We start from the raw sequence: 57671 nt of genomic DNA, 5'->3' as shown, positions 1-57671 counted from the left end.
AACTTAATAACCGCGGCGATAAATGCGATGCAGAGAATTAATATAACAATCTTTAAAATCAACTGCTGATTAATGGCCGGGCCGCTCTTTTGGGCCGGTCTCCTTCTGCTCTTAGACGATCTGGAACCGCCGCCGCTGCCTGTGGGCCTGCGTTTGGTGCGGTAATCATTGGAAAATGTATAAACTTCCTGGGAAAGCAGATGATACGCCTGGTTTGCGTCGTATGCGTTGTCGCTGCCTTCATGAATCGCCTTATTCCCCAATATGCGGATTTTATGATAATGTTCGGAAGTTGTTTTGGTGATCCACTTTCCGAGGTATAATTCGTCGATTGTGCTGCTTAAATCACCATCAACGATACATGCCTTTTCTCCAAGGCACCGAACCATGTATTCAAGAGTTTGACGAGCTTTCACCATAGCCAGATTATACTGTTTCTGTCCAATGAGGCGCTCTGTCTCTTTCACCCCTTTTTGGATTTTTTCCCAACTGTTGCTTGTATCTACATTAGCCATAGATATCCTCCTTTGCACAATTGCTGTCTAACCTAACATGATTATACTCGATATTTGTCGTTTCTGCACGTAAAATTTTTACTTTGTAAGATAAATGTAAATACTATCAAAAACTTGCAATGGGAGCGGTGCAATGGTAGAATGTGAACATGTATGGACAAAGGCATTTATTTAGAAGATTATTACAGTTGGAGGAATCGTTATGAGACTACGCCATATTCCAGGCGCTGAAGAGGAAATAGAGAAGAGCCCGTATGTGGTTCACAATCCGGAAGAGAAAAAAGGGCATTGGGAAGAAGTGTTCGGCAACCAGAATCCCATCGAGATTGAAGTCGGCATGGGAAAGGGAAAGTTCATCATGGAACTGGCCAGGATGAATCCTGATATTAACTATATAGGAATTGAGCGGTATTCCAGCGTGCTGCTTCGGGGACTTCAAAAGAGGGCGGAGCTGGAACTGGGCAATCTGTATTTTATGTGCGTGGATGCCAAGGAGCTGGCAGAGTATTTTGAACTGGGTGAGGTGTCCAAGATTTATCTCAATTTTTCCGATCCGTGGCCCAAAGACCGCCATGCAAAACGCCGCCTCACATCCCCGGAGTTTATGAAGGTATATGACCAGATACTGAAAAAGGACGGTCTGGTGGAATTTAAGACGGACAATACAGGCCTGTTTGACTATTCCCTGGAATCCGTTCCCCAGGCGGGCTGGAAGATTCTCGCCTGTACAAAGGATCTCCATCACAGCCATATGGCGGAAGGCAATGTGATGACCGAGTACGAGACAAAATTCGCTTCGGAAGGCAAACCGATCTGCAAATTAGTGGCAGCCAGAGAGGTGTCCGGCATATAATAAATAGAAAGCGGATACAGTGGTGATGCTATGGCTATGCGGGATAACCTTACAAAAAAGCTTTCGCAGGCGACCGTGGATAAGATCGAGTTAAACCGTCAGGTGCTGAAACTTAAAAAGTCATTTGATGAAGCAGAAAAGGCTTTGAATGCGGGGAAGCGGAAGAGAGAAAAGTAAGATGATCACGGTTATGAAACGGCGGGTCAGACAGATTTATGAAAAAATCTGTCTGACCCGCCAATTTGTCAGCAGCCGTCTTTCCGGTAGAACGGAAAACTGGACGCTCAGCGCGGAGAGTAACCGGTTTTTTCTGTTTGAACTCATGGTTTTGGACAGGAAGGTGATGCAAATAGGGACATTGTGGGCGCGGAATGTGTAAAAAAATGTAAAAAAAGAAAAAAAGGGTTGATTTTTCTGCGGCGTTGGACTATAATTATTCTCGCTTCACTTAAATAATATATGCATAAGCGCCTTTAGCTCAGTTGGTAGAGCAGTAGACTCTTAATCTATTTGTCCGGGGTTCGAGCCCCCGAAGGCGCATTAAAAAGTACTGGTTTTGCAGACTGAGAGCTGCGGGGCTGGTGCTTTTCTTTTGCTTTATTTACAGGGGAAAACGTGGATTGGGAGAATTTAGGCTGATTCGGTTTTAGTTGGACTTAAACCTCAAAGGCTGTTATGGCTTTTGGGGTCTTTTTGCGTTTTAAAAAGGAGAATTAAAAATAACTTATGACTAATTCTTAGAAGAAGTGAAAGATGGTGATAAAAATAATAATGAGGTGCAGACAACTGAATACTAACCAACTAATAGCTGTAAATTAAAAAAGTATGACCTTGTATTTTCATACCTATTTGAATATAATGGAATTAAGGTAGAGATTACGGGGAAATAGGTCTGGAGGTAGGCATAGGGTGAATATCAAAGAATTGAAAAGACTTTTTGAGGAATCAAAAATAAAATGGTCAACCCATTGCCTGGAGCGGATGCAGGAGCGGGATATAAGCAGGGTTGATGTAAAAAATTGCATTTCCCATGGAGAAATTATTGAAGACTACCCGGAAGATTATCCGCATCCGAGCTGTCTGATTTTTGGCTATGCTGTGAATGGAAAGGTAATACATGTTGTGGCTGGAATGGGAATAGATACTATCTATATAATCACTGTATATTATGCTAATACGGTTAAGTTCGAAGAAGATTTAAAGACTAGAAAGGAGAGTTGATTATGTGTATGTTTTGTAAGTGTGATACGCTGAAACCCAGCTTTACAACACATGTAGTAAACTATCAGAACTGTATCATTGTTATAAAAAATGTACCATGTGAAGAATGTGAGCAGTGCGGAGCAAAGTACTATACAGATGAGGTGGCACAGCAGTTAGAGACTATGGTAAATACTGCAAAAAAATTGATGCAGGAAGTAGCTGTGATTGATTATTCTAAAGTGGCATAATGATTGATTTAAGCATGGCCGCATATATCTACCTGGTCGCCCAAAGAAAATAACCATTGTATATGGATAAAATAATATGCAGAATTAGACCTCAAAGGCTTTTATAGCTTTTGAGGTCTTTTTTCGTTTTTAAAAGGAGAATTAAAAAATGACTTATGATGAATTTTTGGATATGATAAAAGACAGAACACAAGAGAGGTTAGGTAAACTGTATAAAGTCAGGATAGAAAAGCAGTTGAATAACAATGGTGTTATGAAGGATACGCATTGTGTAAGCAGGGTGGAGGAACATACTATCCCTAACAGGGAAGCTGGCCCTATTATATGATACCAGGGAGAAAAAATGTCAAGACGCAGAAAAATTCATAAAAAACTTGACATTTTTCCTCATTCCTCTTATAATCATAAAAGTGTCGTATCAAGAAATTGTTATGCGCCTTTAGCTCAGTTGGTAGAGCAGTAGACTCTTAATCTATTTGTCCAGGGTTCGAGTCCCTGAAGGCGCACTTGAAAGTTCTGTTTTGGCAGGCTGTGAACTGCTGGGACGGGGCTTTTTTTTGCGTTATAAATCTTCTTCCCCGTTGAACAGCTTCAATTGGCCCATTTCTTTTTTCTCTGAACTGTGAATGACCGGAATTGTCTCTCCGGCCTCAGCCATCATTTTTTTCAGTTTTTCAGCTAAAACCCTGCATACAGGCTCATGGGATTTGGAGTTTATGAGATTATGCAGTTCATAGGGATCGTGTTCCAGATCATATAAAAATATTTCCGTATACTCTTCGCTGCCGTAATCCCGGACCGGATCTTTTCCCGGCGCTTCTACGGAATATTTCCAGCGGTCTGTGCGGATAGCCCTTCCCACCTGGCTTTCACTTATCTGAATGAAAATATCTCTGCCGGAAGGTTCCCGTTTTTCATGAAGGACGTAGGGCATGATGGAACGGCCCTGCATATCGCCGGGAACATTTAAGCCGCAGGCGTCCAATAAGGTAGGGGCCACATCGACTAAACTCACCTTTTCCCAAAGCCTGCCCCCTCCGGTAAATGGCCCGCCGTAAAAGGACAGGGGAATGCGGACAGAACTTTCGTGGCAGGAACGTTTATACTCTTTATTTCTGGTTTTAAAGTGGCATCCATGGTCTGTGGAATAGACCAGGATCGTATTTTCATCCATTCCAAGGCTTTTCAATGCGTCCTGAATTCGTCCCAGGGCTTCGTCCAGCCGCTTCACCATTCCGTAATATCCCCCCAAATGTTCCCAGGAAGTTCCGCCCAAAGCCCCTAAATCCGGCGGCATATATCCGGCTGGCATGTGTTTTAAGATGTCCGGGGCAGGAAAATCGTCATAACAATTTTGAAAATGAGGCTCTAAAAAGGAGAGGAATAAAAAGAAAGGTTTTTCTTCTTCCTTTCTGTCGTTGAGAAACCGGATGGCAGCATCCGCCAGGGCGTCCACCCGGTATCCGGGCAGTTCCACCGGCTGATCCTCATTATCATAGACCAGGGTGTGATAAGAGGTGGAAGTGTGCTCCAGTGAATTGGCGCCCAGCCACCATTGGTAGCCGCCGCGGCAGTCTTTGGGCACCGCATTCTTACCCTCCGCCAGATGCCATTTTCCAATATATCCCGTAAAATATCCCGCTTCATTGAAGTAGTCGGCCATTGTCTTGTGATCCTTTGACAGGGGGACGCTGTTCCGGTAATTCCCGGTTGTGGTAGCATACTTTCCGGTCTGCAAAACGGCGCGCGCCGGACCGCAGACCGGCTGGGGGCTGAATGCGTATTCGGCAAAAGTTCCGTTCATGGACATGCGGTCAAAATTGGGGGTCAGGCCGCAGGGATTATGTCCCATTCCGGTGGAATCATAGCGCTGCTGGTCCGTAAAAAAAACTAGTACATTATGTTTCATATCAATCCTCCATGCGGAGCGTCTTTGCGCAAATCTTGCGTTGCGAAAGCACGATCCTTTCTGTTTTTGTATTGATGTTTGATGATGACAGTATTTTAGCACCTGATTGGGCAGGAGAAAATAGAATGATCCTTTTTGGCCCGAAATCACTGTTTTTGTCCCTTAACACGGCAAGGGAAAAGGCTTAGAATGAACCTACCAATAATAATGGAGGGAAATATTTCGAAATGGAAGATAACAGAAAAATAGAGAGACGGAAATTAATCACACAGTATAACCCAAAATTGAAGATGGCGGATACGGCTTCGCCCCTCACTGTGGGAAATGGAGAATTTGCATTTACAGCCGATGTCACCGGCCTTCAGTCCCTGTATAACCGGTACAAAGAGGACTGTCCCCTGTGCACAATGTCCCAATGGGGATGGCATACGGCTCCGGCCGGCAGCGGTTTATACCAGTATACCCTGGAAGATCTTGAGATGACGGAGTTTTCCTACCGGGGGAGAACGGTGAAATACCCCAAAGACAGAAAAGCCGGAAATGAGGAAGTTTACCATTGGCTGAGACAGAATCCCCACAGGCTGAACCTGGGGAGAATCGGCATTTTATACCAGGACCGGGAGATAGAACCGGAGGAATTGTCCGGTATCAGTCAGGAATTAAATTTATACGAAGGCAGAATCACCAGCATTTACAGCCTGGATCAACAGCCTTGTAAAACGGAGGTATGCTGCGACAGCGAAAGCGATACCCTGGGGATCAGGATTCAAAGCCCCCTGCTGATGGAAAAAATGATGTCGTTGTTCATTTCATTTCCATATGGATCAGGCGAAATCACGGCCTCCGACTGGATTTCTGAAGAAAAGCATAGGACAGAACTGGTGAGCCGGGGGGATGGGGAAATAATCCTGAAAAGAAAACTGGACAGAGACATCTATTATGTCACCATCCGGGGGAACGGACTGGAATTCGACGCCGGGCAGATTGGCTGCCACATTCTGAAGCTTTATGGCTGCCGGGATACCATGGAATTAACCGTTACATTTTCGAAAGAAATGCCGAAAATGAATATGAGCTGTGAGCGGGTTTTTAAAAATGCTGAAGAATACTGGAAGGCATTTTGGGAAACCGGCGGTATGGTGCAGTTTTGCAGCGGGACGGATCAGAGGGCGGCCGAACTTCAGAGAAGGGTTCTGTTGTCCATGTACCTGCTGGCGGTCAATTGTGCCGGATCCATGCCTCCCCAGGAGACCGGGCTCACCTGTAACAGTTGGTATGGAAAGGCCCATTTGGAAATGCATTTCTGGCACAGCGCCTGGATGCCGCTGTGGAACCATGGGGAATTGCTGGAGCGGAGTCTGCCGTGGTATCTGAATCATAGGAAAGAGGCGGAGGAAAATGCCGCTAAAAACGGTTTTAAAGGGATAAGATGGCCCAAAATGGTGGCCTATGACTGTGTGGACAGCCCGTCGGATATTGCGCCCATGTTAATCTGGCAGCAGCCTCACATCATTTTTATGCTGGAACTGCTTTATCTGAGCGGCAGGGGGAATGAATTTCTTCAAACATATTGGAATCTGGTTAAAGAGACGGCGGAATTTATGGCGGATTTTGCAGTTTACGATGAGAAGGATCAAAAATATGACCTTCTTCCGCCGATCATACCGGTTCAGGAATGCCATAGGGCCGAAATCAGCAAAAATCCGGCATTTGAAGTGGAATATTGGAGATACGGCCTCCTGATTGCGTTAAAATGGGCTGAAAGGCTGGGAATGGAGCCGGATCATAGGTGGAGCCATATCTATGAAAATATGAGGGATGTTAAGAAGACAGATGATATTTATATGGCACATGAAACCTGTGCGGAAACATTTACCCGGTATAACATAGACCACCCGTCCATGCTGGGGATGCTGGGAGTGCTGCCGCCCGGGCGCATCGATGAACAGGCCATGGAAAAGACGCTGGAAAAAGTGATCGGGGAGTGGCAGTATGAAACCTTATGGGGCTGGGATTTTGCCGTAATGGCCATGACGGCGTCCAGGCTTCATAAGCCGGAACTGGCGGTAGACTGCCTCTTAAAAGAGACGCCTAAGAACGATTATGTGAAAAGCGGGAATAACCGGCAGAAAACAAGGCGGGATCTTCCGCTGTACCTGCCCGGAAACGGGAGCCTTCTTCTGGCGGTGGCCCTGATGGCAGCAGGAAGCAGCAGCGATCCGGAGAAGGGGAAGGGGTTTCCCGATACCTGGGAAGTTCTTTGTGAAAATATCAATCCGTATGTTTAATGCGGATGTCAGGCAGAGAGAGGCAGACTATGGACAGGAAAGAGTTAAAACTGGGAGTGCAGCCGTTTTGGTTTTGGAACGGAGAGATGAAAGAAGAGGAGATCGTCAGGCAGATAATAGAAATGAAGCAGAAAGGGATTCCGGGTTTTATGATTCATCCCAGGCAGGGAATGGAAATCCCCTATCTGTCCGGAGTATATTTTGACCGGGTTAAGCTGGCTGTGAAGACGGCTAAGGAGAACGGGATGGAGGTGTGGATTTATGATGAGTATCCATATCCCAGCGGCATATGCGGCGGGGAAGTGGTGCTGGACCACCCGGAATTTTTATGTAAACGGCTGAAGAAGTCCGTACACGAAGCGGAAGGCGGAAAAGAAGTGCGGCTGTTCGCCCCCTGGGGGCGGGTTATCCTGGCAAGAGCCTACCGCATAATAAACGGTTCCTGGAATCTGGATGATTATATCGATATCGGGGAATATGCGGGCACCGGATACCAGCAGGAAATTTTTCAATACAGCGGCCTGACAAAATACAATAAAAAGCGGTATTTTACAGGGGATTTAGGAAAGCTTCTGTGCTGGACGCCGCCAAAAGGGAAGTGGAAAATTTATTTTGTTACGGAAGTGGTGATGGATCATTTCAAATACTTCGAAAATTTCATCGATACCATGAACCCGGAGGCGGTTAAATACTTTATAGAGTTGACACATGAGAGGTACAAACAGGCTGTGGGGGATGAATTTGGACACACCATTAAAGGGTTTTTCACCGATGAAGTCACCGCGTTTCCCGATAAGGAGCCATGGTCCCCTCTGCTTCCGGGTCAGGTTATGAAACGGTATGGAATTGATTTGATCTCCTGCCTTCCGGCAATTTGGGAAGATGTGGGTGAGATTTCTTCCAAGGTCAGGTATGCATATTGGAACACTGCAACGGACTGTTTCATCGAAAGCTATGATAAACAGATTTATAACTGGTGCGGGGACAATGATTTGTTGTACACCGGTGAAAAACCGATCATGCGGAGCAGGGAATTGGAGTATGTACATATTCCGGGAATTGACGCGGGACACCAAAAAGCCGGGAGCGAGGCAAAAATGGTCAGCGAAAGATACCGTTCCAACGGAAAAATGATCAGCTCCGCGGCTCATTTTTATGATAAACCGGCGGCCCTCTGTGAAGCGGGCCACAGCATCGGCTGGGGCATGACAATGCAGGATTTAAAGTGGATCTTTGACTGGCTGGCAGTGCAGGGAGTGGACTTTTATGTGATCCATGGATTCTTTTATACCACAGACGGGCTGAAAAAATATGACGCGCCTCCTTCGGCGTTCTTTCAGATGCCGTGGTGGGAGGATGCGTCCTGCCTTACGGAATATGCCGCCGGCCTGGGGCGTTTTTTGCAGACATTAAAGCGCCGGATCAGGATTCTGGCAGTGGATCCGGTCACATCCGTATGGACGTCCGGTTTAGAAGAGCAGGTCTTGCTGAAAGAAGACTTTGCAAAAATGCAGAACGCCATGCTTTATCATGATCTGGATTACTATATCATCGACCCGGATCTTTTGGCACAGGGAACGGTGGCAGAAAGCGGGGAAAACACAAAATTTGTGATTCGTGGGGAAGAATACGAGGTGCTGTTGCTGCCGCCCATGAGGAATTTAGAAGCAGGGGCCTGCAAAAAGGTGGTGGAATTTGCAAAAAAGGGCGGTAAATTGTGCTCTTTGTCCGCCGTGCCGTTTGAACAGATAGAGAATTCGGATCAGGTAAAAGAGGTGGAAGGGCTTTTTGGGGGAAATGGACGGGAGATTTGGGACGCTTACAGAAACAGGGAACCCAGGGAATCCAGAAACATGGGAAATGTGTATTATGCGGCGGAAACAGAGGATTTGATCCTCTGGCTGAAGGAGAACTGCCCCGGCAGGTGGCAGATCACCCCGTTGGACGGCCTGGGAAGGGAAGGGATTCCGAGCGTCAGCGGAACCGGGGAAGACGGGCGGGAAGCACTCTTTTTAGTGAATACAACGCCGGTTGAACGGAAAATGCAGATACGGTTTCCGGGCGAAAACGCCAGAGAATTGATTCTGCCTGCCTTGGGATCTCAGATTGTGCGGCAGGGAGAGGCAGGAGAACGAAAATCACTCACAATATCTCTGGAGGAATGTATGGAATTTTCCACAGACAGGCCCAATGCCCTAAGGCTTTCCCGCTGGATCATGACCCTGCCGGACGGACAGGAGAAGGCGGTGGATACGGCTCCTGTGATCGACCAGTTGGAAGCGGCGGGATTTCTGCGGCCTGTGGTGCAGAAGAAGTATTTCGGCTGTCCCAAGGAACTGGAGTTTGAGGGGATTCAGGTTCGTTATCATATGGAATTTTACTGCGGTGAAATTCTGGATCAGGAGATTTATCTGGTGATGGAGCCGGGGACATTTTTAGGAGATTGGCAGATTCGGATCAATGGGCATGTTCTCAGGGAAGAAGATTTCGCCTCCAAAATGATCTATCTGAGTACAAACCTGGCGGCAGAAGTCAGCGGCCTGCTCCGGGAGGGGAAAAACCTGATTGAAGCGGACGTACAGGCGGATGTTTCCTATGGGGGTATGCGCAATCCTCTCTGTCTGTTTGGGGATTTCCGGGTGGGGGGAAAGGGGCAGACTTGGAACCTGCTCCCTCCCGTTCACAAGGGGAAGATGACAGAGTTGACGGAGCTGGGACTGCCTTTTTATTACGGGGAAATCACCTTTACAACATGGCTGTCTGCCTCAGTGGACGAGGGAGAAGATACTGTTTTGATTCAAATGGACGCGCCGTGGCTTTCCGATTCGGTGCGCCTGCGGACAGGCGGTTATGAAACAGGGGCCTGCGCGTGGCAGCCTTATATCTTTGAGGTGCCCGGCCGGGCGTTTGAAAATGGGGAAACCAGGCTGGATATTGTGGTTAAAACGACGGCGGCCGGTTTGTTTGAGGGGCAGAGGTTTTGCCGGGAAAAACATGTTTATGAAGATATTACGCCGGAAATGTGCCGTTAAACGGATCTCATCTTACCCCGTTGCGGTAATCGGTTGCGGTGATTCCGGTCAGGTTCTGGAAGTTTCTTCTGAAGGACCTGGTGTTGGAGAATCCTACCATCAGGGCGATTTCGTCCACATTGATATTGGTGGTGCGCAGAAGCTCTTTGGCGTGGTTGATTCTCACGTTGTTTATGTAGGACAGAAGGCCTTCTTTCGTATTGTTTTTAAATATCTTTGACATATAATTAGGGGACAGATTAACAGCTTCGGCTACGGACGTAACATTCAGGCTGTAGTCGGAATAGTAGTTCTCAACGTAATTTTTAATTTTCTTAACCAGCTGGTTTTCCCGGTCCTGGATATTGTCCGTAATGTTGAGGTTTTGGTCGCACAGGTAATGGAGGAGCTGGTTGATGTGTGATTCGTATTCCTCCAAAGTATTACAGTTCAAAGAATTGGACAAATAGGATTCAATGGTATCCCGGGTGGTCTGACTGATATAATCCCCGGAATCCATCAGGATTGTGGCGATTAAGGAGTAAACGTTGTAGCGCACAATGATTTTTGAACAGTTATACTGCTGCAGGTAGCCGATATAGCTGTGTACGGAAGCGGCAGCTTTGTCGTAGTCATGCTGAAAAACAGCCAGGTTGATATCCCGGGAATATTCGCTGAACTTTGTATCGGAGAACACCGGGGCCTTTTTGGAAGGAGAGGTTGTATATACACCGGGCTGTTTTTTGGCATAGTATTCCTCAAAGGCTGTGATGACATCGGCATAAACAGAAGCGGTCTGTTCAAAGTTTTCAAATGCCTGGCTGACGGTGATGAACAGGTCGATGTGGAACTGGCTTTTGAAAAACTTGAAGATGTCCTCCAGCAGGCCTGGTCCCGAACGGTTCCATTCCTCAAACTGGTTTTTGTCCAGTATGAAGAAGAATACATGGAAAAATTCATCCTGGATGTGTTCATGGGGAAAATGGTCCTGTAAAATCTCATCGGATACATTATTGACGGCGAACTGTAGAAGTTCCCAGTTTTTCATGATGTCATCCTGGGAAAAGCTGTGGCTGTCCGCATAGATGGATGCGATGACAAAATGCTTATCGGAAAAGTCCAGGCTCATGGTGTTCGTGATATCATTTTCCTGAATATGGAAGTTAACCCCTTTTAATTTGGAGTAAAAATAGAGTTCACGGACATTTTTGGATATATTGTTCAGTTTGTTCTGCATGAACAGGTTTAACCGGTGCATTTCCCCGTGATAGAGTTCGATCTGCTGGAACTCATTTTTTTCGTCCGATTTTATGGACGTGGGTATGATGTTCATGATTCTCTTCACAGGCCTGTAATTCCGGTATTGGGTGTAGATCACCATGGCCACGCCGATCAGAAGGGAAATGATGGCGCTGGCCAGTGTAACGTTGCGCATCAGCAGAGAATCGTGGAGATACAGGGTTCTGGGGGTGCACAGCACGTAAAACCAGCCCGTGACCGGGGAAGGGGCATAATAACAGAAGTAATTTTCCCCATTCAGCGTGACGTTGGATGTTTCAGGATCCATGACGGGAAGGGGTTCCGAACTTTCGATCCGGGTTCCGAATTGGCTGATGGGATTCCCGTTCCGGTCGCAGATAAAGAAAGTGCGTTCCGGCAGGTCAGCCAGGTCGTCTTCAATAAAATCCACAGGAGAGGAAACCAACAGGTTATAATTGGCCTCATCCCTGTAGATAAAGGGATTGGTGCAGCCGAAGACCACGGAGTTTTTTCCGGTATTTTTATAGCTGCAGTACTCGGAAAAAAAGTAGGATGCTTTTGAATAGTCATTTCCAATCAAAGAAATCCAATTATCATAGGATGTCATATTCTTTTGTGAGGCGTAGTACATGGAATTATAGATAGAAGCGCTGGTGTTGGAAACGCCGGTGGTGATGACATAATCTTTGTAAGGATAATAGACCAGTATGTTGATATCATTATAAACATAATTGTAGCTGTTCAGCTTATCATAACAGGTTTGGGCCAGATCAAAGAACTCGTCGGAGCCCCAGGCATTGGACAGGTTGATGAAATTATCGTCCAGAAGCAGCAGGTAGCTTAAATTGCGGATGCTCTGAAGCTTTCCGTCAATAGCTTTCTGCATATGGGATAGGATGATGTTGCTGCTGTTTTTAACCTGTTCATTGATGATTTTCCGGCTGATGCAGTAATTGACGATGATGGTGACAAAGGGGATCAGCAGAATAATGATACAGGTCATAATCCATTGCAGCAAAACAGTTTTTGTCCGGGTGAGCCTTAAATTTTTCATGCCGTCATGACCTCTTTTACATAAATAAATTTTTTACCCAATTGGTAAGCAGATTATATAATATTTAAAAAACAAAGTCCAGGACAATAAAACGGATGAAAGGACAAAAACAGTTATAGGAAAATAAATCATGTATTTTGGCCTTTAATACAGGGTATTGTCACTTATCATGGGGAACATTATCCGCTAGAATCGAACCAGAAGAGATAACCGGAAGGCTATTGCAAATAAGGAGGTATTTTGATGAAAAAGCGATTGAACAAACTGACGGCGGTTGGTGTGGCGGTTTCTATGGCAGCGCTCTGCATGGGCGGCTGCGGTGGAGGGGCCGGCAGCGGGGAAACGGCCTCCGCCGGAAACGTGAGTACAAAACAGGCTGGGGCGGGCCAGGAGCAGGCTGCGGCAGGACAGGAAACAGGGCAGGCCCAGTCCCAGGCCGGACAGGGTGCGGATGTGGCCTATCCCCTTGAAAACGGGGGAAAGCTGACATTTGGCATGCCGCTGGCTAAAGAGTGGTCTGACAGGTTTGACAAATGGACCGATCTTCCTATAGGGAAAGCGGCCCAGGAGGAGACAGGCGTTGAGCTGGAAATGGTGCACGTTGAAAACAACACGGCCATGAACCTTATGTTCGCATCAGGAGAGCTGCCCGACATTGTGCTGTTTAACTTCCAGAGCAATTACAGCGGCGGGGAGAGCAAGGCCATTGAGGACGGGATCATTTTCCCTATGGATGCGGAATTTTTACAGAAAAATGCGCCGGATTACTGGGCTGTGCTGAACTCGGATGAGGACATTATGAAGGGGAGCACCAACCAGAATAACCAGGTATTTGGTTTCACCTTTATAATGGGCGACGACAGTTGTAAAACCGGATATGGTTTGACGGTGAGGGATGACTGGTGTGAAAAGCTGGGTCTGGATGTGGCGCAGATTGATACGGCAGAGGAATTTAAGGATATGCTGGCAGCATTTAAAAATGAACTGGGCGTGCCGGTTCCCTTAACCATCACATCGGAGAATCTGACGGAACTTTTGGACTATGGTGTGATCACATCGCCTTTTGGCCTGGCTACAAGGGATATGTACCAGGTGGACGGAAAAGTACATATAGGATATGCGGAGCAGGAGTATAAGGATGTGCTGCAGTATTTAAACCAGTTGTACAGCGAAGGTCTGCTGGATCCCAACTTTTCCACCACGGATAAAGAGACTGTGACCGCAAATATGCTGTCCGGCACGTCCGGCGCATCCAGCGGGGCTCTGGGCGGCGGCATCGGTACCTGGCTGCAGACCAACCGGGATGTGGAAGATTACAGCCTGGCGGGAATGCATAACCTGGTGAAAAATGACGGGGATAAGTCGATGTACGGATTCTATAAGACGGATGTTATCGGCAAGACCGCTGTTATCACCACAAGCTGCAAAGACAAGGAGCTGGCGGCTAAATTCCTGAATTACGGGTATACGGATCCGGGCCACATGACATATGTGTTCGGCATTGAAGGGGAAAGCTATACCATGGAAAACGGAGAACCTGTTTATACCGATTATATCATGAATAACCCGGACGGCCTCACCGTTAAAAAGGCCATGTCGGAATATACCTTATCCTGGGATAACGGGCCGTTTGTACAGGATATTAAGCAGAAAGAGCAGACAGGCGGCATGCCGGAACAGCTTGAAGCCTGGAAAATCTGGGAAGATACCACGGTGGATCAGTATTTCCTGCCCAAGATCATCATTGCCCAGGACAGCCTGTCCGAGTACAGCAATTTAAAGAGCGATATTACCACCTATGTAAAGGAAATGACCATAAAATTTATCCGTGGAACTGAACCGATTGAAAATTATGATAAATATCTGGAAAACTTAAATGTTATGGGCGTTGACCGCCTGATCGAGATTGTCCAGGCCGCAACAGATGAATATTATTCGAGATAACTGTAAATCAATCCCAGCCCCCGCCGCCCCAAGTTTAAGCCGGCGGCGGGCGGTCAGAGCAGGAGCAAATATGAAAAAGAACACAATGTATAAAGAACCTTTTGGACTGAGATTGAAAAAGGATATCAGGAAAAATTATGGGGCCTATCTGCTGTTTCTTCCGGTGGCGGCCTATTATCTGATGTTTGCCTATAAGCCGATGTATGGCATTTTGGTGGCATTTAAGGATTATGTACCGATGAAAGGGATCTGGGGCAGCCCCTGGACCAGCCATCACGGGCTGGGGCATTTTCTTTCATTTTTCCAGTCCTTCTACTTCGGACGGGTGTTGAAAAATACGCTGATTATCAGTCTCACCACATTGCTGGTAACATTTCCCGCGCCCATCATACTGGCTCTTTTGCTGAATGAGGTGAGGCATAAAAAATTCAAAAAATGCATTCAGACCGTATCCTACATGCCCCATTTTATATCCCTGGTTGTCATCTGCAGCATGATCCGTCTGTTTGTGGCTGATCACGGGCTGATCACCGGATTTTTAAAGTCTCTGGGGCTGGTGGACGGAACCTATTCCCTGCTGTCCATGGAGGATTATTTCGTGCCGATCTATGTGATTTCCGGCCTGTGGCAGACCATCGGATGGAGCGCCATTATCTACATATCGGCGTTGTCGGGCATCGATCAGGGGCTTTATGAGGCGGCCCGGATGGACGGCGCAAATAAATTCAAGCAGATGCTTCATGTTACCATACCGGGGCTGATGCCTACCATTATTATGCTTTTCATACTCAGAATCGGCCAGGTTATGAGCATTGGGCACGAAAAGATAATCCTTTTATACAATGAAGAGATTTACGCCACCGCAGATGTTATATCGTCCTTCGTCTACAGAAAAGGTCTTTTGGAGTATAACTGGGGATTCAGTACGGCGGTGGGCCTGTTCAATTCCGTTATTAACTTTGCACTGGTTATCATTGCCAACAAGATATCCAGGAAAACAATCGATATGGGATTGTGGTAGGAGTGAATTATGGCATATAAGAGTAAAGGTTATACGATATTTTCAATTTTTAATCACATCATTTTAATATTGATCGGAATTGCGTGTCTGTATCCGCTGTACTATGTGGTGATCGCCTCTGTCAGCGATCCTGTAAAGCTGATCGGGCATGACGGGCTGCTGATCCTGCCCCTTAAAAATATGACGCTGGCAGGATACCGGATGGTGTTCCAGAATAAACTGGTTCTCAGCGGTTACCGCAATACCATTGTCATCCTGGCTGCCGGTATTATGGTCAATATGGTGCTCACCGTATTGGGAGCGTATGTGCTGTCCCTGCGGAAGCTGATGCTCAGAAAACCGCTTACCATTTTTATCATAATTACCATGTATTTCAGCGGCGGAATGATCCCGGCATATCTGAATGTAAAGGATCTGGGCATGATGGATTCTCTGCTGGCGCTGATCATCCCCAATGCCATAAATACCAGCAATCTGCTGATCATGAGAAGCGCATTCATGTCCATGCCGGAAAGCCTGGCTGAGGCGGCGGAGATTGACGGCGCATCCCACACCCAGATCCTGCTCCGGGTCATGATCCCGCTGGTAAAGGCCACTCTCGCGGTGCTGGTCCTTTACTATGGGGTGGCCCACTGGAATTCCTGGTTTAACGCTTCCATCTATCTGCGCTCAAGCGATAAATTCCCTCTTCAGCTTGTGCTGAGAAACATATTGATAGAAGGCCAGACCAATGATATGCTCAGTGATGTGGGAAGCGCGGATAACCCTCAGGCCGTGCAGCTTCTGAAGTACTCGCTGATTGTGGTGAGCACGCTGCCGATTATGTGTATTTACCCGTTTTTGCAGAAATTTTTTGAAAAGGGCGTGATGCTGGGGGCGGTGAAAGGGTAAAGAAGGTATTTTACTTATCAGGAGCCAGACACTGCCTGGGATGTGAAGGAAAAGACTGTTCTAAAAAAGTTTCTGCGACTAGAGGGGATGAAGTTTATCTAAAGAGGGACTATAATAATCTTTATGATAAAAATGCAATTCAGGTTGTTAACGAAAAGGAAGTTTTACTGGGATATGTTCCCCGCTACTATTGCTCTGCTTTTGTTCGTATGATGGAAGAGGAAAAAAACATCAGCTGTCATATTGCAAGTGTTAATATAAACAAATGCTGTGATGAATGCATCCAGATTATGATAGAAGCAGACTGAAATACCCTGGGTTAACCTGAACGAACCAAGCCATAGGCGGCGGACAGCCATAATCACTGTCCGCCGCTTTTTCCATCTTAGAATTATTGCCGCTGACTTGGATTTGAAAAACCCCCCTAATTTGATATCCTAAAGATATAATTAATTGGACGGCAGATTTTAGATGGAGGGGGATAGTTTATGGCAAAAGCTACAAAAACTGATGATCGTTCGAAATTCTGGAGATGGACAGTCGTATCGCTGGCGGTAATGTTTATCGGCGGAAATGTGATACCAACATTTTCAGAAATTACGAGGCCGGGTATGCAGCAGTTATGTATTTTCCTGGGCATGCTTTTGATGATTGCGGGGACAGGAGATCTGATTGCGCCCTGCCTGTTCGGTTTTACCTGCATGGTGGTGAATGGTTATATGACGGGCAATGCGGCCGTTTCCGCGCTGTTTGCGCAGACTACAGTAGTCCAGCTCATGTTTTTATTCGCGTTTACCTGGGGAATTGGAAAATGCGGGGCGGGCCATGTGATTGCCAAAAAGGTAATGGCCTTAAAGTTCGTACAGGGGCGCCCGCGGCTGTTTTTGACGGCTTATCTTCTGGGCATGTTTTTTTCCGGAATTTTTATGGGGTCCGGTGTTTCAGTTCCGTTTTATATGCCGGTATGGGAATCTGTCCGGGATGAGGTCGGCTATCATGCGGAGGACGATATCAGCAAATTCATGCTGATCGGAATCTTTGTCTGCTGTGTGCTGGGAGCATTTATTCTTCCATTCCAGGGAATGATTCTGATGTACATATCCTATTTTACGGGTTTGATGCAGGAATATAATTTCGAGTTCAACCAGATGCTTCATATCTGCATGATGGTGGGAGTTGGCGTTCTCTTTGCCTTTTTATATGTGAACGTAATTGTGGCCGTGATGCGGGTGGATATCAGCAAACTCAAGAATTTTGACATTACGAAAATGGAAGGAATGGATGAGAAGAGCAGGACATTTACCAACCGCCAGAAGGTTCTTCTGGGTACATTTCTTCTGTGCATGCTCTATTCCTTTGTATTGATCTTCATACCGAAATCAGCGCCGTTTTATGAGAAATACAACAGCATTTCCCTGTCGGTAGTAGTCATGTGCGCTATGGCGGTTTTATCCCTGTTCCGGTGCAGAGAGGATGGACAGCCATATATGAATTTAGGCGAAGTGATGAAAAATGGCGTGGTCTGGGGGAATATTCTCCTGGTGGCGGTATTTATCATCATCGGCAATTCCATCGGAGACACGGAATTAGGGATCACTACTTCTTTAGCCAATGCGTTAAACGGCGTATTTGGCAATATGCCCTGGCCTGTGTTCGTAGTGATTGCCATTACGGCGGCTGTGGTCTGCACCAACTTTATCTCCAATATGACATCGGCTATGCTGATTATGTCGGCGGTCTGTCCTTTCGTGGGGCCTTATGTGGCAGCCGGAATCAATATGTCCGTATTGTGTACAGCCTTAATCATCAGCTGCATGAGCGGATACTGGACGCCGTCCGCATTCTATACGGCTCCGATTCTGCATACAAGGGAAGGCATGAATTATCAGTTTATTTTCAGCAAAGGGCTGACGGCGTCGCTGATCTTTATTGTGACCATGTCGGTTTCTACGATTATTTTGGGGTATGTATTGTAAAATGACGTTGTTTTGTAACAGTTCAGACAGGTCTGCGCATTTACTGCGCGGACCATACGAAAACATTGCGGCTGCAGGCATCCAGCCCCTCGCCGCAGGCGGCTTTAATGGGCTGGATGCGTAACAGTTCAGACTTGTCTGAACTGTTACGTTGTTTTGTACCCGGCTGAATGGGGATGCGGAGGAAAAATGGGAAATAAAATCAACATTCTAGTGAGAAAATAACTCATTAGAATGTTGATTTTTTGGTATTTTGGCATATTTAAACAATCTTAAAAGTTAAACACATCTCCCCACTCAAAATCTCCTGATTCCTCCATACTCTTCGGCCACCCGCCGCACCATGCCGGAACCTCTAGGCTTTCCACCCGGTCAAAGCTGGGGGTATAAGGCTTTATATCCAGTACAGGCGTATTGTTATCCGCATCAATAAATGCCACCTGAATAATCCCCTGCTCAAAATCAATATAAATAATCTTCGCCGTAGTTAACGCAATGGGGTTAGGACGAAGCGGCGACCTAGTGGCAAAAGTCCCCATAATTTCAGGCGCGCCTTTATAGGGCTGTTCCATTTCTAATACGGAACGGGATTTTTCATCGTCACAGCCGCTGAAATACCAGATTACGTTAATATGGCTGAACCCTTCCAGCCCCTGCAGAGCCGGAATATAGGTTTTATCCACTTTTATGAACGTTCCCTCTTCATTTATGCAGACCTCTCCAATGGAATGTACTGAAAAACAACTCATGTCATATCCTCCTGTTTTGTTTTATGAGTATAAAATAATCCCTCACATCATGTGAGAGTCAAGAGGAATCAGTAACTAAATTCAATCAAATGTTACAGTTCACGGCCCCCGCTGACGTGTCTGGCCAGTCCGCTGTGCCGTCCAAAGGGGCTCCGCCTTCCGCTATGTGAACTCATGGTTTCGGCCAGGACAACTCTAAGACCGGAAGGAGATAGAACTAAGGGGACCGATGACATTCATCGAGAAGCCCTGAAGGCCTTCTCGATTCAGGTCCTCTGAAAAGCTGACTTTGAAAGGTCAGATTTTCCCCCTTAGCTCTATCCCCTTCCAGCCTAAGAGTTGTCGATGGCCTGCAAAAATCGTTCACACAGCGGAAGGCGGAACCCCTTTGGACGGCACAGCGAACTGGCCAGACACGTCAGCGGGGGCCGTGAACTGTAATAATCAAATATTTTTCAACGGTATCTGAAGCTCCACCAGATATTTTTCCGGATTGCATTCATTCCATGGGCCGCGGTGCACGATTTGACGTGTATTACCGCACATTTCATACTGGCTGTGATCCTGCAGCCACTTTGCGAAAACGGTATACGCGCCCGCTATGTTGCTGAAATCCCCGTAAACCATTGTGCAGGCCATGGATGAAATGGGTTCAGTCTTCCGAAATGTAAAACAGCCTGAGCTGGTGCCTGGTTTTTCCACAGGAGCGCACAATTCCACATCCACATCGGTCTCTTTGTATTCCTTGTCATGGTAGATGGAAAAGGTATTGCTTGAAATGGATATCTGATGTTTTTTAGCAAAATCAGACAATTCCTTCCATAATCCGCCTTCCCCGTAGTAGTCCGGAATGATTCTGCGCAGGGAAAGAACCCTGTAACTGGGAATTTCTTTAATTGTAATCTGATAATGGATTTCGTTTTTGGGCTCCAAAATCTCCTTTTTAGCAAATGTTATCTTCCTTAACTTTTCCTGTTCATCCTGAATGGCCCTTTCAATTTCGGCATACTTTGCATCAAGCTGTTTCAGCAATAAACGGTCGTCCTTATTGCTGAGAGCTGCCGCGATTTCCGAAACATTGAAACCGCTGTCCCGGAGATATACAATCCTGTTGAGGATGGGGATCTGCTCGACCGAATACATGCGGTAACCCGTCCATTCATCGATTTTTGCCGGCTTCAAAAGCCCTGTCTCATCATAATAGCGGAGCATTCGGATCGACACCTGCGTCAGTTTGGAAAATTCACCGATTTTAAACATATTATCATCACCTGCCGCTTTTCATTATAAATCCTATGATCAATACTTAAAAGCAGTATTTATAGTAACAATTTAAATGGCGGGAAAAAATGATACTATTTATATCAGGCGGTATGAACGTTTAACCGCAATGTCAGTTTAACATCTTACCAGGTTCATTGCCTCGTCACAGTCGATGGCCAGAATTTCATCTTTTCTCTCCAAAATCTTATCCGATAAAATCTGAGCTTCCGCCACCGGATACCCGATCCGGTTGATTGTAGTGGCGAACCGCTCGCCGGGCAGGCCCTGTTCGCGGAAAAACAGAATGGTCTTTTCAACAGTTTTAATGACCTCATTTTTGTCGGTAAAGAACTGGTTTAAAGGCCGCCCTGAGGCCTGCTTTTTGCCCCAGCGCCCGCCGATGAAGATTGTATAGCCGTCTGTGTGTCCATTCATCACGTCGAAATGGCATTTGGTGATGCAGCGTCCGCATTGAACGCATTTATCCTTGTTGATTTCAAGGTGGTGGTTTTTGATCCGGGCCGCTCTTGTGGGGCAGGTGTTGACAACGCCGCAGTCATTGCAGTTCAAGCATTTTTCCGGCCGGTAATCCGGTATGCGCTGTCCCATAATTCCAAGGTCATTTAAGGTTGGCTTTACGCAGTTATTGGGGCAGCCGCCAACTGCTATTTTGAACTTATGGGGCAGCACCACATCGTGATAACCGACGAAAAATGCGTTATGAAGCTCTTCAGCCAGGGAATAAGCGTCCAGCAGGCCGTAGTGGCAGGTGCTTCCCTTACAGGACACGATCGGGCGGACCTTGGCCCCGGTTCCTCCGGTTTCTAAGCCATGGGCATTTAGATACTCCCGGAAAGGTTCGATTTTTTCATAAGGTATTCCCTGAACTTCTACGGACAGGCGGGCTGTCATTATCAGGGTTCCGTTTCCAAAATGGCGGGCGGCGTCTGCGATTGAATGCATCTGCTCCGCGTCCATTCTGCCGTTTCTGGTGATGACCCGGGCGCTGAAACAGTCCGTATCCCGGTTATTTAAAAATCCTATCCGTTTCAGGCGTTTTTCTTCTTCTTCCGAAATGGTTCGTGCGGACATCGGCAGCCTCCTTCTAAATTTAGAGTATGTTTGAAAATTGCTTTCTGATAGATGTGAATTTTCAAACACACTCTCGTGCTAATTTTTAATATTAAACGAGAGAATACTCTTTTACCAGACTGACCAGGCTGCGCAGGGCAGGTGAGCCTGTATTTTTCCGGTAGATAAAAAATGCGTGGGATTCCTCTTTCCAGCCATCGGCAGGTACATAACGGACGCCGGGATGGGTGACCGGTTTGCAGGCCAGGGGCAGGATTCCGCCTCCCTTTGCGACGAAATCCAGAATCAGGCTTTTCTGACGGAAATCCATAATGCGCCATTTAAAATCATCAGGCTTTAAATCGGGGAGAGGGCTTTTATGGGCTTCCACCGCATGGCTGAAGATGAAGGTCTGGCCCTTCAAATCCTCCGCTGTCAGAGCTTTTTTAGAGGACAGGGGATTGTCTGTGCTGATTCCGAACAGCAGTCTCCGGCTTTGGTAGATGGGGATAAGGCCGAACTGTTCGGGATCGAATTCAGATACTACAAAATGATCCGGATGCCAGCTGGAAATCGTAAAGAGAAAAGACGCGTCCAGCAGCCCGCATTTTAACATCCTGATCTGTTCCTTGACGGGACGTCGGATGTCCTCTACCGTAATATCCGGATAGCGCATATAAAAATCAGCCAGAATTTCATTTTCTCCAATGGTGCCGATCAGGGGAACGGCGCTGATATTGATGTGGGCCTCCCTGCAGGCCCTGATTTTTTCCACCTTTTTTAAAATGGAATGATACTCGTCGATAAAGGAATAAAATACGGGAATCAGTTCCTCGCCTTCCTTTGTGAGAGAAACAGAGTTTAACTTCGTCTGCCTGTTAAAAAGCCTGATGCCCAGCTCACTTTCAAGCTGAACAATGTGTTTGGAAACGGCGGACGGTGAAAGGGAAATCTGATAAGCCGCCTCAGAATAGCTTTTATATGTATGCACCGCAATTGCTGTTTCAATTAATTTCGTATCCATACGGTTTCCTCCTGCTGGTAAATGGCGGGTTAGTGGTGATATGCAAAGACATATTTTTATAAAACAATATAAGGAAGGAAACACATACTTTACCATATATGTCCCCTCCCGGCTTTATTAAGTTATGTAACTAATTTGTTAACCCTTTGACAGCTTCGTATCATGAAAAATTTCCTTCCAGTTTCCAACCGGACAGTACAGCAGGCATTTGTCGCAGTAATACTTTGGATAATGATCCAGGTCGGTGTTGGAAAATGGTTTCTTTTTTATGGCTTCCCCGATCTCCTGGTCGGTGGGATCATAGCTGTCCACCAGATCCCCGGTCTTCCTCCTGCCGCAGAACTCATTTCTCAGCCCCAGGGCCGCCACGGTACAGGCGTTGATTTTATGATTTGACACCTGGTATTCTGTCCCGGCAATAGTTACTGTTTTTGCATCATCTTCCTCCGCTGAAGGAAGGGCATGCGTCGGACATACCTGAGAACAGATATGGCATTTCTGCGGGTCGCAGAGCCTGGGTCCGGTATCCGGCAGGTCGTAATCCAGAACCAAATCGGTTAAAATGGCGCCGAACTGGATGCGGGGGCCGAACTCTTTAGTCAGCACGTGATTGCTCCAGCCCAGCTGCCCTAAACCGGCGGCAACTGCCGCATGGGGGATATTAAATGGAATGCCGCCTTTATAGGGGCCGGCGAACAGGGGCAGTTCCGTATTGGAAGGAACCCCGTTCTGGTTCGGGCCGCAGGACAGGGGCTGGGTGGTCCCTCCCATGAACCGTTCCACATAATTGGCAATATTGAAGGTGTGGAAGAGCATGGAAAAATTAGGGACCAGTTCACTTCCAAATGTGGAATAAATGGATTCAGCATTGTCGTTGCCGTCCTCTAACCGGCGGAATGCCGCCTGGACGGCTCCGTTTAACAGCCTTTTTCCGTAGACGATGACGGATTGGGCACAGGGAAGAATGTCCGTGGGGCGGCGGCCTTCTGGTTCGCCGGAAAGTGCCGAGGCAGGACAGATGCCTGCCAGATCCATATCACAGTTGGAGTAAAGAAAATTTTTAATTTCTCTGGTGAGTATGGTTTGATTCATCAGGTTTACACCTCGCTTTTCGATTTTGGGCTGTCCTCCCAAAGGCTCAGCGCATGGAAAGGACAATTGGTTATGCATCTTTGGCAGAAAATGCATTGTCTGCCGATTACGGCCTGATGGTTCCGGATCTGGATTGCCTGGGCCGTACAGCCTTTTCTGCACAGTCTGCAGCCTCTGCACCGATTGGGATCGACGAGAATTTTTTTCATGGGTCTCTCCTTCTAATTCTGCGCTCTGTTTTTAAAGGGAAATGCCGCGGGAACGGTCGTTGCGCAGAATGATAAATCCCAAGTCACGGCCGGAGAGTTTTTCACCGTTTTCATCATAGGTGACTTCTTCGGCAAGGCCCCATTTTTCTTCCGTGGTCCATTCGGTGATATATTTTAAATTGCCCAGATTTTTGATCCAAACGTCGTTATCTATACAATAGTATTGGTGGATGCGCCCGTTTAAGGGATTTTGAGGTGCGATGGTTTGGGGGATTTCTATTTTTCCGCCGATACCGCCCACGCCTTCCGGTTTCTTGCCGGAAAATACGGGCGTGGGAAATTCCACCCCTTCATTATCCCCTGCGATGTGGATGCTGTCCACCCGTTTCAGGCCATTTGCCCCTTCTCTGGTGTATTTCACCTTGTAAATGTATCCGCCGCGGTATTCCAGGGGAGAATCCGGCAGAAAGCCGGTATGTATCACGATTTTTTTCATATTGTCCCTCCTCACAGTTTGGATAAGCCGGTGTCGTGGAATCTTTCTTTCCAATTGCCTGCCGGACAGTAGATGAGACATTTGTCACAGAAAAACTGGGGCCAGTGATCCAGGCACATGCCTGCTTCTATGCTCTTTTTGGAAAATCCCTGGGCCATTTCTTCGTCTGTGGGGTGATAGCTTTCCACCACGTCTTTTACGGGCACACGGCCGGAAAATTCCTTCCGCATGGCCATGGCCGCCACCGCGCATCCATTTGCATTCATATCACAGATTATATGGCTGTGTCCGCCGATGTTTACGGTTTGGGGTTCGCTGTCTTCATAAGCAGGAATGGCCCTGGTCGGACACATGGTGGAGCAGATATGGCAGGCGGCTGGGTCGCAGAGCCTGGGTCCGTTGTAGGGCAGGTCATACTGGTCAAATTCGATATCCGTAATGACTGCGGTGAGGTTGACCCTGGGACCGTCTTTGGGGGTCAGCAGACGGCGGCTCCAGCCCAGCTCACCCAGACCGGCCGCCGCCGCCGCTTTGGCGATGTCCAGAGGAAGTCCCGCTTTATAGGGATCGGCAAAATAAGGCACGCTGTGGTTTTCCGGTTCAACTGCCTGCATGGCGTTAAAGGTTAGGGGCATGGAACAGCCGCCGTAGATCCGTTCTAAATGTTCACATAGGTTATAGGAATCGTTCAGCAGCAGAAAATTTGCCGATAAATATACGCAGTGATCCGCATAGGCGCTCTGGGCGGCGGTGACCCGGTCTTCAAAATGGCGGAAGGCGGCGGAAACGGCTCCGTCCGTCATGCGGCGGCCGAATACGATGATGGACTTTGCCGTGGGCAGCAGGTCTGTGGGCAGGTGGCCTTCCGGCTCGCCGGAAAGGGCGTCCGCAGGGCAGATTCCCACATAGTCCATGTCGGCCTTGCTAAGAATATAAGCTTTCAGAGTTCTGTATTTACTCATCTGTTAACTCAACCTCATTTCTGCGCTGCTTATTTCATAGAAAGTCCGGGCAGCAGCGCGGGCACAGACTTTATGCGCAGAATAACCGTCATGTTGTGCGGCCTCACGCATTTTGGGGAACCAGAGTATCCATATCCACATCAGGATAATCGTCCACAAACTGATAGGTATTGACCCTGGAAATGCCGGTGTCGTGGAACCGTTCCTTCCAGTTTCCTACCGGGCAGTATTCCAGGCAGTTGCCGCATTTCCATGTGGGGTTGTGCTGGGGGAAGTGCATGAGAGGGTGGTCCGTGTTGTATTTCATAACAGGGGCCAGGTCCTCGCTCAATGGATTGGTGATCTCCGGGTCCAGCAGATTGCCGCCTGAGGAGTTAAATTCTTCGTAGCAGCCGTGGCACATGATGCGGCATTTGTTCCAGTTGATTCCGCAGTAGGTCTGGACATTGCCCTCCCCGAAATCCACGATCCGCTTCTGGGCGCTGTTATATGGGGGAATGGCTCCGGTAGGGCACATTTTTTCACAGATGTGGCATTTTTCCGGGTTGCAGAGTTTGGGGCCGCTGTACATGGGGTCCGGTTTCAGTTTAGCTGTGGTCAAAACAGCGCCGAACCGGTTCCGGGGCCCGAATTCCGGGGTGAGCACGATGGAAGACCAGCCGAATTCACCTAAACCGGCGGCTACGGCGCAGTGTCTCATGCTCATCATCTTAGCCCCATGGGTGGGGCCTGCGGTTTGGGGCAGGGCAGGTTCTCCGGTCAGATTTTCCATAAAGCGGGCGATTTTGTAGTTGGTCCATAATAAGTTGTAATTAGGCGCTCCAACGTAACCAAACGCGCCGTATTGTCCATGCAGGTCATGCTGCCCGTCTTCAAATGTCCTGAGCGCCGCATTGACGGCTCCGTCCGGCAGGCGGGTGCAGAACACAACGACGGACTGACAGCCTGGAAGGAAGTCGGTGGGGTGATTGCCGGCCGGTGATTCGTTAAAACGTTCCACGTTTGCAATACCAACCTTATCCATTTTGGCCTCTGTCAGGGCAAAATTTTTGATTTGCAGTTCAATAGTTGAATATCCCATTCATTTCACCTCATATCTTCCAAAACTATTTCGGGTTCTATAATTTGGTTATAACAAATAGGGGGGCGGACTGCAAATCGATATGAGGGGGGCTTTTTCCAATTTGGAAATTCGGAGATAAACTCAGATAATATGCAGGAATTTTAAAAAGCTTAGTTGATAAAAAATACAATATAAATTAAGATAGGAGTGTGCGGATTTTCTGCACACTCTTTTTACATATTAAATAAAGACTGGTGGAACACAGCGATGTCAATTAATCAAATTATTATGTTCATAATGGCGGTTGGAATCCTGATCGGCGGGGCAGACTGCATATTGAATAACAAATTCGGTCTGGGGCAAAAATTTGAAGAGGGGTTTATGTGTCTCGGCCCCACGGCCCTCAGTATGGTGGGAATCATCTGTCTGGCTCCTAAAATTGCCCATGTTTTGCAGCCGGTGGTTGTTCCCGTATTCCGTCTAGCCGGAGCTGATCCGGCCATGTTTGCCAGCGTGCTGGCTTTGGATATGGGCGGATATCCGCTGGCCATGGCTCTGGCTGAAGACATACAGGTGGGCTATTTTTCCGGTCTGATCGTATCCGCCATGCTGGGGGCTACGATTGTATTCACAATTCCGGTGGGACTGGGCATGATAGAGAAGGAAGACCACGTTTATTTTGCCAAGGGCCTGCTGATCGGGCTGATTCCGGTGCCTGTCGGTTCCATCGTGGGAGGACTTTTGATGGGACTTCCTCTGCCTGTTGTGCTGGTGAACCTGATCCCCATTCTGATTATAGGAATCCTGCTGGTTCTGGGGCTTTTATTCGCTCAGGACAAGACCGTAAAGGGGTTTATTTACTTTGGACGGGGGATTAGGATTCTGACCGTGATCGGACTGTCTGCCGCCGCGTTTGAATATATGACGGGAATTGTGCTCATTCCCGGGATGCCGCCCATCATGGAGGGCATGGAAACCGTGGCGGATATCTGCATTGTCCTGCTGGGAAGCATGCCGCTTATGAGCATGATCCTGCGGTTTCTAAGAAAGCCGTTTGAAGCCATGGGAGCGGGGCTCGGCCTGGATTCGGCGTCCATTGCGGGAATGCTGTTTTCCTGTATCAGCGCATTTCCTACATTCAGGATCATTAAGGATATGTGCCCCAAGGGGAAAGTGGTGACAACTGCATTTTTTGTCAGCTCCCTCGCTGTATTTTCAGCGCATCTGGGATTTACAGCAGGCGTTAACCCGGAAATTTTAATGCCCATGATGGCGGCAAAACTGCTCAGCGGTTTTCTGGGCGTGGGACTTGCATTAATTATTGAGAAAGGAACGAGATAGGATGGATAGGGAAAAAAAGAAGCTGAATATGCTGACTGATCCGCCCGGAAAGACCATGTTTTTCTTTGCGCTTCCCATGATATTGGGGAATCTGTTTCAGCAGTTTTATAATATTATGGATTCCGTTGTGGTGGGTAAATTTGTGGGGGAAAATGCCCTGGCAGCCGTGGGCGCGTCCTATTCCATCACCAATGTGTTCATTGCAGTGGCCATTGGAGGCGGAGTTGGGAGCGCGGTCATCGTGTCCCAGTTTTTCGGGGCAAAGCAGATCGGCAACATGAAGACCGCCGTTTCCACGACCCTGCTGAACTTTCTGGGCATCGGGATCGTGCTTGGGATATTCGGGCTTTTGAATAATGAATTGATTCTGGCCTGGATGAAAACTCCGGCGGATGTGTTTGAAGACGCGTCTGCGTATCTTAGCATTTATTTTATCGGTCTGCCATTTTTGTTCATGTATAATGTACAGGCCGCCATATTTAATTCCCTGGGAGATTCAAAAACTCCGCTGGGGCTTTTGATTTTTTCTTCGCTTTTGAATATCGTCCTGGACCTGGTATTTGTCATCTCCTTCCACTGGGGCGTAATGGGAGTGGCAGTAGCGACGCTGATCGCCCAGGGCGTTTCCGCGGTGATTTCCTTTGTGATTTTAACCCGAAAAATCAGCGGTTATCAGGGTGAAGGCAGATTCCGGTTCTATGATTCCGGCATGGTGCTCAACATGGTAAAAGTGGCCCTGCCGTCCACCCTCCAGCAGTCCATCGTCCACATCGGAATGCTGTTAGTCCAGTCTGTGGTAAATGGTTTCGGCTCCTCCGTGATGGCCGGCTACGCCGCGGCAACCAGAATTGAATCCATCAGCATCGTTCCCATGCTGGCAATCGGCAACGCCATGTCTACATTTTCCGCCCAGAACATGGGCGCCGGAAAGCCGGAGCGGGTGCGCCACGGATATAAGATCGGATGTCTGATGGTGGGAGCGTCGGCGGTGATTCTCTGCGTTGTCTCCCTTTTGGGAGGGAAATACTTCCTCATGGCGTTTCTGGACCCGGAGAGCGGGCAGAAGGCCTTTGAAACAGGAATCAGCTATGTGACTTTTATCTGCTTTTTCTATGTGTTTATCGGCTTAAAATCAACAACGGACGGACTGCTCAGAGGAGCCGGGGATGTGTTTGTCTTCACCCTGGCAAATCTGGTAAACCTGTCCATCCGTGTGTTTGTAGCCTTTCATTTTGCCCCGGTCTGGGGCGTCCAGGCCGTTTGGTTTGCAGTTCCCATGGGCTGGGCAGCCAACTTCGGCATATCCTATCTCAGGTATTTAACTGGAAAATGGAGCCAGGTCAAGCTGATCTCTAAGTGAGATCAGCCTGTTCCTGGCTTTTATCCTGTTTTTTCACTGGTTTTTTAATCTGAAAACTGATCTGAGCCTTGAATAAATCCCCATCTATATAGAGATTAAAACTTCCGTTCTGAAGCTCCGTCAGGCTTTTGGCGATGGAAAGCCCCAGACCGCTGCCCTCCGTAGTACGCGCCACGTCTCCCCGGACAAAACGTTCGGTCAGTTCATCCGCATTGATGTTGAGCGGGTTGGCAGAGACATTTTTGATGGTGAAGACCGCCAGATCGTCTTCCTGCCGGATGTCCACGTAGACCCTGGTATGCTCCATGGCGTATTTGCAGGCGTTGTTATACAGGTTTTCCAGCACCCGCCACAAGCGCCGCCCGTCTGCTTCGATCAACAGCACCGTATCCGGCAGCTCTGTTACCAGCTCCAGATGGCGCATGGCAAATTTCTCTTCAAATTCCCCGTTTGTCTGCCAGACCAGTTCTACCAGGTCGATATTGGCCATTTCCAGCTTCACGTTGCCGGAGCTGGCCTTGGACGCTTCTACCAGGTCTTCGGTCAGGGTTTTCAGCCGCTGGGATTTCTGGTCCAGCACTTCCAGATATTTCTGAATCTTAGGGTCCTGTATGTGCTCCCGTTTGATCAAATCCACATAATTGATGATGGATGTGAGCGGGGTTTTAATATCATGTGAAACGTTGGTAATCAGGTCTGCCTTCAGCCGTTCACTCTTAACCTTTTCCTGGAGAGCATTTTCCAGACCAGAACTGATATTATTAATGCTTTCGGCCACGGCCAGTTCTTTCCCTGAGAAAAAGTCCAGATCCACTTTATAACCCGTATCTCCGGTAGAAATGGTTTTCAGGGCTTCGTCGATTTTATCCTTTTCCATGGACGTCTGCAGAAGCTTTAAAAATACCGCCAGATCGATCAGCACCAGGACCGCAGAAATGCCCCAGAACCAAGCGAAATTAACGGCTGCGTTCCGGCTGTAGTAGAGATAACAGAGGAATATTATGGAGCCGGCGTTAACCGCTAAAAAGATCAGGTAGCACAGGGTAATCCTGGTCTTAAAACTGTGGTTCAGCAGGTAGGAGGAAAAGCCGTTGCAGAACCGGTTGACAATGCTGTTCTTCCACAGCACAGCCGCTTTATATCTTCGTATGACGCTGAATACAGCCGTTAAGGAAACCACATAAATCACTGCGCCCTGGGAAAGCTGTTCCAGATAATCCCAGTGATACGATTTAAACAGCAGATGTATGATGGGATATCCGATCATCCTGCCCGCATAAAGGGCGGTCCAGAGCACGGCCAGGTACAAAAGAACCCCTGCTTCCGTAGGAACCCTGTCGAAATGGTGCAGGGAAATCTCCCGGGAACCCTTGGTTTTATGGCCGGAAACCGGCGCCAGATAAAGGGCGCTGCCGATACAGCCTAAAATACCTATAATCAGCATAATAAATCCGTCCACATACCGCTTATGCATGATCCGGTAGCGCTGGGCGGATTCCGCATAAGTATCCACATGGGGGTATGCGGTATCAATGGCCACGATAATGGAAGAATTGAAGTTATCGTAAGGGTTATTTTTTTCCAGCAGCGTTGCCACATCGTTGGGCGGAGAGACAATATTGGTGACAGGGCTGATGGTATCTCCGGTCAGATAAAGGAATTTCCCAAGGTGGGAGATTTCCTCAAATGTCATGTTATCCGCATTGGTGTAAACGCTGGTATTCTGCCTGCTGTCCTGGTAAGTGACACGGAAATACAGGTTGGTAGGTTTTTCTATAAAATTAAAGCGGATCGTATAGTATTCCCCCAGCTTTTCCAATACTTCCCTGGACAGCTCTTCCAGGGTTGCAAACTGATCCCCTGGTTCCATGTAGACCTCATTAGGCATGTAGGCTTTCCAGTTGATCACAAGGGATTCCCTGTCGGGAACAATGTCCCCGGACTGGTTTTTAACCACTTTAAAGTTATTATCCAGGTAGAATCCTCTCGTTTTGGCGTAGCGGACCAGCTCGTCCAGAGTATAGGTGACATCCCGCTTGTTGTTGTAGCGGACGCTCAATATGTCTTTGCTGTAGTCGATCTCCCCGTCAGTCTCAAACAGGTCTTTATAGTTTACATAATTAAAAATATTGGTGATGTCGGAGCGGAGCTGTTCGGAGAACATGGGCGTGTCCTCGTAGGATTCCTGATTAATCCAGGCCAGCCCTTTTCCCGAGTTGTCATTGATCTGCAGAAAGCAGAAACCGGCCAGAACCAGTACCACAAAGAGCAGATGCAGGAGCGCCACAAGGCATTTTTTAAACTGCATATTAAACTGTTCAGATTTCATATGGACTCCTATTGCTTTTCAATCTTATAACCTACGCCCCAGACCACTTTCAGATATCTGGGTTCTCTTGGGTTAATTTCGATTTTCTCCCGGATATGGCGGATGTGGACTGCAACTGTGTTATCCGCTCCGATGGCTTCCTCGTTCCATATCTGCTCATAGATTTCGTCAATGGAGAACACTTTACCTGCATTTTTTACAAGAAGAAGCAGGATATTGTATTCAATGGGCGTCAGCTTGATCAGCTCGTCGTCCACCATGACTTCTTTGTTGTCGTCATTGATCTGGAGGCCGCCGCATTTGTAAATCTGGCTTTCCGTCTGCTGCTGGTTTAAATTTCCCAGTTGTGTATAGCGCCTTAACTGGGATTTCACGCGGGCCACCAGTTCCAATGGGTTAAATGGCTTTGTAATATAGTCGTCGGCGCCGATATTCAGGCCCAGAATCTTGTCCGTATCTTCGGATTTCGCGGACAGGATGATGATGGGGATGCTGCTGGTTTCACGCACTTTCAGCGTGGTTCTGATCCCGTCCAGCCCCGGCATCATCACGTCCACAATCATCAGATCCACCTCGTTGTTTTCCAGAAGCTCTAAAGCTTCATAACCGTCATAAGCCTTAATAATCTGAAACCCTTCCCCGGTTAAATAAATATCTATGGCTTCCACGATTTGTTTGTCATCATCACAGACTAGGATTGTTTGCATGGTTTTGGCCTCCTTCAATTAAGTGTTGGGCAGCTCATTCTGCCCCTTTACGAACATTTTATCATGGGAATGGGAAAATGCACATGAATTTTTTCGAAAATTATGTAAGCGTTTACAAAAAATGCGAAAAACCTATTGATTTTTAGTTTCAATTGGATTACTATAAGGAAGGTATCCTTTGCCAGCCCTTTCCCTGGGGCGAAAAACTAAGAGCCGTTCACCTTCCCCGGATGAACGGCTCTTAATTTCTGCGTTGAAAGCTCTTTCAAAATGCTTGCAAAATATATTGTAACTGTTCGTAACAGTTCAGACAGGTCTGCGCATTTACTGCGCGGACCGTACGAAAACATAGCGGCTGCGGGCATCCAGCCCCTCGCCGCAGGCGGCTTTAATGGGCTGGATGCGTAACAGTTCAGACCTGTCTGAACTGTTACAATATATTAGTTAAACCTGAAAACCGCCGTACCATATGCGGGAAGCGGATAGGAAACCGAATAGGGCTGCCCGTCGCATTCCTTATGCACTGCCCGGAAAGAAGGCGCTTTTTCGCCCCTGCGGTACATGCCGTGCTGGTTATCCAGAATCAGCGTGTAGGTGCCCCGTTTGGGAACGCCCACTTTGAAGTCGTCCCTGGCAACAGGAGTGAAATTGCAGACAAACAGCAGGTTCTGCTTTCCTGTTTCTGAACGCCTTACAAAGCTGAAAATGCTGCGGTCGGCGTCATTGGCATTAATCCATTGGAAGCCGTCCCAGTCATAATCCAGCGAATGGAGAGCCGGGTATTTTTTATACATATGAAGCAGGTCGCTCACATAGCTTTGAAGGCCCCCATGCTGTTCTTCACCGGTTAAATACCAGTCCAGTCCCACTTTCTCATCCCACTCGTGAAGCTGGCCGAAATCCTGTCCCATAAACAACAGTTTTTTGCCCGGATGTCCGAACATGAACGTATATCCGGCCTTTAAATTGGCGAATTTATCGTCATATGATCCCGGCATCTTATTGATCATGGAACATTTTAAATGCACCACTTCATCATGGGAGAGCACCAGGATAAAATTCTCACTGGTGGAGTAAGTCATCCCAAAGGTCATCTTATTGTGATTATATTTTCTGAAATACGGATCCAGCTTCATGTATTCCAGGAAGTCATGCATCCACCCCATATTCCACTTGAATGTGAATCCAAGTCCGCCCTCTTCCGGAGCTTTTGTAACCTTGGGCCAGGCCGTGGATTCCTCGGCAATGACAACGGCGCCCTTGCCCCGCGCAGTCATTACGCTGTTTAAATGTTTGAAAAACTGAATGGCCTCCAGGTTTTCATTGCCCCCATGGATGTTGGGAACCCAGCCGCCGTCATTCCGCCCGTAATCCAGGTACAGCATGGAGGCCACCGCATCCACCCTGAGGCCGTCCACATGGTATTTGTCCACCCAGAAAACGGCGTTTGCAATCAGGAAATTGGCCACTTCATATTTGCCATAATCGAACACTTTCGTTCCCCAGTCGGGATGTTCGCCTTTACGGGGATCCGCGTATTCGTACAAAGGCTGTCCGTCGAAATCAGCCAGCCCGTGGGCGTCCTTTGGAAAATGAGCGGGCACCCAGTCCAGAATGACCCCGATCCCTTTTTTATGAAGATAGTTGACAAAGTACATGAAATCCTCAGGTGAGCCGTAACGGGAGGTGGGGGCGAAATATCCCGTCACCTGGTATCCCCATGAACCGTCGTAAGGATGTTCTGCGATCCCCATCAGTTCCACATGGGTATAGCCCATCTCCAGCACATAGTCGGCCAGTTCATGAGCAGCTTCCCGGTATGTATAAAAACCGTCCCGCTCCTCGCTGTTTTTCTTCTTCCAGGAACCCAGATGAACCTCATAAATGGACATGGGCGCCTTTAAGGCATTTTCTGTCTGCCTTTTTGCGGTCCACGCGTCATCTCCCCATTTAAAACCGGAAATATCAGCGGTTATGGATGCGGTACCCGGCCGGTATTCCGCCGTAAACGCATATGGGTCGGCTTTAAACAGTATTTTTCCAGTCTGGGTTGTGACGGCGAATTTATATAATTCCCCGGCGCCGATGCCGGGAACAAATGCTTCGTAAATGCCGGAATCAGCCAAAACCTGCATGGGATTTGCCTCGGGATCCCAGTTGTTAAAGTTTCCTACAACGCCCACAGACGCCGCGTGAGGCGCCCAGACGGCGAAGTACATTCCCTCTTTTCCCTTGTAGGTCTTAGGGTGCGCGCCTAATTTTTCATAGATCTCATAGTGAGTGCCGTTGCCGTACAAGTAACGGTCAACTTCTGTGATAAAACCCATTCCAATTTGTTTTTTTCTACCCGCCATAATATCCTCCATCCTGCCGCGTTTTCCGCGCGGCAATCAATTATTTTGCTGTCTCGGTCAAGAAGTTCAGCCGTCTGGACGGTTACTTTTGATGATCCGAAGTTATCTTTAAGACAATGCCCTCATTGCCTTTTAACAATAAACTGATGAAGCCGTTTTCAACCGGAATGACAGAACCGTCAAAAAGGCTGACTGCTTCATTTCCCGGAAATGGCACGGGAATGCGGAGGTTTACCTCTTTATCATCGTTGTTTACCGCGGTTACAGCAGCCAGATCCCCGGTAAAACGGGCAAATGCGTACTGGCGGTTGGTGAGCAGAAGTTCTTTGTATTCCCCTCTGTGGTATTCCGGGTTGTCCCTGTGAATGATTCCCAGTCTGCTGATCAACTGTGTCAGACCGCAGTTTAACTGATCCGCCTCACTGATGGAAATACTGGGGCGCAGTTCGTCATCGCTGTATTTGGTTCTCATTCCCTTGATTCCCCATTCACTTCCGTAATAGATGGAAGGAATCCCCGGAAGGGTGAAGAGAAGCGTGTAGACAAGGGGCAGATGTTCCGGCAGATTAAGCTTGCTGGCCAGCCGGTTTTCATCGTGATTGTCCACAAATGTGTACAGGTCCCGTCCCACCTGTTCCAGCCTCCGGACCGTGTGGGCGATTTCGAAATAATTATGGTCATTGTGGCCAGAATAAAGGCCCTTATGTAACTCATAATTCGTTACGGAATGAAGCATTTCAGGGTTAACCCAGCGGCTGTATTCTCCGTGGATCACTTCCCCCATGAGCCAGAATTCCTCCTTCATGGCCGTTGTCTCAGCTCTCAGTTCCTTCATAAAGCCGAAATCCAGCACGTTGGCGCAGTCCAGCCGGATACCGTCGATATCGAATTCATCGATCCAGAACCGGACCACCTCAAACAGATACCGTTTCACTTCAGGATTCCACAGATTCAGGCAGGGAAGCCCATAGTGGCCCTGCCAGGCTTCATAGGTAAATGAATCGCCCATTGGGCTTTGGCAGGAAAAGTTAATTCCCCTGTACCAGTCCCGGTAGGCTGACGCTTCCCTGTCTGCCTGAATGTTCTGAAATGCGAAAAACTCCCGGCCGGTGTGGTTAAATACCCCGTCCACCACAACTTTAATGCCCTGGCTGTGACAAAGGGAAACAAAGGTTTTAAAACTGTTGTTGGTGCCTAAGCGTTTGTCCACAAGCTTGTAATCCCTGGTGTCATACCCGTGGGAGGTGGATTCGAACAATGGCCCGATGTAAATGGCATTACAGCCCAGTGACCGGATATGAGGAATCCAGCGGTTCAATTCCTCAAACCGGTCTGTGACGGCGTTCTCCTGATTCTGTTTGGGAGCGCCTGTCATACCCAAGGGATACATATGGTAAAATACCCCTTTTTCATACCATGTACTCATAAATACTTACCTCCCGGTTTCCTGTGTGCGGTTGGCTGCACACGTTTTAAGATTGGACCTCCTGGCTTTTAAAACGCCGGAGAAGAAATTGATAACGCAGTTGTGCCGCGTTCAATTCGTAGATATAGCAGTCGATTAAAGTTGGATCCACAACCTGTTCAAAATGGTTTCTGGCCGCGTCGATGGCTGTTTTCGTCTGTTCAATCTCTGCACGTAAATTCTGCCTTTCCAAAGCGCAGATGGCTGCCTTTTTCAGTCGTCTCATGGTTACCTCACATTCCGCCGTTTATACGGCTTTATCATCTTTTTTATAACCATAGTATGACTGATTTGACAATATTTATTCAGTTAAGGGAAATAACTCCAGTCTCAGACGGAAAGAGATTTCTCCTTTAAGCATTCCTGCAGCATGAAGCCCAGTTTCATCAGTTCTTCTGTGCTGCATTGAACCGTCATGTAATAATAATTGGACGTTCCGTCTTTTTGAATCCCCACCAGCCCGGCATCTTTTAAAATTTTGAGATGATGGGAGATGGCAGGGCGGGAAAGGTTGGTTTTCTTGGTGATTTCCATCACGTTCATCCCCTTTATCCCGGCATCGGTGTGCTGTATGCCTGCCCCGTCCAGGCGGCCAAAGGCGGCGTGGGTCAGGGCTTCGATAATGGTCAGCCTGACTTCGTCTCCCAAGGCGATAAAAAGGGGCATACAGGTGTTAAATTGGGCTTGCAGTTCATTTAAATCGACCATGGGTTCCTCCTTTGGTTTAAAATTTTAAACTAATTATATTCTACCATTTTGAAGGTATCCGGTCAATAAAAAACAGCGGAAATAAAATTATAAAAGTTCTGACGGCGCGACGCTGCAGACCGGTCTGCGAACGGTAATTTTTTATTGATTTTTTTACAAAAACATATTGACTTTTTATCCGGAATCACGCATAATGTAAAAACACTGTTCGTATCGCTTCTCTGGCGGTGCAGGTCATGGTTTAGCCCGGTTCGGGCATATATTCCATTAACGAAACGAAATTTGAATAAGAAAGAGGGGATTATTATTGTCAATCAGACGGTGATTTTATGTTTATTGGCGGGAAGCGCTTTTTTTGATCTCAAAAACCACAGGATACCCAACGTTTGGATCCTTTTAGGCCTGGCGGCAGGGATATACCTGCACTGGGAAGAACCGGTCTGGTTTTTGCTCAGAATTTTGGCTGTAACTCTGCTGTTTTTCCCGCTTTACCACTGCCGGATGATAGGGGCAGGGGATGTGAAGGTGATGTCCCTCGTCTGCGGTTACTGCAAAGGGACCGGAAGTATTTATATCATCGGTATCGGTTTTCTGACCGGGGCGGTCTGGTCCCTGGCAAAACTCCTGTATTACCACAGCTTAAAAGAACGTCTTTTTTATCTTGCCGCGTACATTCAGCGGACAATCCGCACTAAAGAGATCGGGGAATATTATAATCCCGGAAGAGATGGCAGCCGCATGACCATTCCGTTTGCCGTATGCTTATTTTTGGGAGGTTTTTTGTATTACGCATTTTTTAATTGACTTATGTCTAATTGAGAAGGAGATGATGGGAATGAAGAGAATTATGGCGGTCTACGATGTGAGCCCCTTTTATTCGGACCGTTTTGCGGATTTTGCCAACCGGAAGGAAAAGGTGCCGTTTACGGTGGCCGCATTTACATCGATGGAAAAACTACAGCTTTTTGCGGAGCAGAACCCCATTGAACTGCTGCTGATCAGCGACAGTGTAAACAGGGAACTGGTGGATAAACTGAATGCAAAGCAGGTGGTGACGCTGTCGGATGGAGAGGTGGTGGATGTGAAGAACAGCTATCCCAGCGTCTACAAGTACCAGTCCACGGACAATGTGATCCGCGAGGTGATGGCCTGTTATTGTGAAAAGCCGGAGATGGAACCGCTCAAAACAAGCCTTTCCCGCTGCCGGATTATCGCGGTCTATTCCCCTTTGGGACGCTGCCTTAAAACATCTTTTTCCCTTGTGCTGGGCCAGTTGATGGCACAGGATGAGAAGGTGCTTTATGTCAATCTGGAACCGTATTCCGGTTTTTCCTCCATTACGGGGGAGACGTTTACCGGGGATCTGTCCGATGTGATGTATATGTACCGTCAGGGTAATTACCATTGGATGAAACTCAGCTCTTATGTTTACAGCTGGGGGAACTTAGACTACATACCTCCGGCCAGATATCCGGAGGATCTGGAAGAAACCGGCGCCCAGGGGGCAGCGGATCTGATCATGGCGATTGCAGAGGAGAGCGCCTATGATGTGATCATCGTAGACGCGGGCTGCTTTGGGAAGAGCGTAACCGGGATTTTAGAAATCTGCGGAACCATCTATATGCCGGTCAAAGATGACTGTATGTCGGCTGCAAAACTGGAAGAATTTGAAGAGTATCTCACGCAGTCCGGCAAGGCGGGCCTGCTTGATAAGATACAGCGGTTAAAGCTTCCGTACCACAGTAATTTCGGAAGAAGAGACACTTATCTGGAACAATTGCTGTGGGGCGAGCTGGGCGACTATGTGAGACAGCTTTTGAAAGGCAAAGGCACCTTATGGCATTAGATATGAAGGAACTGAGGACTTCACTCAGGGATGAACTGAGACGGGAGCTGGAGGAACGGCGGGGACTGGAGGATGAGGAACTGTATGAACTGATCGATAACAGAATTCTGGCAGTGTCAAGGGAACAGTATCTTCCCTTAAAAGAAAAAGCTGCTTTGAGAAAAAGCCTGTTTAACAGCTTCCGCCGTCTGGATGATGTGCTTCAGGCGGCAGTGGACAATCCGTGGATCAGCGAAATCATGATCAACGGAAAAGATACGGTTTTTGTAGAAGAAAAGGGGCGCGTGAAACGCTGGCCTCATACATTTGACAGCGAAGAACAACTGGAAGACATGATCCAGCAGATTGTGAGCCGGGTAAACCGGGTGGTTAACGTATCTTCACCGATTGTGGATGCCAGGCTGGAAGACGGTTCCCGCGTGCATGTGGTTCTGCCCCCGGTGGCTTTAAACGGCCCTACGGTCACCATTCGGAAGTTCCCGGAACCGATTACCATGGAGAAATTGATCTCATACGGATCCCTCACCGAAGAGGCCGCTCATGTGCTGAAACTGCTGGTTAAATCAGGATATAATATGTTCATCAGCGGCGGCACCAACTCGGGGAAAAGTACGTTTTTAAACGCCCTGTCCGCTTATATACCGGAGGAAGAGCGGGTGATCACGATTGAGGATTCGGCGGAACTCCAGATTCAGCATGTCCCCAACCTGGTCCGCCTGGAAACCAGGAATGCCAATGCGGAGGGGGAAGGGGCAGTTACCATAGGCGACCTGATCCGCGCCGCATTGAGGATGAACCCGGACAGGATTATCGTGGGAGAGGTGAGGGGAAAGGAAGCCGCTGAACTGTTAAACAGCATGAATACGGGCCACGACGGCAGTCTCAGCACAGGCCATGGAAACACGCCTAAGGACATGCTTTCCCGTTTGGAAACCATGGTATTGATGGGAATGGAACTGCCTCTTGCAGCCATAAGGAGTCAGATCGCTTCGGCCATCGATATCCTGATTCATTTAGGGCGGCTGAGGGATAAAAGCAGGAGGGTGCTTTCAATTGTTGAAGTAGGAGGTGTTGTAAACGGAGAAATCGAACTCAACCCATTATATCAATTTGAAGAGGTTCCTTTTGAAGAGGTTCTTTCCACGGATCAGAATCAGGTGTCCGGCTGTCTTAAAAAGACAGGTGAACTTAAAAACACAGGGAAACTCTCAGCAGCCGGTTTTAGATTATAGCCGGTATCATCTGTCACCACATCAATGGTGTGTATGCCTGATAACCGGTACTGTGGTTTACGGCATTGTGATCTACACATTCTATCGAAGCCTGTTTCTGTTTTTTCTAGGCCTGCCCATCGCAGGGATTTATCCATTTATCAGAAGACGTGAACTGGCCGTTCTGCGGCAGCGGGAGTTTGCCAGGGAATTTAAGGAAGGAATTTTAATTCTGGCGGCATCTTTAAGCGCCGGATACTCGGTGGAGAACGCTTTTTCCGCCAGTTTAGGGGAGCTGAGGACGCTTTACGGAGAGAACGGCTTAATAACCAGGGAATTTGAATTCATGTCAAAACGGATCGGCATGAAGTGCCCGGTGGAACAGGTCCTTTTAGATTTGGCAGACAGGAGCGGCCTTGACGACGTTGAGAATTTTGCCCAGGTGTTTGCCGTAGCCAAACGCAGCGGCGGTCAGCTGGTTCCTGTTATCAACCACACCGCAGGTATCATACGGGAGAAAATGCAGGTCAGGGAAGAGATTGAAACATTGAACGCATCCAGGAGATTTGAGCAGAAGATCATGAACATGATCCCGTTTTTTATTGTTTTTTATATCAATGCCACTTCCCCGGGGTTTTTTGACATGATGTATGAGACAAGCTTAGGACGGATTATGATGAGTGTCTGTCTGCTCGTCTACACGGCCGCCTACTGGCTGTCCGGAAAACTGCTTCAGATTGAAGTATAAGGAGGTTATTGTGAAGGGGAAAAAACAGATGCTTTGTATTCTCCTGGGAGCGGCTGTCTTCGCGGCGGCTAAGATATCCGCGCGCTCTGAGTATGAAGGCGTTACCAGCCTGAACCGCCCGTCCTACGGCCAGGGAGATACCTCCTATCAAGTGATTGTCCGGGGGCTTGGAGAAAAAGAGATTCCCCTGGAAGTTACGGTCGGCGGCCGTGAGATCGGGGCGGCTGAGTGGGATGAAACCGCCCGTCAGGTGATGGAATCCCTTCCAGAACGGATTCTGGGCGAGAATAAATCCCTTCAGGAAGTCAGAACTGATTTGAATCTGATCAGTTGGATTGATGAATATGGCATGAAGGTTCGCTGGGATACAGACTGCCCTGAGATTATGGACAGCTTCGGCCATATTACTGCGGAAGACCTTTCAAGCCGGGGAGTGCCGGTGATGCTGTCCGTGACGCTGGCTCAGGGAACGGTGCAGAAGGAATATGAATTTCCAATAACGGTATATCCTGCAATTTTAACAGATGAGGAGGAAGCGGCAGCAGGATTAGGAAAACTTTTGTCCGCTTTGGATGAACAGAGCAGGACAATGGAAACCCTGAGGCTGCCGGAGGAATACGATGGGAAAATGCTGTATTATCGAATGCCGGATGATTCCGGCCATTCAGTACTATTGGTTTTGGGTGTCCTATTGGCAGTCCTATGTGCTGCCAAGGAAAAGGTGGATGCAGGTCAGAGAGAGAAGCGTAAAAGGAGCCAGATGATGCTGGACTATTCAGAAATTGTGTCAAAACTTATGATATTTATCGGCGCAGGAATGACCGTATCCCTGGCTTGGGAACGGATCGCGTTAGACTATGAGAAGATGAAGGCAGCAGGGAGAAAGGACACCAGATATGCTTACGAAGAACTCTGTGCTGCCTATTACCAGGTTAAAAGCGGAATTCCGGAAGGAAAGGCATACCGGGATTTTGGAAGAAGAACCGGGCTGGGATGCTATTTAAAGCTCTCCGGGCTTTTGGAAAAGAACCGGAAAACAGGATTGAAGAACCTTAAAGTCCTGCTGGATGCGGAGATGGAAGACGCATTCGAACAGAGAAAAAACCTGGCTAAAAAACTGGGTGAAGAAGCAGGAACAAAGCTGCTGCTTCCGCTTTTTATGATGCTGGGAGTTGTGATGGTTATGATTATGGTTCCGGCATTGATGTCTATGTATTGATCGGTTATGAATCAGTGAAGCTAAGCAATAAAATAATTTTTGAAAGGCAGGAAACAGAATGAAAGAGATCAGAAATTTTTTGAGAGAAGAGGACGGAATTGGAGTGATTGAGGTAGTGCTAATTTTGGTGGTTTTGATTGGGCTGGTGATCATATTTAAAAAACAGATCACAACCCTGCTCAATAACATTTTCAAGGAGATTAACACCCAATCCAAACAAGTCTATTAAAAGACAGAAGATAAGTCTGCCAAGAGAAAACCGGATAAGGACGTGAGGATGAAGATTATGACTAGAAAAAGCGGACAGGTCACCGTATTTCTCAGCCTGGTTTTGATGTGTACCTGCAGCCTGATCTGCGTTCTGCTGGAGTCAGCCAGGACGGCAGGCGCCAGATGGTATATGCAGACAGCGGTGAATTCTTCCCTGGAATCAGTGCTGGCCGGATACCACAGGGAATTATGGGAGAGTTACCATTTGCTGTTGTTAGAAGCCAATTCCCAAGAGGAGGTGGAAGCGGATTTTCTAAATTATTTTCAATCTTATGCGGACGCGGAAAACTGGTACTCCATGAGTGAGGCCAGAGCAGAAGTAAAAAATTGGAACCATATAACAGATGAAGGCGGCAGATATCTTCAGGATGAGATTCTGGATTATATGAAATATGGAATATTTACTCAGATTGAGGTGGCCCCGGAAAATGCAGAAGAGCTGCTAAAACAGGTCAAAGAGGCAGGGGCAGCATCAGGTATCAGCAGTTCTTATAACAGCCATACAAAAAAAGCGGTGAAGCTGGAACAGGCCCTTGAAGAGATCAGCGCCAGCCTGGGCGGCCAGGAGAGAATAAAAAACGCCGGCCTTGAAGCTCTTCATAATTGTGACGGAGGCGCGTTTTTAAAACATGCGGGTGAGCTTATAAAAGAGTTGAAGCGCATGCCCGGCCTGGTGGCACGGTACGAAAAGCAGGCGGACATCCTGGCAGCGGACATCGGGAAAAGCCGTATAAATCTGGATGAGAAAACTGCTGATTTATCCGATTCCACCAGGCAGGCATTGGAAGAGGAACTGCATGCCTATGAAACTTACATATTAGAGGATGGAGAGCGAAGAAAAGAGGTCAGGGGGCTGATTTCTTTATCTGAACGCAATACAGGATTGATACAATCGGTGAAGCAGGAAGCGGATGAGGTTATTCAGTATATTAACGATTGGGAACCGGCAGATGATGAATTGGATGAAGAAGAGCTTTGGGAGCCGGTAAGATCCCATTTGCAAAAATATGAGAAGAGCAGCCTTTCCCGCCAGGCGGGGGTTGCTGATAAGAAGAAGCAGGCATGGCTGGAACAGATCACATCCATGGCCGGATCAGGGCTGCTCAGCTTCATCATGCCCGAAGGAAAGGCAGTATCCGTGGGCGTTTGGAATACAGCATGGTGGCCCTCACGTTCACACAGCGCCGACGGCAATACAGATGGAGACGACTTGATAAAAAGAGCTCTGGTAAACCAATACTGTCAGATGGTCTGTACAGATGTGCTGAGTGAGACTGATGAAAATACATATTATGAGATGGAATATCTGATTGCCGGAGAGGAATCGGACAGGGAGAATCTGTCAAAGACGGTTTTAGAACTTCTGGCAGTCAGGACAGGGCTGAATTTGATCCATATTCTATCCGATCCAAAGAAAAAAGAAGAGGCGAGAGCCCTTGGGGCGGTAATTGCAGGTTCGGCAGGATTGGCGCCGTTAGCCTCAGTGCTGGCAGTTTTTATCATGGGGGTCTGGGCCTTGGGAGAGGGTATCATGGATTTAAGAATTTTGCTGCAGGGAGGCAAGATTCCGGTTTTAAAATCCTCAGAGGATTGGAACCTTGATTTAGAGGGGCTTTTGCGCCTGGGTGAAAAGGCGGAACTGCCGAACTGTGATTTGCCCCAGAACGGGTTTTCCTATCAGGGATATTTAAAGCTTCTTCTCCTTCCAATGGAACCGACGTTAAAATATTACCGGTTGATGGATATCATCCAGTCCAATATATCGAAAAAACAGCCTGGTTTTAACCTTGAGAATGCAGTATATATGGTGGATATAAACTGCAGTGTTTGTGGAAAACACAATTTCTTTTCTCTGAACATGGTGGATAACTTAGCTGGAAAAACGAGCAGTTATGAGATGACTGCAAATGCTGGTAAATCATATTAGATGGGAGGAGGTGAAGGATAATGCCCTTTTTTTCAGAGCTCTATAAAATATTGGGAAAAATAAATAAAACCAACGTAACTCTCCAAGTACGAATGCCCGCGAAATTCAAATCGATCCTGGAAAAAAGGGTATTATCTTTCATCTCCTCCAGGAAAGCCGCCATGAGCGTGGAAGCTGCCTGTGCCCTGAGCCTGTTTCTGTTTTTCATGATATCTCTTTTAGCTCCTATGAAGGTGATGGATATCCACCGGCAGATGCAGGCCGCCCTGGAATCAGCCGGGGAGGATGCCGCCCGTTATGCATATGTGACTTACCGTATGGAGCAGGGGAAGGACATATCGGAAAGTAATCAGCAATGGAAGGAAGAATATTTACATGGATTTGCTACAAAAGCGGCTGTGCTGGCGGGTATTTCCTACGATTTAAACCGCAGGTGCGCAGGGTATCCGGTGGAAGATTTAAGGCTGGCAGAATCGGAGTTCATGAATGGAGATGATGACATTGATTTGGTGCTTCGATATAAAGTCCGCCTGCCTTTTTCAATGTTCGGAGTAAAAAGCATTCCGCAGATGTGCCGCTGCCGCAGGCGCGCATGGATTGGAAGAGATGGGGGGAAGGAGAAAGAAGATACGGAAGAGAAAGACTCCGATGAGCTTGTTTATATTGGGAGAAATGGGACCAGATATCACAGGGACCGCTATTGCCATTACCTTTACAATGATTTAAAGGCAGTTTCTAAAGAAGAGGTTGAAAGTCTGCGAAATGCAGGAGGCGGCATCTATCACGCCTGCAGCAGATGCGGCAGTACCGGCGGTGGAGCTATGGTATATATAATGCCGAGCGGTGATAAATACCACTCTGATCCTGGCTGCAGTGCGATCATCGCTTATGTACAGGAAGCCAGGCTGTCTGAAGTGGAATACCTTGGGAGCTGCTCCTATTGTTCAGGGGGAAAGGGAGGAATATAAAATTGAAGATCAGGATGATTGTATTTTTACTATTTTGGAGTATAGCGGCCTGGCAGGATCTGCGTGTGAAGAGCGTATCGCTATGGGTTTTTATCGTATTTGGTGCAGCAGCTTTATTAATTAGGAAGGGGATCAGACCGGATATGGTAATCAGCGCTGGAATTGGCCTGATTCTGTTGGGAATTGGAATGCTGTCCCAAGGAGCCATAGGCGAAGGAGACGGCATGTTCTTTCTTGTTTCCGGCTTATACCTTCCGGTTATTGATAACTGTTTACTGCTGTTATACGGCTTGCTCTTCTGCAGCATATTCAGCGTCATAATGATTGCTGCGGGAATTTGTTCCCGCCGGAATTTCCGGGGCAGAACGGTTCCGTTTCTGCCGTTTTTGCTCCCGGCAGGCATCTGGATGGCATGCCTATGAGATTAAAGGGCAGTTATACGGTAGAATCAGCAATTGTGATGGGAATTGTGCTCACAGCCCTTTGTATATTGATTCAGACTGCTTTCCAATGGAAAAATGATACGGCAGGCATTATGAAGCTCCATGAAACGGTGGAGTATAAGAGATATCATAGAGGCAGTTCTTCATTATCGGTTCCTGAATACCGAATTCAGGTATCCGAAAGTGGGAACAAGGTGAGCGGACAATACCAGGGAAATAAGAGGACTGTTCAGTTGGAAAAGGGGCTTTACGAGCCGGAAGAGTTCATCAGGATGATCAGCCTTATTGTGAAGTAGGAGTCAAAGATGGATATCACGTATAAACGGGAAATGAAGCATAATTATATGATTGTAAAAGGAGAGGGTGACCAAAGCGGATATGCGGAGAAGATGCTGGCCGGAAATCATATTGAAGGTTTGCTTAAATTCAGGGTTAAACTCACGGATAATGAGAAGCTGTATTATTATGAGATAACCTCCCGTCAGCCGCTTAAACGGCTTTTGAACAGCAGAAACATTAAGTCATCAGAAATCAGCCGTTTAATTCTGGGCATCAGCCGTGTTTTGGAAAAAATAGACACATTTTTGTTAAGTGAGGAGCAGATACTCATGGATCCTGAATATATTTATACGGATCCTGAAAGCGGAGAATTCGGGCTCTGTCTCGTTCCGGGATACCATGGCGATTTTCCGGCAGCGCTGACAAAATTACTTCAATATCTGTTAGGCAAAGTGGATCACCAGGATAAAGAGAGCGTTGTACTGGCCTACAGCCTGTTTCAGGAAAGCCAGAAGGAAAATTATGGAATGAAAGACCTTCTGAAACTGCTTTATCCGGTGAACGGCGGATATGAGACAGAGGAAGAACAGGAGACTGATTCTTCAAAAATAACATGCCCTGCGACCGGAAACAGAGAAAATATAAAAGAAGAACCTCTTGTTATTCCCCAAAAACAAAGGCAAAAGCCCTGGTACCAACTCCTTTTCCTGCCCATCGGCATGGCTGGGCTCTATGGATGGGGCGGGAGAGATGCGCTTTATGGCGGATGGAAATGGATAGCCGGAATTGAATTAGTATTAATTATAATTACAATATTAGTATGGAATAAACGTTCTGATCCGGAACAGGAGAAAGAACCACCAGCTGAGGGAAAATTATCAGAGCTTAATACCTGGCATATGGAATTTGAAGACAAACCACAGGAAGAAGCTTTCGAAGACATGATGCCAAAACAGGTTAATTTGCCTTCATATAGAGAAGACAATACTGTTTTGCTGGCAGAGACTGAAAAAAGAAAAGGATTTCATAAATTGGTAAGCCTGCAGCCGGAAAGACCGGATATCCTGCTGGAATATTATCCCTTTATAATAGGAAAACAGGAAGGGATTGCTGACTATGTACTGGCAAAGGATACGGTCAGCCGGCTGCATGTGCGCCTGGATGAGCAGGATGGGCGGTATCTGTTGACGGATTTGAATTCCACCAATGGGACAGTGGTCAATGGAATTATGCTCGATAATAACGCCTGTGTGGAATTATCCTCTGGAGATGAAGTTTATATAGCTGATGCAGCATATCGTTTTCTATGAATATATTATTTTATTTATGCGTAAAATTACGAAAAAGTCCAGTATTAAATAAAATAACGACTTAACAAACAGTTAATAGTATGATAAAATACTTCTGATGTATACAAAGGAGATTTTTCATGGATAACGGGCGAAGAAAAAACATAGCTTATGTTAATGGTGCGATAATCGCTGTTAATGTAATCTATTTTTTGTACCTTGAATTAGCTGGTTCTACGGATAATTTGAATTTCATGGTGGAACATGGTGCAATGTATGCCCCATACGTGGTGGAATATAAGGAATATTACCGTCTGTTTACATCTATATTTATGCACTTTGGCATTGATCATATCCTAAATAATATGGTGATTTTATTTGTTCTTGGAGATAATTTGGAACGGGCTCTGGGTAAAGTTAAATATTTATTGTTTTACATAGTATGCGGAGTTGGCGCTAATATCATATCAATGCAGTTTAATATCAGCCAATATAGAAATGTGGTTTCGGCAGGAGCATCCGGTGCAATATTCGGAGTAATCGGAGGACTTTTATATGCTGTAGTTGTTAATCGGGGACAATTAGAAGATTTAAGCACCCGGCAGCTGGTTATGGTTATTGGGTGTTCATTATATTTTGGTTTTATTGGTGGTGGTGTGGATAATGCGGCACACATATCAGGACTGATTCTTGGTATTCTGATGTCCATGATATTGTACAGGAAACCACGCTTAAACCGTGATTATGAAATATAGATGTAAGAAAGGAGGGCGTTATGAAAGAGGATAATTGTATTTTTTGCAAGATTGCAGGAGGCGATATTCCGTCTTCTACAATTTATGAAGATGAGGATTTCAGAGTTATTTTGGATCTGGGTCCTGCATCCAAAGGACATGCCTTAATTTTACCTAAAAATCATTATAAGGATGTTTGTGAGCTGGATGCAGACCTTGCGGCGAAGGTTCTTCCGTTGGCAGGGAAAATTGGAGCCGTGATGAAGGAAACGTTAGGATGCGCAGGTTTTAACCTGGTACAGAATAATGGTTCGGAGGCAGGGCAGACCGTATATCATTTCCACATGCATATCATTCCCCGCTATGAGGGTGGTCCAGCCATGGTTACTTGGAATCCGGGAAGTGCTGCGCCAGAGGAGTTACAGGAGACTGCTAAGTTGCTCTATGATGCGCTGAAATAAAATATAATTACTTTTTAGGAGAAAGATATGCAACAAGATGATGATCAGAAGTTGCGTACCATGTATAAAGATTTCGAACCTATCCTACGTACTATTGCCAGGAATCAGGGTGTCTCTGTCGATGATATAGACGATATGATTCAGGAAACTTACTTAGCATATTATCTGAAGTATCCTTTAGACTGGAATGATAAACAGAAAAAGGCAATGCTTGTCAGAATAGTGAAGAACAAGTGTATCGATTTATTTAGAAAAAGGTCCCATTATGATATGGTGAGCATGGATACGGAAGAACCATTTGATGAGACGAAGATAGTTGCAAATAAAAATACAAAAGATGTTTTGGATACCCTTGCAAGAGATGAAACTTTACAGGAAATCAGAAAAGAAATTATGGAGATGAAGAAAGACTGGCGTGATGTAGCTATTCTGTACTTTATCGAAGAACGGCCCATAGAAGATATAAGCCTGATCCTGGAAATATCAGAACCGGCTTTGCGGATGAGGATTTCCAGAATCAGAAAATATTTAAGAGATATGTTTAAATGATGCGGTTAGTCTTCATTTGCATAGGATTCAATCAGATTGATAATTGTGCCCACGGCATCATTTAACGTACTTTGTTCCATATTTGCAGTGTATTCCTGACGTTTATTGTAGGTAGATATTATTGCCTGATAAAGGGAGCCTTCATTCAGAGATTCTTCTTCCAGCAAGGTGCTGAATCCCTGTTTTTCAAAGGATTTAGCATTTAGGATTTGATCACCTCTGCTGGCAGCTGCTGACAAAGGTATTAAGATATTTGGTTTTCTGAGCGCCAGTATTTCACAGATTGAGTTGGCGCCGGCTCTGGATATCACGATATCCGCGACTGCAAAGAGATGTTTCAACGGAGCATCAACATATTCATACTGTACATATCCGGAAGTACCAATCAGGCTCTCGTCCAGATTGCCCTTTCCACAGATATGTATCACCTGGAATTGTTCTAATAGTCTGTTTAAGATGGATCGAACGGCTGTATTTACGGTGACGGAGCCAAGGCTTCCTCCTATGACCATAATTACCGGCTTATTTGCCGATAAGTGGGCATACTGAAGTCCTGACAAACGGTCTCCTTGTAAGAGTTCTTTGCGAATTGGCGACCCGGTAAGCACCGCTTTTTCTTCGGGCAGATAATTCAGAGTTTCCGGAAAATTACAGCATACTTTTTTTGCTGACGGGATGCAAAGTTTGTTGGCAAGTCCGGGTGTCATGTCTGATTCATGGATAATGACAGGGATTTTATAGTGCTTAGCGGCTAATACTACAGGTACTGCAACGAAACCGCCTTTGGAAAATACAATATCCGGTTTGTATTTTTTCAAAAGTCTTAAAGCTTCGCCATATCCTTTAACAACGCGAAATGGATCTGAGAAGTTTTTAAAATCAAAATAACGGCGTAATTTACCGGAAGATATTCCATCATAAGGAATACCTGCTTCTTCAATAAGTTTACGCTCGATTCCCTGATAGGAACCGATATAGTGGATTTCATATCCCAGTTCTTTCAAAGAGGGAACCAATGCAAGATTCGGGGTAACATGGCCGGCCGTACCACCGCCGGTTAAAATGATTTTTTTCATAGTGTGCTGCCTCCAATATCAATATATTTAATATACTAAACGTTAAGACCAAAAAGTCAACCCCAAAGAGGATGGGAACTAACGGTCAAACTGTAATTATGAGGTGTTCTGTGGATAATAATAGTAAAAACAACATAAATGACAATTCCATAGACGAGAAGTTAAAAACAGCATTCGGCTATAGTGACGAACAGCTGCTTGCTGAATTCGAAGCTGCGGAAGCACAATGGAAGGCATCTCCGGAGCTGCAGGAGGAGCTAAAAGCTCCGGAAGGTGAATTTGACAAAATTCTAGCTATGGCACACGAACGCCGCAAAGAACAAGAAGGTAAGAAAAAACGCCATTTCAGGCTTCGTAATGCATGGAAGCCGTTGTTGGCAGCGGCTTTGCTGGGATCGTTGGTATTGGCACAGGGGATTGGAGGTTCGGCAAAGAGGAGTTATGAGTATCAGAAGAGGGAGGAGGGATCTTCTAACAAAATTATTTGGAATAATGATGATAATCTGGTTAAAAGCAGTAAATCATCAGATGCATATCAGCAGGTTCAAGAGCAGCTAGGCATTAGAGTTATTTCTTTAGACTATTTGCCAGAAGAAATGTTATTTGATGTATTAACGGTTAGAGATAACCGTGCTGTCCTTAGCTTTATTTCAGAAGATCATAAACTTAGTCTGATCGAAGAACGTAATTCATCGAACAATTCAGTAGCTGTTTATACTGATACAAATACATACCTTGAAGTTTATAACCCTTTGTTGGATAAGGATATAATTATAAGAAAAAATATTTTAGAGGATGGTTCTGTTGAATATACTGCAGATTTAAGTATTGATAATGCATATTATAGTTTATCAGGTAATCTTTCGGAGGATGATTTTGTAAAAGTGGTAAAAAAGTTAGTATTCTATTAGTAGATAAATTAGTGAACCAAGGAGAAAAAAATGAGGATTAAGAGATACCAGAGGTTGTTGTGTATAGTATTAATATTAAGTTTATTTATTTCTACATCAGCATATGCAGAGGAGGAGACGAAACTTTTACCACCAGGGCAGAGTGTTTCTTTTAATCTAGAGGCTGGTGATCCAAGAGGAATGTTAATGGCATCTAGAATTGCAAGTATTACTAATAATGAAGATGGTACTATTAATGCATCAGGTCAAATAATTGCTCATGCTACATTAGATTATGCAATGATAACACTATATTTGGATAAGTATGATCCTGATATTGAAGATTGGGTAAATTTATCTTACATTGATACGGAATTTACGTTAGGTGAAGGCGATTGTGATGAAGCTTTTATGGGGGCTCCTTCTGTCTCTTATACGTTAACTGGAGAGGGAATCGTGCCAGGATACTACTATAGATTAAGAGGAACTTATCTGGCTAAAAAAGAAGGGAGAAGGGAGACTGCGGGTGCTATAACTGACGGTGTCCTCCTAACCAAAATAAAATAACCCCCCAAAAACCACTCCGTGGGCAGTTCTCCGAACTGCCCACCCTTTTTCCCCTCTACCTATGTTCTTCCTTATACTTCTTCAACGCCTTTGCCAACTGATCCGGGCAAGAGGTAGGCCGCGGGCCGCAGTGGATCCCGTCCATTCGAGCAATTGCATCGTCTATGTCCATTCCTTCAATTAACCGGGCAACGCCCTGGGTATTTCCGGCGCATCCGCCTACAAACTCCACATTTACTACTTTATTATCTTTAATTTCGAAATTAATCTCGCGGGAGCAGACGCCCTGGGTTTTAAAATTCATGTGTGAATACCTCCATATTTGTTTATAATCAATGATAGAGTGCCTGTTCAGCAAAAATGTGAGAAAGGGGCTCTATACTTACTAGATTATGCTATGAAGCGGAATGATTGTCAAGAACTGTGATTTCTGTTATAATTATCAAATTCACGGAAAGAAATCAGGCAAGACAAGGGATTATGCAGGATGCCGGCGGTTACTGGTATAGCGGGTCCTCCAGCGAGGGCTGTGAATAGTAACCGGAAGGAATAAAAGGAGAACAGATATGATAGGAATTATCGGAGCGATGGAAGAAGAAGTGGCAAAACTAAAGGATATGATGACAGATGTGCGGATACAGGAAGCCGCAGGTATGAGTTTCTGCCAAGGAAAGATGTATGGCAGGGAGATTGTTGTGGTGCGGTCCGGGATCGGTAAGGTGAACGCGGCGTTGTGCAGCCAGATACTGGTGGATCGTTACGGTGTGTCCGCATTGATTAATACGGGAATTGCAGGCTCTTTGAAGGCCGAGATCAATATTGGAGACATTGTTTTGTCAAGTGATTCTTTACAGCATGATGTAGACGCGGCTATGTTTGGATATGCGCTGGGACAGATCCCCAGAGTGGATACCCTGGCATTTCCGGCGGATGAAGGCCTGATCAGACTGGCTGAAAAGTGCTGCCGGGAAGTCAATCCAGAGATCGGTACATGGGTGGGCAGAGTGGTCAGCGGTGATCAGTTTATTTCAGATAAGGAAAAAAAGAACTGGATTAGTTCGACATTCGACGGTTACTGTACTGAGATGGAAGGAGCTGCAATCGCTCAGGCGGCCTATCTGAATAAGGTTCCTTATCTGGTAATCCGGGCTATTTCGGACAAGGCGGATGACAGCGCAAGCATTGATTATCCAGTGTTTGAGGCGGCTGCCATTGAACACAGTGTCCGGCTGGTAGTGGCTATGGTTAAGGATGCAGTTGAACTTTAAAATGGGTTCAACTATAAGTTAATAATCGATTTATGCGAGAATTTGACGAACGATTCTAGGCTCTCTGATCTTCCCAAACGGAAAACAGGTGGTTATAATGATACCTATCTGGAAATTATCCGGGAAAAGAAAGGGGAGCTTTTATTATGCAACAGTTTTTAGAAACAGGAAAAGCACTTTACTTGTTGGCAGCCATTTGTTTATTAGGAATGTTTGGGCGGCTGATAACACGTAACCTCTACAAAAGATTGATTAAAGAAACCGATAACATGACACTTACCAAAAACAAATACCTCAGAGATCTGAAACAGAAGACTGAAAGTACATACCGGCTAAACGGAGGAATCCGAAATATTCGCGCTTACATAGAAAAACAGATGTATGGTTACCGTTTCATGGGAATTTCCTTAAATGGATGGGGAAATGTCTCCGCCCAACTGATGTTCCTCAACTTTTTTGCGGGAGGTGTGCTGGCGTTCGCTTCTTATTGGTATAGATGCGATTCCTATTATGTCGTCTTGTATGGTTCAGCCGGAATCCTCCTCGGTATGTTTACCATGATGGTGGATTCCGGCCTTAACCTGACAGAGCGCAGACAGCAGCTCTTAGCGGGAATGCAGGATTATATGGAAAATACACTGTTGTTCCGGCTGTCCCAGGAATCTAAAACAGATATATTGAATGAAGAAGAGAGTACCGTACAGGAAAACACCAGAAACAGCACCAGAGAGAGGACAGGCAGTACGGGATTGCCTGAAAGAAAACGGGGCGGAAGAAACCGCAGGGAACAGGTTCAGGTCCAGACCGCGGAAGCAGCCGACACAACGGCCAAGCGGGATGTGGACTATTTAAAACAAAGTTTGGAGCAGATTGCGGCCAGCCGGGAAAAAAGAAAGGCGGACGACAGCTGGATCAAAGAGCTCAATCCGGAGGAACTGCAGTTGATCGGAGAAATTATCCGGGAATATCTGGCTTGAGAGTTAAAGGGAGATGTGATATAATCTAGCTAATATATTTGTCAATTTTATAACGTACAAAAAGGAGAAGAACATCATGAGTAAAGAAATAACATTTGATTATTCAAAAGCTACTGGTTTTATCTCAGCAGAAGAATTGAACAATATGAAAGCCACCGTTGAGTGCGCTAAGAACGTGCTGACAGAAAAAACAGGAGCAGGTAATGATTTTCTTGGTTGGATTGATTTGCCGGTAGACTATGATAAGGAAGAATTTGACCGGATCAAGAAAGCTGCGGCAAAGATCCAGAGCGATTCAGATGTGTTGCTGGTAATTGGTATCGGCGGTTCTTACCTTGGTGCAAGAGCGGCAATTGAGTTTTTAACAAACAGTTTTTATAATGTTTTGGACAAGGAGACACGTAAAACTCCGGAGATTTATTTTGTAGGCAACAGCATCAGCAGTAAGTACATAAAGGATTTGCAGGCAGTGCTTGCAGGGAAGGATTTTTCCATCAATATTATATCCAAGTCAGGTACAACTACTGAGCCAGCCATCGCTTTCCGTGTATTTAAGGAAATGTTAATAGAGAAATATGGCAAAGAAGAAGCCAATAAACGTATTTATGCAACCACTGACAAGGCCAGAGGCGCTTTAAAGAATCTGGCAACTCAGGAAGGCTATGAGAGCTTTGTAGTTCCTGATGATGTAGGCGGACGTTTCTCCGTACTTACAGCAGTTGGTTTGCTTCCTATAGCAGTCAGCGGAGCGGATATCGATCAGTTAATGGAAGGCGCAGCTTCTGGAAGAGCAAAAGCGCTTGAAACTCCATATGAGAGCAATCCCGCCATGCTGTATGCGGCAATCCGCAACATTTTATTGAGAAAAGGTAAGAATGTTGAGGTTGTTGCAAATTATGAGCCCAGCCTTCATTATGTGTCTGAATGGTGGAAACAGCTGTTCGGCGAGAGCGAAGGCAAGGACCAGAAGGGGATTTTCCCGGCTGCAGTTGATCTGACCACAGATCTGCATTCCATGGGACAGTTCATTCAGGATGGCGCGCGCATCATGTTTGAGACTGTGATCAATGTAGAAGAGTCAGAGGCAGAGATCATTTTGAAGGAAGAAGAAGTTGATACGGATGGTATGAACTATCTTGCAGGAAAGACCGTTGACTTTGTCAATAAGAGTGCCATGAACGGTACCATTCTGGCACATACGGATGGTCAGGTTCCGAACCTGAAAGTCAACGTTCCTGAGCAGAACGCTTATTATCTGGGTCAGTTATTCTACTTCTTTGAATTTGCATGCGGTCTGAGCGGATATATCCTGGGTGTGAACCCGTTCAACCAGCCAGGCGTGGAAAGCTATAAAAAGAACATGTTCGCTTTGCTTGGAAAACCTGGTTATGAAGCAGAACGGGAAGCTTTGTTAAAGAGATTATAATTTCCAGTGAATATAAAATTAAGGCGTCCGGTTTTCCGGACGCCTGATTTTATGTGATCTAATATTGAACCTGAGCAGCTACGGTTTCAGCCTGCTCCAAGGAATAGTAACCGCAGGCCACCATCCGCTTAAAAACCTGAAGCTGGCGCCTTCTTGCCAACTGTGGGTTCTTAGTAGGCGCGTATACCGACGGAGCGTTAGGAATACCTGCCAGCAATGTGCATTCATATTCCGACATGTCGGCGGGATCTTTACCAAAATACCCCTGGCTGGCATCTTTAACGCAATAATAACCATCACCGAAATAAATGGTGTTCAGGTAAATTTCAAGAATATCTTCTTTCTCATACGTATTTTCAATATGGAATGCCATAAATACTTCTGCCGCTTTTCTGGTTAATTCCTTTTCCTGGGAAAAATATAAGTTTTTAGCAAGCTGCTGTGTGATCGTGCTGCCGCCTTCAATAAACGCGCCTGCTTTGATATCATTGACAACCGCACGGCCAATGGCGATTACGTCGATTCCGGGATGACTGTAAAAACGTTTGTCTTCCACAGAAATCACCGCGTTGATATAAGTCTGGGGCAGCTCTTCATAGCTGGTATAGCTTTCTTTTGACTGAATGGATTCTACTTTTTGTTCCAGGCTCACAGAATTTATAGCGTCACGGTAGATCAGGTATCCCTGCACTGCCGTTACAATGAAAAAGCAAATGCAGACGAACATACAGAGAAATATAAAGTGTTTTACAATTTTCAGAATCTTCATTCAACCACCTGCTCCTTCTAAAAAATTTATGATTCACATAGTAATGAAAATTATCTGATTAAATTGTATCATATCACTCTTTTTCAGACCTTAACGAAACCTTATATTAAATTAACGTTTTTATTCTAATTATGACAAAACATTTAACAATTATTGCCAAATAATTACTCTTCGATTACTTGTATTTCCAAATAATCAAAATCAATGGATTCTATGAAATTATCCTTATTGAAACGGGTTTTGTCATGGCGTTTGAAATCAGCAATGTTGGAATCCAGCCAAATTGGTTTGCCCAGATCAAATTCATAGCAAATATCATCGATGGCCTGAAAAACCATGGAAGTTCGGGATATGGAGTAATCGCCGTTGCAGATTACAGTATCTTTTATCATATGATTGTTGCGGAATATTTTGGCCCACATGCGGAACATAATAGGACTCCTTTCTACTATTGTAGTGCTCCTTAAAGCAGAATATGATGTTGAGGGAATTTAAGTATATCATTGATAATGCATTTTTAAAAGGCTTGAAATATTTTTTCCTTTTCAGAGGATGATTAAAAGATGGATATCCGATGCATTTTGACCGGCTTTTACAGTCAGGAAGATGAGCGGTCTAAACGGTTGCTATATGGTGAGTTTTGATAAAAATATCTCTTGATTTTAATCTATGCCTGTGATAGAGTAAAGGAACTTATCTCAGGAGTTTCCGCTTCTGAATTATTTTGGCAGTTCTGCCAGCGATCCCATTTTTTATAAAATAATATAAGGAGATACTGCATATGGAAGACAGTAAAAACAAGGTATTTTTGACTGCAAACTTAGCGAATTTAATGGACAGGAAAGGAAAAGAACGGATCATCCGTGAGCTGGCAGACAGCGAAAAAATGCTTAATATTCATCTCACGAATGATTTCGCCTTTAAGAAGACCTTTCACAATAAGACCGCGTTAACCGGGCTGTTAAGCGCACTTTTAGATATTCCGGTGGAAGACATTAAGGAATTGGAATTTCCGGATACCTATTTACACGGTGAATATAAGGAAGACCGGGAAGGAATATTGGATGTGAGAGTACATCTGAACCATGAACGCAAGATCAATATTGAGATTCAGGTATTGGAATATCCCTTTTGGGAAGAGAGGTCTTTGTTTTATTTGAGCAAGATGTATATTGATGATTTTTCAAAGGGAGAGGATTATTCAGAGTTGGAGGAATGCGTTCATATCGGTATTTTAGGGTTTGATCTGCCTCAAACGGAACATTATTACTCTGTCATCCGGCTGATGGATGAGAAAACCCATACCATATATAGTGACAAGCTGAGTTTGCGCATGTTATACTTAAATCAACTGGAGCGGATCTCCCAAGAGGAGGCCGGAGAAGAAGTCTATAGATGGGCAAAGCTGATATCGGCGAAAGATTGGAAGGTGTTGAGAGATATGGCTGAGAAGAATGAGTATATGAAAGCGGCGGTAGAGGAGATGGAGAAGATCAATTCGGACCGGGAACTGCGGTACAGGTACTTGAAAGAAGCGATGAAATTATCGGATGAGACAACCATCAGGAATTATTATACTAGTAAAGGCCGGGCTGAGGGAAAGGGAGAAGGAAAGGCAGAAGGCGAACAGTTTATGCTGCGGCTGATTAAATTGATGCTGAAGGACGGTATAGGGCAGGAAGAGCTTGACCGTTTGGAGACGGATGAGGAATTTAAGAAAGAGATGATTGAAATGTATATGAAATGACATTATGGCAGCATTTAAATCTGCCAAAAAACCGGCGCAGGCTGTTACCAGATAAAAAAACAGCCCACGCCGGTTTTTCAGCGGTAGGAAGGGGGAGAAAGCGGCATGAAGAGGATTATAATTATTGAAGATGAGAAGATAGTCATCAATGGAATTAAGGCAATGCTGAAACGCATCAGCGGCGGGTACCAGGTTGTTGATTCGGCAAACGACGGGATATCCGGTTTTGATCTTCTGCTGAGAGAAAGGCCGGATATCGTGCTATGTGATATCCGCATTCCCGGCATGGATGGGCTGTCGTTAATTGAGGCTGTGAAGCCGCTGCTTCCGGACACCATTTTTGTGGTCATGAGTGGTTTCCGGGAATATGAATATGCAAAAAAGGCTCTGTCCCTGGGAGTGGTTGAATATGTGGAAAAACCGGTTACCATTCCAAAACTGGCTGTTTTAATGGAAAAAATTAATAAGATGGAAAAAATTAATAAGGCAGAAGCCGGTACGGGAACCGGAGAGCGGTTTGAAACGATTAGTAAAACTATTTTGAAAAAGATCAGAGATAATGAGTGGGCGAATTTAATGGATTGCGTGGAAGAGCTGATAAGAATGAAAAGCAGGGATGATCTGGCAGACTGCAAGAAGGA

The 57671-nt window shown here is 46.3% G+C and carries 57 protein-coding genes and 2 tRNA genes (2 of these 59 cut by a window edge); 37 read left to right on the top strand and 22 right to left on the bottom strand.

Annotated elements, in window-relative coordinates; genetic code table 11:
- On the bottom strand, positions 1 to 515 hold the 5' portion of the coding sequence (locus tag GPL15_RS06685) for an SH3 domain-containing protein (RefSeq protein WP_215697239.1). It extends 304 nt beyond the left edge of the window; only the first 515 of its 819 coding nucleotides appear in the window; it begins with the start codon at positions 513 to 515; the stop codon falls past the left edge of the window.
- 202 nt (positions 516 to 717) lie between these two features.
- Between GPL15_RS06685 and trmB the strand changes: the two genes are divergently transcribed.
- The 8 genes from trmB to GPL15_RS06645 all read left to right on the top strand — a co-directional run bounded on the left by trmB (position 718) and on the right by GPL15_RS06645 (position 3325).
- Complete coding sequence (trmB, locus tag GPL15_RS06680; protein WP_215697237.1) at positions 718 to 1368, top strand: tRNA (guanosine(46)-N7)-methyltransferase TrmB; 651 nt, start codon at positions 718 to 720, stop codon at positions 1366 to 1368.
- A 30-nt stretch (positions 1369 to 1398) separates the two neighbouring features.
- The gene (locus GPL15_RS06675) at positions 1399 to 1545 is read left to right on the top strand and encodes a hypothetical protein (protein ID WP_215697236.1); all 147 of its coding nucleotides are present in this window, start codon (positions 1399 to 1401) and stop codon (positions 1543 to 1545) included.
- A 1-nt stretch (position 1546) separates the two neighbouring features.
- Positions 1547 to 1747, top strand: a complete 201-nt coding sequence (locus tag GPL15_RS06670; RefSeq protein WP_215697235.1) for a hypothetical protein — start codon at positions 1547 to 1549, stop codon at positions 1745 to 1747.
- A gap of 88 nt (positions 1748 to 1835) precedes the next feature.
- Positions 1836 to 1908 (top strand) — tRNA-Lys (locus GPL15_RS06665).
- Between the two features lie 369 nt (positions 1909 to 2277).
- Positions 2278 to 2589: a DUF4258 domain-containing protein gene (locus GPL15_RS06660; RefSeq protein WP_215697234.1), complete on the top strand. Its 312-nt coding sequence runs from the start codon at positions 2278 to 2280 to the stop codon at positions 2587 to 2589.
- Between the two features lie 8 nt (positions 2590 to 2597).
- Positions 2598 to 2819 carry a type II toxin-antitoxin system MqsA family antitoxin gene (locus GPL15_RS06655; RefSeq protein ID WP_346344908.1) on the top strand — a complete coding sequence of 74 codons (222 nt, stop codon included), beginning with the start codon at positions 2598 to 2600 and terminating at the stop codon, positions 2817 to 2819.
- 148 nt (positions 2820 to 2967) lie between these two features.
- Positions 2968 to 3147 carry a hypothetical protein gene (locus GPL15_RS06650; RefSeq protein WP_215697232.1) on the top strand — a complete coding sequence of 60 codons (180 nt, stop codon included), beginning with the start codon at positions 2968 to 2970 and terminating at the stop codon, positions 3145 to 3147.
- Between the two features lie 105 nt (positions 3148 to 3252).
- Positions 3253 to 3325 (top strand) — tRNA-Lys (locus tag GPL15_RS06645).
- 56 nt (positions 3326 to 3381) lie between these two features.
- Here the strand turns inward: GPL15_RS06645 and GPL15_RS06640 are convergent.
- Positions 3382 to 4728 carry a sulfatase-like hydrolase/transferase gene (locus GPL15_RS06640; RefSeq protein WP_215697231.1) on the bottom strand — a complete coding sequence of 449 codons (1347 nt, stop codon included), beginning with the start codon at positions 4726 to 4728 and terminating at the stop codon, positions 3382 to 3384.
- Between the two features lie 227 nt (positions 4729 to 4955).
- Between GPL15_RS06640 and GPL15_RS06635 the strand changes: the two genes are divergently transcribed.
- Positions 4956 to 7016 carry a glycoside hydrolase family 65 gene (locus tag GPL15_RS06635; protein WP_215697230.1) on the top strand — a complete coding sequence of 687 codons (2061 nt, stop codon included), beginning with the start codon at positions 4956 to 4958 and terminating at the stop codon, positions 7014 to 7016.
- A gap of 29 nt (positions 7017 to 7045) precedes the next feature.
- A complete protein-coding gene (locus GPL15_RS06630; protein WP_215697228.1) occupies positions 7046 to 10048 on the top strand; it encodes a glycosyl hydrolase in 3003 nt (1000 codons plus the stop codon).
- Positions 10049 to 10055: 7 nt separating this feature from the next.
- Here GPL15_RS06630 and GPL15_RS06625 read toward each other — a convergent pair whose 3' ends face one another.
- On the bottom strand, positions 10056 to 12341 hold the full coding sequence (locus GPL15_RS06625; RefSeq protein WP_215697226.1) for an AraC family transcriptional regulator: 2286 nt from the start codon (positions 12339 to 12341) through the stop codon (positions 10056 to 10058).
- A gap of 243 nt (positions 12342 to 12584) precedes the next feature.
- Between GPL15_RS06625 and GPL15_RS06620 the strand changes: the two genes are divergently transcribed.
- The 4 genes from GPL15_RS06620 to GPL15_RS06600 all read left to right on the top strand — a co-directional run bounded on the left by GPL15_RS06620 (position 12585) and on the right by GPL15_RS06600 (position 18173).
- Positions 12585 to 14285 carry an extracellular solute-binding protein gene (locus tag GPL15_RS06620; protein WP_215697224.1) on the top strand — a complete coding sequence of 567 codons (1701 nt, stop codon included), beginning with the start codon at positions 12585 to 12587 and terminating at the stop codon, positions 14283 to 14285.
- A 70-nt stretch (positions 14286 to 14355) separates the two neighbouring features.
- On the top strand, positions 14356 to 15306 hold the full coding sequence (locus GPL15_RS06615; RefSeq protein ID WP_252198140.1) for an ABC transporter permease subunit: 951 nt from the start codon (positions 14356 to 14358) through the stop codon (positions 15304 to 15306).
- Between the two features lie 9 nt (positions 15307 to 15315).
- Positions 15316 to 16197 carry a carbohydrate ABC transporter permease gene (locus GPL15_RS06610; RefSeq protein WP_215697222.1) on the top strand — a complete coding sequence of 294 codons (882 nt, stop codon included), beginning with the start codon at positions 15316 to 15318 and terminating at the stop codon, positions 16195 to 16197.
- A gap of 488 nt (positions 16198 to 16685) precedes the next feature.
- A complete protein-coding gene (locus GPL15_RS06600) occupies positions 16686 to 18173 on the top strand; it encodes a hypothetical protein (RefSeq protein ID WP_215697220.1) in 1488 nt (495 codons plus the stop codon).
- A gap of 272 nt (positions 18174 to 18445) precedes the next feature.
- Here GPL15_RS06600 and GPL15_RS06595 read toward each other — a convergent pair whose 3' ends face one another.
- The 9 genes from GPL15_RS06595 to GPL15_RS06555 form a co-directional block, all read right to left on the bottom strand.
- Complete coding sequence (locus GPL15_RS06595) at positions 18446 to 18922, bottom strand: SAM-dependent methyltransferase (protein ID WP_215697218.1); 477 nt, start codon at positions 18920 to 18922, stop codon at positions 18446 to 18448.
- Between the two features lie 444 nt (positions 18923 to 19366).
- A complete protein-coding gene (locus tag GPL15_RS06590; protein WP_215697216.1) occupies positions 19367 to 20182 on the bottom strand; it encodes an effector binding domain-containing protein in 816 nt (271 codons plus the stop codon).
- Positions 20183 to 20320: 138 nt separating this feature from the next.
- On the bottom strand, positions 20321 to 21277 hold the full coding sequence (locus GPL15_RS06585; protein ID WP_215697214.1) for a (4Fe-4S)-binding protein: 957 nt from the start codon (positions 21275 to 21277) through the stop codon (positions 20321 to 20323).
- 91 nt (positions 21278 to 21368) lie between these two features.
- Entirely contained in the window at positions 21369 to 22280 is a 912-nt protein-coding gene (locus GPL15_RS06580) for a LysR family transcriptional regulator (protein WP_215697211.1), read from the bottom strand.
- Positions 22281 to 22418: 138 nt separating this feature from the next.
- Positions 22419 to 23372: a hypothetical protein gene (locus tag GPL15_RS06575; protein WP_215697210.1), complete on the bottom strand. Its 954-nt coding sequence runs from the start codon at positions 23370 to 23372 to the stop codon at positions 22419 to 22421.
- A 5-nt stretch (positions 23373 to 23377) separates the two neighbouring features.
- Positions 23378 to 23581: a 4Fe-4S binding protein gene (locus tag GPL15_RS06570; protein WP_215697208.1), complete on the bottom strand. Its 204-nt coding sequence runs from the start codon at positions 23579 to 23581 to the stop codon at positions 23378 to 23380.
- A 31-nt stretch (positions 23582 to 23612) separates the two neighbouring features.
- Positions 23613 to 24077 (bottom strand): hypothetical protein, encoded by a 465-nt coding sequence (locus GPL15_RS06565; RefSeq protein ID WP_215697206.1) that lies wholly within the window; start codon positions 24075 to 24077, stop codon positions 23613 to 23615.
- 11 nt (positions 24078 to 24088) lie between these two features.
- Positions 24089 to 25039, bottom strand: coding sequence for a hypothetical protein (locus GPL15_RS06560; protein WP_215697204.1), 951 nt, complete (start codon positions 25037 to 25039; stop codon positions 24089 to 24091).
- Between the two features lie 103 nt (positions 25040 to 25142).
- A complete protein-coding gene (locus GPL15_RS06555) occupies positions 25143 to 26120 on the bottom strand; it encodes a hypothetical protein (protein ID WP_215697202.1) in 978 nt (325 codons plus the stop codon).
- A gap of 249 nt (positions 26121 to 26369) precedes the next feature.
- Between GPL15_RS06555 and GPL15_RS06550 the strand changes: the two genes are divergently transcribed.
- Positions 26370 to 27443, top strand: coding sequence for an ethanolamine utilization protein EutH (locus GPL15_RS06550; protein ID WP_215697200.1), 1074 nt, complete (start codon positions 26370 to 26372; stop codon positions 27441 to 27443).
- Position 27444: 1 nt separating this feature from the next.
- Positions 27445 to 28803 (top strand): MATE family efflux transporter, encoded by a 1359-nt coding sequence (locus GPL15_RS06545; RefSeq protein ID WP_215697198.1) that lies wholly within the window; start codon positions 27445 to 27447, stop codon positions 28801 to 28803.
- Here the strand turns inward: GPL15_RS06545 and GPL15_RS06540 are convergent.
- The 6 genes from GPL15_RS06540 to GPL15_RS06515 all read right to left on the bottom strand — a co-directional run bounded on the left by GPL15_RS06540 (position 28796) and on the right by GPL15_RS06515 (position 36366).
- Positions 28796 to 31132: a HAMP domain-containing sensor histidine kinase gene (locus GPL15_RS06540; protein ID WP_252198138.1), complete on the bottom strand. Its 2337-nt coding sequence runs from the start codon at positions 31130 to 31132 to the stop codon at positions 28796 to 28798. The two genes, GPL15_RS06545 and GPL15_RS06540, sit on opposite strands and share 8 nt — an antisense overlap.
- An 8-nt stretch (positions 31133 to 31140) precedes the next feature.
- Positions 31141 to 31839, bottom strand: coding sequence for a response regulator transcription factor (locus GPL15_RS06535; protein WP_215697196.1), 699 nt, complete (start codon positions 31837 to 31839; stop codon positions 31141 to 31143).
- Between the two features lie 440 nt (positions 31840 to 32279).
- Complete coding sequence (glgB, locus tag GPL15_RS06530) at positions 32280 to 34193, bottom strand: 1,4-alpha-glucan branching protein GlgB (protein WP_215697194.1); 1914 nt, start codon at positions 34191 to 34193, stop codon at positions 32280 to 32282.
- 82 nt (positions 34194 to 34275) lie between these two features.
- On the bottom strand, positions 34276 to 35619 hold the full coding sequence (locus GPL15_RS06525) for an alpha-amylase family glycosyl hydrolase (protein WP_215697192.1): 1344 nt from the start codon (positions 35617 to 35619) through the stop codon (positions 34276 to 34278).
- A gap of 46 nt (positions 35620 to 35665) precedes the next feature.
- Positions 35666 to 35884 carry a YaaL family protein gene (locus GPL15_RS06520; RefSeq protein ID WP_215697190.1) on the bottom strand — a complete coding sequence of 73 codons (219 nt, stop codon included), beginning with the start codon at positions 35882 to 35884 and terminating at the stop codon, positions 35666 to 35668.
- Between the two features lie 104 nt (positions 35885 to 35988).
- A complete protein-coding gene (locus GPL15_RS06515) occupies positions 35989 to 36366 on the bottom strand; it encodes a metalloregulator ArsR/SmtB family transcription factor (RefSeq protein WP_252198137.1) in 378 nt (125 codons plus the stop codon).
- A 282-nt stretch (positions 36367 to 36648) separates the two neighbouring features.
- On the opposite strand from GPL15_RS06515, the gene GPL15_RS06510 reads away from it, so the two are divergent.
- The 14 genes from GPL15_RS06510 to GPL15_RS06445 all read left to right on the top strand — a co-directional run bounded on the left by GPL15_RS06510 (position 36649) and on the right by GPL15_RS06445 (position 48310).
- Positions 36649 to 37170 carry a prepilin peptidase gene (locus GPL15_RS06510; RefSeq protein ID WP_215697188.1) on the top strand — a complete coding sequence of 174 codons (522 nt, stop codon included), beginning with the start codon at positions 36649 to 36651 and terminating at the stop codon, positions 37168 to 37170.
- Between the two features lie 31 nt (positions 37171 to 37201).
- A complete protein-coding gene (locus tag GPL15_RS06505) occupies positions 37202 to 38212 on the top strand; it encodes a hypothetical protein (RefSeq protein WP_215697186.1) in 1011 nt (336 codons plus the stop codon).
- Complete coding sequence (locus GPL15_RS06500; protein WP_252198136.1) at positions 38203 to 39444, top strand: CpaF family protein; 1242 nt, start codon at positions 38203 to 38205, stop codon at positions 39442 to 39444. Before GPL15_RS06505 ends, GPL15_RS06500 begins: the two co-directional genes overlap by 10 nt.
- Complete coding sequence (locus GPL15_RS06495) at positions 39395 to 40171, top strand: type II secretion system F family protein (protein ID WP_215697184.1); 777 nt, start codon at positions 39395 to 39397, stop codon at positions 40169 to 40171. Before GPL15_RS06500 ends, GPL15_RS06495 begins: the two co-directional genes overlap by 50 nt.
- A 10-nt stretch (positions 40172 to 40181) precedes the next feature.
- Complete coding sequence (locus GPL15_RS06490) at positions 40182 to 41390, top strand: hypothetical protein (RefSeq protein WP_215697182.1); 1209 nt, start codon at positions 40182 to 40184, stop codon at positions 41388 to 41390.
- Between the two features lie 58 nt (positions 41391 to 41448).
- On the top strand, positions 41449 to 41619 hold the full coding sequence (locus tag GPL15_RS06485) for a Flp1 family type IVb pilin (protein WP_215697180.1): 171 nt from the start codon (positions 41449 to 41451) through the stop codon (positions 41617 to 41619).
- Between the two features lie 57 nt (positions 41620 to 41676).
- The gene (locus GPL15_RS06480) at positions 41677 to 43587 is read left to right on the top strand and encodes a DUF5702 domain-containing protein (protein WP_215697178.1); all 1911 of its coding nucleotides are present in this window, start codon (positions 41677 to 41679) and stop codon (positions 43585 to 43587) included.
- Between the two features lie 161 nt (positions 43588 to 43748).
- Entirely contained in the window at positions 43749 to 44555 is an 807-nt protein-coding gene (locus GPL15_RS06475; RefSeq protein ID WP_215697175.1) for a hypothetical protein, read from the top strand.
- Positions 44556 to 44557: 2 nt separating this feature from the next.
- Positions 44558 to 44977 carry a pilus assembly protein CpaA gene (locus GPL15_RS06470; protein ID WP_215697173.1) on the top strand — a complete coding sequence of 140 codons (420 nt, stop codon included), beginning with the start codon at positions 44558 to 44560 and terminating at the stop codon, positions 44975 to 44977.
- The gene (locus GPL15_RS06465; protein ID WP_215697171.1) at positions 44974 to 45294 is read left to right on the top strand and encodes a hypothetical protein; all 321 of its coding nucleotides are present in this window, start codon (positions 44974 to 44976) and stop codon (positions 45292 to 45294) included. The genes GPL15_RS06470 and GPL15_RS06465 overlap by 4 nt, the downstream gene beginning before the upstream one ends.
- Before the next feature lie 9 nt (positions 45295 to 45303).
- Positions 45304 to 46587 (top strand): DUF6382 domain-containing protein, encoded by a 1284-nt coding sequence (locus tag GPL15_RS06460; protein ID WP_215697169.1) that lies wholly within the window; start codon positions 45304 to 45306, stop codon positions 46585 to 46587.
- A gap of 119 nt (positions 46588 to 46706) precedes the next feature.
- On the top strand, positions 46707 to 47321 hold the full coding sequence (locus GPL15_RS06455) for a rhomboid family intramembrane serine protease (protein ID WP_215697167.1): 615 nt from the start codon (positions 46707 to 46709) through the stop codon (positions 47319 to 47321).
- Positions 47322 to 47341: 20 nt separating this feature from the next.
- Complete coding sequence (locus tag GPL15_RS06450) at positions 47342 to 47761, top strand: HIT family protein (RefSeq protein WP_215697165.1); 420 nt, start codon at positions 47342 to 47344, stop codon at positions 47759 to 47761.
- Positions 47762 to 47788: 27 nt separating this feature from the next.
- Complete coding sequence (locus GPL15_RS06445; RefSeq protein WP_215697163.1) at positions 47789 to 48310, top strand: RNA polymerase sigma factor; 522 nt, start codon at positions 47789 to 47791, stop codon at positions 48308 to 48310.
- 5 nt (positions 48311 to 48315) lie between these two features.
- On the opposite strand, the gene GPL15_RS06440 is transcribed toward GPL15_RS06445, so the two are convergent.
- Positions 48316 to 49386 (bottom strand): undecaprenyldiphospho-muramoylpentapeptide beta-N-acetylglucosaminyltransferase, encoded by a 1071-nt coding sequence (locus GPL15_RS06440; RefSeq protein ID WP_215697161.1) that lies wholly within the window; start codon positions 49384 to 49386, stop codon positions 48316 to 48318.
- A gap of 110 nt (positions 49387 to 49496) precedes the next feature.
- On the opposite strand from GPL15_RS06440, the gene GPL15_RS27690 reads away from it, so the two are divergent.
- Complete coding sequence (locus GPL15_RS27690; protein ID WP_215697159.1) at positions 49497 to 50297, top strand: DUF4367 domain-containing protein; 801 nt, start codon at positions 49497 to 49499, stop codon at positions 50295 to 50297.
- Positions 50298 to 50327: 30 nt separating this feature from the next.
- Positions 50328 to 50843: a DUF6147 family protein gene (locus GPL15_RS06430; protein ID WP_215697157.1), complete on the top strand. Its 516-nt coding sequence runs from the start codon at positions 50328 to 50330 to the stop codon at positions 50841 to 50843.
- Between the two features lie 55 nt (positions 50844 to 50898).
- Here GPL15_RS06430 and GPL15_RS06425 read toward each other — a convergent pair whose 3' ends face one another.
- Positions 50899 to 51147 (bottom strand): TIGR03905 family TSCPD domain-containing protein, encoded by a 249-nt coding sequence (locus GPL15_RS06425; RefSeq protein WP_215697155.1) that lies wholly within the window; start codon positions 51145 to 51147, stop codon positions 50899 to 50901.
- A 262-nt stretch (positions 51148 to 51409) separates the two neighbouring features.
- On the opposite strand from GPL15_RS06425, the gene GPL15_RS06420 reads away from it, so the two are divergent.
- From GPL15_RS06420 to GPL15_RS06410, 3 genes are all read left to right on the top strand, one after another.
- Complete coding sequence (locus GPL15_RS06420; RefSeq protein WP_215697153.1) at positions 51410 to 52111, top strand: 5'-methylthioadenosine/adenosylhomocysteine nucleosidase; 702 nt, start codon at positions 51410 to 51412, stop codon at positions 52109 to 52111.
- A gap of 269 nt (positions 52112 to 52380) precedes the next feature.
- Positions 52381 to 53088 carry a hypothetical protein gene (locus GPL15_RS06415; protein ID WP_252198134.1) on the top strand — a complete coding sequence of 236 codons (708 nt, stop codon included), beginning with the start codon at positions 52381 to 52383 and terminating at the stop codon, positions 53086 to 53088.
- A 76-nt stretch (positions 53089 to 53164) separates the two neighbouring features.
- Positions 53165 to 54514 carry a glucose-6-phosphate isomerase gene (locus GPL15_RS06410; protein WP_215697151.1) on the top strand — a complete coding sequence of 450 codons (1350 nt, stop codon included), beginning with the start codon at positions 53165 to 53167 and terminating at the stop codon, positions 54512 to 54514.
- Between the two features lie 58 nt (positions 54515 to 54572).
- On the opposite strand, the gene GPL15_RS06405 is transcribed toward GPL15_RS06410, so the two are convergent.
- Both GPL15_RS06405 and GPL15_RS06400 read right to left on the bottom strand, forming a co-directional pair.
- Positions 54573 to 55283 carry a biosynthetic peptidoglycan transglycosylase gene (locus GPL15_RS06405; protein WP_215697148.1) on the bottom strand — a complete coding sequence of 237 codons (711 nt, stop codon included), beginning with the start codon at positions 55281 to 55283 and terminating at the stop codon, positions 54573 to 54575.
- 164 nt (positions 55284 to 55447) lie between these two features.
- On the bottom strand, positions 55448 to 55714 hold the full coding sequence (locus tag GPL15_RS06400; RefSeq protein ID WP_215697146.1) for a hypothetical protein: 267 nt from the start codon (positions 55712 to 55714) through the stop codon (positions 55448 to 55450).
- A gap of 350 nt (positions 55715 to 56064) precedes the next feature.
- Here GPL15_RS06400 and GPL15_RS06395 point away from each other — a divergent pair, with 350 nt between their 5' ends.
- Positions 56065 to 57030 carry an Rpn family recombination-promoting nuclease/putative transposase gene (locus tag GPL15_RS06395; protein WP_252198133.1) on the top strand — a complete coding sequence of 322 codons (966 nt, stop codon included), beginning with the start codon at positions 56065 to 56067 and terminating at the stop codon, positions 57028 to 57030.
- Between the two features lie 105 nt (positions 57031 to 57135).
- Positions 57136 to 57671: the 5' portion of a response regulator gene (locus GPL15_RS06390; RefSeq protein WP_215697144.1), read on the top strand. It continues 511 nt past the right edge of the window; 536 of the gene's 1047 nt are visible here — the first part of the coding sequence; its start codon is at positions 57136 to 57138; its stop codon lies beyond the right edge, outside the window.

Origin of the sequence: Clostridium sp. MCC353 (assembly GCF_018785315.1) — a bacterium.
Classification (GTDB): domain Bacteria; phylum Bacillota; class Clostridia; order Lachnospirales; family Lachnospiraceae; genus CHH4-2.
Note: the sequence above shows the minus strand (reverse complement) of the source record. Positions and strands in the feature narration are given on the sequence as shown.

Bases quoted from the DNA above. Each gene is read 5' to 3' on its own strand.
- GPL15_RS06535 (WP_215697196.1), bottom strand. From the start codon at position 31,839: ATGCAAACAATCCTAGTCTGTGATGATGACAAACAAATCGTGGAAGCC.
- GPL15_RS06395 (WP_252198133.1), top strand. From the start codon at position 56,065: ATGGAAGACAGTAAAAACAAGGTATTTTTGACTGCAAACTTAGCGAAT.
- GPL15_RS06475 (WP_215697175.1), top strand. From the start codon at position 43,749: ATGAGCGTGGAAGCTGCCTGTGCCCTGAGCCTGTTTCTGTTTTTCATG.
- GPL15_RS06525 (WP_215697192.1), bottom strand. From the start codon at position 35,619: ATGAGTACATGGTATGAAAAAGGGGTATTTTACCATATGTATCCCTTG.
- GPL15_RS06410 (WP_215697151.1), top strand. From the start codon at position 53,165: ATGAGTAAAGAAATAACATTTGATTATTCAAAAGCTACTGGTTTTATC.
- GPL15_RS06455 (WP_215697167.1), top strand. From the start codon at position 46,707: ATGGATAACGGGCGAAGAAAAAACATAGCTTATGTTAATGGTGCGATA.
- GPL15_RS06540 (WP_252198138.1), bottom strand. From the start codon at position 31,132: ATGAAATCTGAACAGTTTAATATGCAGTTTAAAAAATGCCTTGTGGCG.
- GPL15_RS06630 (WP_215697228.1), top strand. From the start codon at position 7,046: ATGGACAGGAAAGAGTTAAAACTGGGAGTGCAGCCGTTTTGGTTTTGG.
- GPL15_RS06440 (WP_215697161.1), bottom strand. From the start codon at position 49,386: ATGAAAAAAATCATTTTAACCGGCGGTGGTACGGCCGGCCATGTTACC.
- trmB (WP_215697237.1), top strand. From the start codon at position 718: ATGAGACTACGCCATATTCCAGGCGCTGAAGAGGAAATAGAGAAGAGC.
- GPL15_RS06420 (WP_215697153.1), top strand. From the start codon at position 51,410: ATGATAGGAATTATCGGAGCGATGGAAGAAGAAGTGGCAAAACTAAAG.
- GPL15_RS06430 (WP_215697157.1), top strand. From the start codon at position 50,328: ATGAGGATTAAGAGATACCAGAGGTTGTTGTGTATAGTATTAATATTA.
- GPL15_RS06580 (WP_215697211.1), bottom strand. From the start codon at position 22,280: ATGGATACGAAATTAATTGAAACAGCAATTGCGGTGCATACATATAAA.
- GPL15_RS06640 (WP_215697231.1), bottom strand. From the start codon at position 4,728: ATGAAACATAATGTACTAGTTTTTTTTACGGACCAGCAGCGCTATGAT.
- GPL15_RS06610 (WP_215697222.1), top strand. From the start codon at position 15,316: ATGGCATATAAGAGTAAAGGTTATACGATATTTTCAATTTTTAATCAC.
- GPL15_RS06650 (WP_215697232.1), top strand. From the start codon at position 2,968: ATGACTTATGATGAATTTTTGGATATGATAAAAGACAGAACACAAGAG.
- GPL15_RS06675 (WP_215697236.1), top strand. From the start codon at position 1,399: ATGGCTATGCGGGATAACCTTACAAAAAAGCTTTCGCAGGCGACCGTG.
- GPL15_RS06625 (WP_215697226.1), bottom strand. From the start codon at position 12,341: ATGAAAAATTTAAGGCTCACCCGGACAAAAACTGTTTTGCTGCAATGG.
- GPL15_RS06450 (WP_215697165.1), top strand. From the start codon at position 47,342: ATGAAAGAGGATAATTGTATTTTTTGCAAGATTGCAGGAGGCGATATT.
- GPL15_RS06515 (WP_252198137.1), bottom strand. From the start codon at position 36,366: ATGGTCGATTTAAATGAACTGCAAGCCCAATTTAACACCTGTATGCCC.
- GPL15_RS06465 (WP_215697171.1), top strand. From the start codon at position 44,974: ATGAGATTAAAGGGCAGTTATACGGTAGAATCAGCAATTGTGATGGGA.
- GPL15_RS06635 (WP_215697230.1), top strand. From the start codon at position 4,956: ATGGAAGATAACAGAAAAATAGAGAGACGGAAATTAATCACACAGTAT.
- GPL15_RS06590 (WP_215697216.1), bottom strand. From the start codon at position 20,182: ATGTTTAAAATCGGTGAATTTTCCAAACTGACGCAGGTGTCGATCCGA.
- GPL15_RS06600 (WP_215697220.1), top strand. From the start codon at position 16,686: ATGGCAAAAGCTACAAAAACTGATGATCGTTCGAAATTCTGGAGATGG.
- GPL15_RS06425 (WP_215697155.1), bottom strand. From the start codon at position 51,147: ATGAATTTTAAAACCCAGGGCGTCTGCTCCCGCGAGATTAATTTCGAA.
- GPL15_RS06670 (WP_215697235.1), top strand. From the start codon at position 1,547: ATGATCACGGTTATGAAACGGCGGGTCAGACAGATTTATGAAAAAATC.
- glgB (WP_215697194.1), bottom strand. From the start codon at position 34,193: ATGGCGGGTAGAAAAAAACAAATTGGAATGGGTTTTATCACAGAAGTT.
- GPL15_RS06620 (WP_215697224.1), top strand. From the start codon at position 12,585: ATGAAAAAGCGATTGAACAAACTGACGGCGGTTGGTGTGGCGGTTTCT.
- GPL15_RS06500 (WP_252198136.1), top strand. From the start codon at position 38,203: ATGGCATTAGATATGAAGGAACTGAGGACTTCACTCAGGGATGAACTG.
- GPL15_RS06565 (WP_215697206.1), bottom strand. From the start codon at position 24,077: ATGAAAAAAATCGTGATACATACCGGCTTTCTGCCGGATTCTCCCCTG.
- GPL15_RS06505 (WP_215697186.1), top strand. From the start codon at position 37,202: ATGAAGAGAATTATGGCGGTCTACGATGTGAGCCCCTTTTATTCGGAC.
- GPL15_RS06615 (WP_252198140.1), top strand. From the start codon at position 14,356: ATGAAAAAGAACACAATGTATAAAGAACCTTTTGGACTGAGATTGAAA.
- GPL15_RS06595 (WP_215697218.1), bottom strand. From the start codon at position 18,922: ATGAGTTGTTTTTCAGTACATTCCATTGGAGAGGTCTGCATAAATGAA.
- GPL15_RS06550 (WP_215697200.1), top strand. From the start codon at position 26,370: ATGTCAATTAATCAAATTATTATGTTCATAATGGCGGTTGGAATCCTG.
- GPL15_RS06585 (WP_215697214.1), bottom strand. From the start codon at position 21,277: ATGTCCGCACGAACCATTTCGGAAGAAGAAGAAAAACGCCTGAAACGG.
- GPL15_RS06415 (WP_252198134.1), top strand. From the start codon at position 52,381: ATGACACTTACCAAAAACAAATACCTCAGAGATCTGAAACAGAAGACT.
- GPL15_RS06400 (WP_215697146.1), bottom strand. From the start codon at position 55,714: ATGTTCCGCATGTGGGCCAAAATATTCCGCAACAATCATATGATAAAA.
- GPL15_RS06560 (WP_215697204.1), bottom strand. From the start codon at position 25,039: ATGAGTAAATACAGAACTCTGAAAGCTTATATTCTTAGCAAGGCCGAC.
- GPL15_RS06575 (WP_215697210.1), bottom strand. From the start codon at position 23,372: ATGAATCAAACCATACTCACCAGAGAAATTAAAAATTTTCTTTACTCC.
- GPL15_RS06655 (WP_346344908.1), top strand. From the start codon at position 2,598: ATGTTTTGTAAGTGTGATACGCTGAAACCCAGCTTTACAACACATGTA.
- GPL15_RS06480 (WP_215697178.1), top strand. From the start codon at position 41,677: ATGACTAGAAAAAGCGGACAGGTCACCGTATTTCTCAGCCTGGTTTTG.
- GPL15_RS06460 (WP_215697169.1), top strand. From the start codon at position 45,304: ATGGATATCACGTATAAACGGGAAATGAAGCATAATTATATGATTGTA.
- GPL15_RS06520 (WP_215697190.1), bottom strand. From the start codon at position 35,884: ATGAGACGACTGAAAAAGGCAGCCATCTGCGCTTTGGAAAGGCAGAAT.
- GPL15_RS06405 (WP_215697148.1), bottom strand. From the start codon at position 55,283: ATGAAGATTCTGAAAATTGTAAAACACTTTATATTTCTCTGTATGTTC.
- GPL15_RS06555 (WP_215697202.1), bottom strand. From the start codon at position 26,120: ATGGGATATTCAACTATTGAACTGCAAATCAAAAATTTTGCCCTGACA.
- GPL15_RS06445 (WP_215697163.1), top strand. From the start codon at position 47,789: ATGCAACAAGATGATGATCAGAAGTTGCGTACCATGTATAAAGATTTC.
- GPL15_RS06570 (WP_215697208.1), bottom strand. From the start codon at position 23,581: ATGAAAAAAATTCTCGTCGATCCCAATCGGTGCAGAGGCTGCAGACTG.
- GPL15_RS06545 (WP_215697198.1), top strand. From the start codon at position 27,445: ATGGATAGGGAAAAAAAGAAGCTGAATATGCTGACTGATCCGCCCGGA.
- GPL15_RS06485 (WP_215697180.1), top strand. From the start codon at position 41,449: ATGAAAGAGATCAGAAATTTTTTGAGAGAAGAGGACGGAATTGGAGTG.